Source organism: Ornithinimicrobium jinqii (genome assembly GCF_045032595.1).
Taxonomy (GTDB): Bacteria; Actinomycetota; Actinomycetes; order Actinomycetales; family Dermatophilaceae; genus Ornithinicoccus.
In genome coordinates this window covers 113,416-170,426 of record NZ_JBJFZS010000024.1, presented here as the reverse complement: position 1 = coordinate 170,426, position 57,011 = coordinate 113,416, and the positions used below count along the sequence as shown (strand labels likewise).

47 protein-coding genes and 3 tRNA genes (2 of these 50 only partly in view) are annotated in these 57,011 nt (G+C 72.5%); 23 read left to right on the top strand and 27 right to left on the bottom strand.

Translation table 11 applies throughout. The features are described from left to right. On the bottom strand, positions 1–221 hold the 5' end (the start) of the coding sequence (locus tag ACI3ET_RS12295) for a copper resistance CopC family protein (protein ID WP_405033343.1). Its footprint begins 415 nt before the window's first position; 221 of the gene's 636 nt are visible here — the first part of the coding sequence; its start codon is at positions 219–221; its stop codon lies beyond the left edge, outside the window. A gap of 40 nt (positions 222–261) precedes the next feature. Between ACI3ET_RS12295 and ACI3ET_RS12290 the strand changes: the two genes are divergently transcribed. The 4 genes from ACI3ET_RS12290 to ACI3ET_RS12275 all read left to right on the top strand — a co-directional run bounded on the left by ACI3ET_RS12290 (position 262) and on the right by ACI3ET_RS12275 (position 3,588). Then, complete coding sequence (locus ACI3ET_RS12290; protein ID WP_405033342.1) at positions 262–900, top strand: IMPACT family protein; 639 nt, start codon at positions 262–264, stop codon at positions 898–900. A gap of 30 nt (positions 901–930) precedes the next feature. After that, complete coding sequence (locus tag ACI3ET_RS12285; RefSeq protein WP_405033341.1) at positions 931–2,187, top strand: carboxylate--amine ligase; 1,257 nt, start codon at positions 931–933, stop codon at positions 2,185–2,187. After that, complete coding sequence (locus ACI3ET_RS12280; protein WP_405033340.1) at positions 2,184–2,960, top strand: aspartate/glutamate racemase family protein; 777 nt, start codon at positions 2,184–2,186, stop codon at positions 2,958–2,960. The genes ACI3ET_RS12285 and ACI3ET_RS12280 overlap by 4 nt, the downstream gene beginning before the upstream one ends. A 61-nt stretch (positions 2,961–3,021) precedes the next feature. Continuing rightward, a complete protein-coding gene (locus tag ACI3ET_RS12275; RefSeq protein ID WP_405033339.1) occupies positions 3,022–3,588 on the top strand; it encodes a gluconokinase in 567 nt (188 codons plus the stop codon). Here the strand turns inward: ACI3ET_RS12275 and ACI3ET_RS12270 are convergent. Then, positions 3,574–4,782, bottom strand: a complete 1,209-nt coding sequence (locus tag ACI3ET_RS12270; protein ID WP_405033338.1) for an amidohydrolase family protein — start codon at positions 4,780–4,782, stop codon at positions 3,574–3,576. The two genes, ACI3ET_RS12275 and ACI3ET_RS12270, sit on opposite strands and share 15 nt — an antisense overlap. A 32-nt stretch (positions 4,783–4,814) precedes the next feature. On the opposite strand from ACI3ET_RS12270, the gene ACI3ET_RS12265 reads away from it, so the two are divergent. Continuing rightward, entirely contained in the window at positions 4,815–6,515 is a 1,701-nt protein-coding gene (locus ACI3ET_RS12265) for an alpha-glucosidase (RefSeq protein WP_405033337.1), read from the top strand. Positions 6,516–6,526: 11 nt separating this feature from the next. Here ACI3ET_RS12265 and ACI3ET_RS12260 read toward each other — a convergent pair whose 3' ends face one another. Together ACI3ET_RS12260 and ACI3ET_RS12255 are read right to left on the bottom strand one after the other, a co-directional pair. After that, positions 6,527–7,483 carry a TIGR03885 family FMN-dependent LLM class oxidoreductase gene (locus ACI3ET_RS12260; protein WP_405033336.1) on the bottom strand — a complete coding sequence of 319 codons (957 nt, stop codon included), beginning with the start codon at positions 7,481–7,483 and terminating at the stop codon, positions 6,527–6,529. A 17-nt stretch (positions 7,484–7,500) separates the two neighbouring features. Further along, positions 7,501–9,189 (bottom strand): alpha-amylase family protein, encoded by a 1,689-nt coding sequence (locus ACI3ET_RS12255; RefSeq protein ID WP_405033335.1) that lies wholly within the window; start codon positions 9,187–9,189, stop codon positions 7,501–7,503. Between the two features lie 111 nt (positions 9,190–9,300). On the opposite strand from ACI3ET_RS12255, the gene ACI3ET_RS12250 reads away from it, so the two are divergent. Continuing rightward, on the top strand, positions 9,301–11,964 hold the full coding sequence (locus ACI3ET_RS12250; protein ID WP_405033334.1) for an ATP-binding protein: 2,664 nt from the start codon (positions 9,301–9,303) through the stop codon (positions 11,962–11,964). Positions 11,965–12,033: 69 nt separating this feature from the next. Here the strand turns inward: ACI3ET_RS12250 and ACI3ET_RS12245 are convergent, their stop codons facing one another. From ACI3ET_RS12245 to ACI3ET_RS12210, 8 genes are all read right to left on the bottom strand, one after another. Then, on the bottom strand, positions 12,034–13,335 hold the full coding sequence (locus tag ACI3ET_RS12245; protein ID WP_405033333.1) for an SPFH domain-containing protein: 1,302 nt from the start codon (positions 13,333–13,335) through the stop codon (positions 12,034–12,036). Between the two features lie 49 nt (positions 13,336–13,384). Next, positions 13,385–13,858 (bottom strand): NfeD family protein, encoded by a 474-nt coding sequence (locus ACI3ET_RS12240; protein ID WP_405033332.1) that lies wholly within the window; start codon positions 13,856–13,858, stop codon positions 13,385–13,387. A 117-nt stretch (positions 13,859–13,975) separates the two neighbouring features. Further along, a complete protein-coding gene (gene metX / locus ACI3ET_RS12235) occupies positions 13,976–15,154 on the bottom strand; it encodes a homoserine O-acetyltransferase MetX (protein WP_405033331.1) in 1,179 nt (392 codons plus the stop codon). Between the two features lie 3 nt (positions 15,155–15,157). Further along, positions 15,158–16,486, bottom strand: coding sequence for a bifunctional o-acetylhomoserine/o-acetylserine sulfhydrylase (locus ACI3ET_RS12230; protein WP_405033330.1), 1,329 nt, complete (start codon positions 16,484–16,486; stop codon positions 15,158–15,160). Between the two features lie 328 nt (positions 16,487–16,814). Beyond that, positions 16,815–18,815, bottom strand: a complete 2,001-nt coding sequence (locus ACI3ET_RS12225; protein WP_405033329.1) for a beta-propeller domain-containing protein — start codon at positions 18,813–18,815, stop codon at positions 16,815–16,817. Between the two features lie 160 nt (positions 18,816–18,975). Beyond that, positions 18,976–19,587: a PspC domain-containing protein gene (locus tag ACI3ET_RS12220; protein WP_405033328.1), complete on the bottom strand. Its 612-nt coding sequence runs from the start codon at positions 19,585–19,587 to the stop codon at positions 18,976–18,978. Positions 19,588–19,782: 195 nt separating this feature from the next. Next, a complete protein-coding gene (gene lpdA, locus ACI3ET_RS12215) occupies positions 19,783–21,183 on the bottom strand; it encodes a dihydrolipoyl dehydrogenase (RefSeq protein ID WP_405033327.1) in 1,401 nt (466 codons plus the stop codon). 69 nt (positions 21,184–21,252) lie between these two features. Continuing rightward, positions 21,253–22,068, bottom strand: a complete 816-nt coding sequence (locus ACI3ET_RS12210) for a PadR family transcriptional regulator (RefSeq protein ID WP_405033326.1) — start codon at positions 22,066–22,068, stop codon at positions 21,253–21,255. 339 nt (positions 22,069–22,407) lie between these two features. Here ACI3ET_RS12210 and ACI3ET_RS12205 point away from each other — a divergent pair, with 339 nt between their 5' ends. From ACI3ET_RS12205 to ACI3ET_RS12180, 6 genes are all read left to right on the top strand, one after another. Then, complete coding sequence (locus tag ACI3ET_RS12205; protein WP_405033324.1) at positions 22,408–24,198, top strand: acetolactate synthase large subunit; 1,791 nt, start codon at positions 22,408–22,410, stop codon at positions 24,196–24,198. 89 nt (positions 24,199–24,287) lie between these two features. Beyond that, on the top strand, positions 24,288–24,626 hold the full coding sequence (gene ilvN, locus ACI3ET_RS12200; protein ID WP_405033323.1) for an acetolactate synthase small subunit: 339 nt from the start codon (positions 24,288–24,290) through the stop codon (positions 24,624–24,626). 117 nt (positions 24,627–24,743) lie between these two features. Then, entirely contained in the window at positions 24,744–25,781 is a 1,038-nt protein-coding gene (gene ilvC / locus ACI3ET_RS12195; protein ID WP_405033322.1) for a ketol-acid reductoisomerase, read from the top strand. Then, the gene (gene ilvD, locus ACI3ET_RS12190) at positions 25,774–27,492 is read left to right on the top strand and encodes a dihydroxy-acid dehydratase (RefSeq protein WP_405033321.1); all 1,719 of its coding nucleotides are present in this window, start codon (positions 25,774–25,776) and stop codon (positions 27,490–27,492) included. The genes ilvC and ilvD overlap by 8 nt, the downstream gene beginning before the upstream one ends. A 45-nt stretch (positions 27,493–27,537) precedes the next feature. After that, positions 27,538–29,433, top strand: a complete 1,896-nt coding sequence (locus ACI3ET_RS12185; RefSeq protein ID WP_405033320.1) for a chorismate-binding protein — start codon at positions 27,538–27,540, stop codon at positions 29,431–29,433. A gap of 4 nt (positions 29,434–29,437) precedes the next feature. After that, positions 29,438–30,544, top strand: a complete 1,107-nt coding sequence (locus ACI3ET_RS12180) for a carboxylate-amine ligase (protein ID WP_405033319.1) — start codon at positions 29,438–29,440, stop codon at positions 30,542–30,544. On the opposite strand, the gene ACI3ET_RS12175 is transcribed toward ACI3ET_RS12180, so the two are convergent. From ACI3ET_RS12175 to ACI3ET_RS12135, 9 genes are all read right to left on the bottom strand, one after another. Further along, positions 30,541–31,710, bottom strand: coding sequence for an ABC transporter ATP-binding protein (locus ACI3ET_RS12175; RefSeq protein ID WP_405033318.1), 1,170 nt, complete (start codon positions 31,708–31,710; stop codon positions 30,541–30,543). The genes ACI3ET_RS12180 and ACI3ET_RS12175 overlap by 4 nt on opposite strands. Beyond that, positions 31,707–33,287: an ABC transporter permease gene (locus ACI3ET_RS12170; RefSeq protein WP_405033317.1), complete on the bottom strand. Its 1,581-nt coding sequence runs from the start codon at positions 33,285–33,287 to the stop codon at positions 31,707–31,709. Before ACI3ET_RS12170 ends, ACI3ET_RS12175 begins: the two co-directional genes overlap by 4 nt. Positions 33,288–33,328: 41 nt before the next feature. Further along, on the bottom strand, positions 33,329–34,375 hold the full coding sequence (locus tag ACI3ET_RS12165) for an iron ABC transporter substrate-binding protein (protein WP_405033316.1): 1,047 nt from the start codon (positions 34,373–34,375) through the stop codon (positions 33,329–33,331). Between the two features lie 227 nt (positions 34,376–34,602). After that, positions 34,603–35,625 (bottom strand): glucose-6-phosphate dehydrogenase (coenzyme-F420), encoded by a 1,023-nt coding sequence (gene fgd, locus ACI3ET_RS12160; RefSeq protein ID WP_405033315.1) that lies wholly within the window; start codon positions 35,623–35,625, stop codon positions 34,603–34,605. A gap of 31 nt (positions 35,626–35,656) precedes the next feature. Continuing rightward, positions 35,657–36,847, bottom strand: a complete 1,191-nt coding sequence (locus ACI3ET_RS12155; RefSeq protein ID WP_405033314.1) for an acyl-CoA dehydrogenase family protein — start codon at positions 36,845–36,847, stop codon at positions 35,657–35,659. Between the two features lie 70 nt (positions 36,848–36,917). Continuing rightward, positions 36,918–36,991: transfer RNA gene (locus ACI3ET_RS12150), tRNA-Phe, on the bottom strand. A 58-nt stretch (positions 36,992–37,049) separates the two neighbouring features. Further along, positions 37,050–37,123: transfer RNA gene (locus tag ACI3ET_RS12145), tRNA-Asp, on the bottom strand. Positions 37,124–37,144: 21 nt separating this feature from the next. Then, a tRNA-Glu gene (locus ACI3ET_RS12140) sits at positions 37,145–37,217 on the bottom strand. 98 nt (positions 37,218–37,315) lie between these two features. Beyond that, entirely contained in the window at positions 37,316–38,380 is a 1,065-nt protein-coding gene (locus tag ACI3ET_RS12135) for a PHP domain-containing protein (protein WP_405033353.1), read from the bottom strand. 55 nt (positions 38,381–38,435) lie between these two features. On the opposite strand from ACI3ET_RS12135, the gene ACI3ET_RS12130 reads away from it, so the two are divergent. Together ACI3ET_RS12130 and ACI3ET_RS12125 are read left to right on the top strand one after the other, a co-directional pair. Then, positions 38,436–38,879 carry a GNAT family N-acetyltransferase gene (locus ACI3ET_RS12130; protein ID WP_405033313.1) on the top strand — a complete coding sequence of 148 codons (444 nt, stop codon included), beginning with the start codon at positions 38,436–38,438 and terminating at the stop codon, positions 38,877–38,879. 158 nt (positions 38,880–39,037) lie between these two features. Next, entirely contained in the window at positions 39,038–40,672 is a 1,635-nt protein-coding gene (locus tag ACI3ET_RS12125; protein ID WP_405033312.1) for an HNH endonuclease, read from the top strand. A 3-nt stretch (positions 40,673–40,675) separates the two neighbouring features. On the opposite strand, the gene ACI3ET_RS12120 is transcribed toward ACI3ET_RS12125, so the two are convergent. Further along, positions 40,676–42,103 carry an NAD(P)/FAD-dependent oxidoreductase gene (locus ACI3ET_RS12120; RefSeq protein ID WP_405033311.1) on the bottom strand — a complete coding sequence of 476 codons (1,428 nt, stop codon included), beginning with the start codon at positions 42,101–42,103 and terminating at the stop codon, positions 40,676–40,678. A gap of 92 nt (positions 42,104–42,195) precedes the next feature. Here ACI3ET_RS12120 and ACI3ET_RS12115 point away from each other — a divergent pair, with 92 nt between their 5' ends. Together ACI3ET_RS12115 and pabB are read left to right on the top strand one after the other, a co-directional pair. Further along, positions 42,196–43,176 (top strand): pirin family protein, encoded by a 981-nt coding sequence (locus tag ACI3ET_RS12115; protein ID WP_405033310.1) that lies wholly within the window; start codon positions 42,196–42,198, stop codon positions 43,174–43,176. 16 nt (positions 43,177–43,192) lie between these two features. Next, positions 43,193–45,340 (top strand): aminodeoxychorismate synthase component I, encoded by a 2,148-nt coding sequence (gene pabB / locus ACI3ET_RS12110; RefSeq protein WP_405033309.1) that lies wholly within the window; start codon positions 43,193–43,195, stop codon positions 45,338–45,340. Here pabB and ACI3ET_RS12105 read toward each other — a convergent pair. Then, positions 45,273–45,620 carry a hypothetical protein gene (locus ACI3ET_RS12105; protein WP_405033308.1) on the bottom strand — a complete coding sequence of 116 codons (348 nt, stop codon included), beginning with the start codon at positions 45,618–45,620 and terminating at the stop codon, positions 45,273–45,275. The two genes, pabB and ACI3ET_RS12105, sit on opposite strands and share 68 nt — an antisense overlap. A 188-nt stretch (positions 45,621–45,808) precedes the next feature. Between ACI3ET_RS12105 and ACI3ET_RS12100 the strand changes: the two genes are divergently transcribed. From ACI3ET_RS12100 to ACI3ET_RS12090, 3 genes are all read left to right on the top strand, one after another. Then, positions 45,809–47,593 carry a glycerophosphoryl diester phosphodiesterase membrane domain-containing protein gene (locus ACI3ET_RS12100; protein ID WP_405033307.1) on the top strand — a complete coding sequence of 595 codons (1,785 nt, stop codon included), beginning with the start codon at positions 45,809–45,811 and terminating at the stop codon, positions 47,591–47,593. Between the two features lie 116 nt (positions 47,594–47,709). Continuing rightward, positions 47,710–48,258 (top strand): HdeD family acid-resistance protein, encoded by a 549-nt coding sequence (locus ACI3ET_RS12095; RefSeq protein WP_405033306.1) that lies wholly within the window; start codon positions 47,710–47,712, stop codon positions 48,256–48,258. Between the two features lie 73 nt (positions 48,259–48,331). Next, positions 48,332–49,174: an aldo/keto reductase gene (locus ACI3ET_RS12090; RefSeq protein ID WP_405033305.1), complete on the top strand. Its 843-nt coding sequence runs from the start codon at positions 48,332–48,334 to the stop codon at positions 49,172–49,174. A gap of 81 nt (positions 49,175–49,255) precedes the next feature. On the opposite strand, the gene ACI3ET_RS12085 is transcribed toward ACI3ET_RS12090, so the two are convergent. Continuing rightward, entirely contained in the window at positions 49,256–49,798 is a 543-nt protein-coding gene (locus ACI3ET_RS12085; RefSeq protein WP_405033304.1) for a YceI family protein, read from the bottom strand. 89 nt (positions 49,799–49,887) lie between these two features. Here ACI3ET_RS12085 and ACI3ET_RS12080 point away from each other — a divergent pair, with 89 nt between their 5' ends. Next, positions 49,888–50,349, top strand: coding sequence for a MarR family winged helix-turn-helix transcriptional regulator (locus ACI3ET_RS12080; protein WP_405033303.1), 462 nt, complete (start codon positions 49,888–49,890; stop codon positions 50,347–50,349). 3 nt (positions 50,350–50,352) lie between these two features. On the opposite strand, the gene ACI3ET_RS12075 is transcribed toward ACI3ET_RS12080, so the two are convergent. Together ACI3ET_RS12075 and ACI3ET_RS12070 are read right to left on the bottom strand one after the other, a co-directional pair. Then, positions 50,353–50,643 carry a hypothetical protein gene (locus ACI3ET_RS12075; RefSeq protein ID WP_405033302.1) on the bottom strand — a complete coding sequence of 97 codons (291 nt, stop codon included), beginning with the start codon at positions 50,641–50,643 and terminating at the stop codon, positions 50,353–50,355. Positions 50,644–50,655: 12 nt separating this feature from the next. Beyond that, positions 50,656–51,015, bottom strand: coding sequence for a VOC family protein (locus tag ACI3ET_RS12070; protein WP_405033301.1), 360 nt, complete (start codon positions 51,013–51,015; stop codon positions 50,656–50,658). A 153-nt stretch (positions 51,016–51,168) separates the two neighbouring features. On the opposite strand from ACI3ET_RS12070, the gene ACI3ET_RS12065 reads away from it, so the two are divergent. From ACI3ET_RS12065 to ACI3ET_RS12055, 3 genes are all read left to right on the top strand, one after another. Then, positions 51,169–52,215 (top strand): zinc-dependent alcohol dehydrogenase family protein, encoded by a 1,047-nt coding sequence (locus ACI3ET_RS12065; RefSeq protein WP_405033300.1) that lies wholly within the window; start codon positions 51,169–51,171, stop codon positions 52,213–52,215. 80 nt (positions 52,216–52,295) lie between these two features. After that, positions 52,296–55,886, top strand: a complete 3,591-nt coding sequence (locus ACI3ET_RS12060; protein ID WP_405033299.1) for an ATP-binding protein — start codon at positions 52,296–52,298, stop codon at positions 55,884–55,886. 102 nt (positions 55,887–55,988) lie between these two features. Next, complete coding sequence (locus tag ACI3ET_RS12055) at positions 55,989–56,642, top strand: phosphatase PAP2 family protein (protein WP_405033298.1); 654 nt, start codon at positions 55,989–55,991, stop codon at positions 56,640–56,642. Positions 56,643–56,650: 8 nt separating this feature from the next. Here ACI3ET_RS12055 and ACI3ET_RS12050 read toward each other — a convergent pair whose 3' ends face one another. After that, on the bottom strand, positions 56,651–57,011 hold the end of the coding sequence (locus tag ACI3ET_RS12050) for a diacylglycerol/lipid kinase family protein (RefSeq protein WP_405033297.1). It continues 620 nt past the right edge of the window; only the last 361 of its 981 coding nucleotides appear in the window; its start codon lies off the right edge, out of view — the gene reads right to left on this strand; it ends in the stop codon at positions 56,651–56,653.

Below are 57,011 nucleotides of genomic sequence, written 5' to 3'. Positions count from 1 at the left end.
TCGTCCCCGGCGCCCCCGGCAGCCCGGACGACCACCTGGGCACCGACCGTGGCGATCGCTCCCGTGAAGGTCAGCGTCAGCGACTCCGGTGCCGCCTGCACGGTGCTGCCGTCGGACGGGGTCGTCCCCACGAGCGAGTCGTGCGCCACCGCCACCTGCGCGGGTCCGAGGACCAGCCCGGCGAGCAGCAGGAGGAGCAGTGCGCGCAGCGTGCGGGTCATGGTTCCGAGTGTAGGAGCCGCGGGCGCCTACCCTGCCCAGGTGAGTCTCACGTCATACCGGACCCTGGCCTCCCCCGTGGTGGCGACGGTCGAGGAACGGCGCTCGGTGTTCGAGTGCTGGCTGCGGCGCGTCGACGACGAGGCGGCGGCGAGGGCCGTCGTGGAGGAGGCGCGGGCGACCCACGGCGACGCCCGGCACCACTGCTCGGCGTTCGTGCTCGGCCCCGGCGGCGCGACGACGCGCAGCAGCGACGACGGGGAGCCGGGCGGCACCGCGGGCGCCCCGATGCTGGAGGTGCTGACCCGCTCCGGGCTGACGGACGTCGTCGCCGTGGTGACCCGCTGGTTCGGCGGGACGCTGCTGGGGACCGGTGGCCTGGTGCGCGCCTACTCCGACGCCGTGCGGGCAGCGGTCGGGCAGGCCGAGGTCCTCACCCGGGTGCGCGTCGCCGAGGTCGACGTGCGGGTCGGCCACGACGTCGCGGGGCGCCTGGAGCACGACCTCCGCGCCCGGGGCGTGGCGGTCCTCGGTGCCAGGTACGGCGAGCAGGTCACCCTGCGCGTGCAGGTGCCCGCGGTCGGGAGCGCGGAGCTGCCGGGTCTGCTCGCCGAGCTGACCGGCGGGCGGGCGGCGACGGTGCCGGGCACCGGGGGCGAGGGTTGGCGGGACGAGGACTGAGGGACAGGCCCGGCTGGTACTTTCAGCGCCATGCCCGCGCACGTGTCGACCGTCCCGTTCGTCCCCGTCGTCCTCGGCGGCGAGCTGGCGTCCTACACCCTCGCCCGCGCCTTCCACGCCGAGTTCGGCGTGCGCACGACCGTGGTCAGCCGGACCGTCCCCTCGGCGGTCCGCGGGTCGGCGATCATCGACAACGTCCGGGTGCCGCAGATGGACGACGACGACGTCCTGCTGGCCGCGCTCGCCCGCATCGCCGACGCCCACCCCGGCCACCGGCTGCTGCTGCTGGGCACGGTGGACGTGTGGGTCGGGCGCATCGCGGGGCTGCGCGACCGCCTGGACGAGCGGATCGCCGTCCCCTACCCGCCCCTGCCCCTCATCGAGCAGCTGTCGGACAAGGAGGGCTTCGCGGCGGCCTGCCAGCAGGTGGGCATTGCCCACCCGGTGACCCGGTTCCTGCCGGACCAGGCCCCCGAGACGGACGTCGCCGGTCTGGTCGAGGACCTGCGCTGGCCGCTCGTGGCCAAGGCCGCCGACTCCGTCTCGTTCAGCACGCTCGTCTACGAGGGCAAGCAGAAGGTTGCCTACTGCGACGACCTCGACTCCCTGATCGCCTTGCGCCGCACCATGTCCGGGGCAGGGTATGCCGGTGCGCTGGTGGTGCAGGAACGCATCCCGGGAGGCGACGAGCAGATGCGCGTTCTCACGACCTACAGCGACCGCTCGGGCAGGGTGCGGTGGGGCCGGCTGGGTCAGGTGCTCCTCGAGGACCACGACCCGGCGATGATCGGCAACCCCCTCGCGGTGATGCACGGTGCGAGCAGCACCGCGCTCGCCGAGATCACCCGGCTGCTGGAGCAGGTCGGCTGGACCGGCTACGCCAACTTCGACCTCAAGGTCGACCCGCGCGACGGCACCGAGTACTTCTTCGAGCTCAACCCCCGGCTCGGCCGCTCGCACGCCTACCTGCACGCGGCCGGCCATCCGCTGGCCGCCCCCCTCGTCCGGGAGTACGTCGAGGGCCGCGACCCCTTCGACGACGTCGACCCGGGGCCGGAGACCGACGACTGGCTCTACTCGATCGTCCCGGTGCCGCTGCTGATGCGCTACGTCACCGACAAGGAGAACCGCGCCCGGCTCGCCACCATCCGCAAGGGCGGGCGGGTGATCCGTCCACTCCGGTACTCCGTGGACAGCGGCGCCGAGCGGCGCGTGGCGCAGCTGAAGAGCGACGCGCTGTACGCCCGCAACTTCGCCACGCACTACCGCCGGCCGGTGACCTCGTGAGCGGGAGGGACGTCGGGGGCGCGGGCGACGTCGGGGGCGTCGGCGCGACGCCTCCGCTCCTGCCGGGCACGTGGCGTCGTCCGGTCCTCGGGGTCCTGGGCGGGATGGGTCCGGCCGCCACGGTGAGCTTCCTCGACGCGCTGGTCCGGGCCACCCCGGCCGACCGCGACCAGGACCACATCGACACCGTCGTGCTGGGTCACGCCACCACCCCCGACCGCACCGCCCGGCTGCTCGACCTCTCCCAGCCCGACCCCACGCCATACCTGATGGGGGACCTGGAGCTGCTCGCGCGGCTCGGGGCCGCCTGCGCCGTCATCGCGTGCAACACCGCGCACGCGTTCCTGCCGCGCGAGCTCCCGCTGCCGCTCCTGTCGCTGGTGCGCGTGGGTGCAGAGGCGGCCGTCGAGCGGGCCCGCGAGCACGCCGCCGGGCGGCAGCCCGGGGTCAGGGTCCTGGCCACCGACGGCACGCTCCTCAGCAGGGTCTACCAGGAGGCCCTGACCGACCTCGGCGCCGAGGCCCTGCTCCCGCCCGAGGACGGTCAGCGGGCGGTGATGGCGATGATCTACGACGGGGTCAAGGCCGGGCTGGACGTGCCTGGTGACGACTTCCTGGCGCTCCTCGAGCGTCTGCGCGGCGACGCCGACGCGGTCCTCCTCGGGTGCACCGAGCTGTCCGTGCTGGCCGGGCAGGCGGGGGAGCGGCTGCCCCGGTATGCCGTGGACGCCCAGGCCGCGCTCGTCGCGCGCGTGGTCGCCGAGGTGGGCTGAGGCTCGGCAACTCGCGGCAACCCGGCATGGACGCTGCAGCGGCGCCGCTACGGTGACCGTCATGACCCCGCTCCCCGATCCCGCGCCCGGTGTCCCCGTCCACCTCGTGGTCATGGGGGTGTCCGGGACCGGCAAGACGACGATCGCCGGGGCGCTGCGCGACCTGCTGGGCTGGCAGTTCGCAGAGGGGGACAGCTACCACCCGCCGGAGAACGTCACCAAGATGGCCCGCGGGCGGCCTCTCATGGACGAGGACCGGTGGCCGTGGCTGGAGACGTTGTGCCGGTGGACGGCCGAGCGGGACGCGGAGGGGCTGCCCACGATCCTGACCTGCTCGGCGCTGAAACGCTCCTACCGCGACGTGCTGCGGCGCGGGGGCGAGGGCACCTTCTTCGTCCACCTCGTCGGTGACAAGGGTCTGCTGCTCGAGCGGATGCAGCACCGCCCGGGCCACTTCATGCCGCCGACCCTGCTCGAGTCGCAGCTCGACACCCTGCAGGACCTTGGACCCGACGAGCGCGGCATGCTCGTCGACGTCGCCAACCCTCCGGAGCGGGTCGCGCGCATGGTGCTGGCGCAGCTGGACGTCCCTGCGGGGAACGTGCAGACGCCCTCAGAGGAGCTCTAGGCCCTCGGCGACGACCCGGCCGCGGTGCAGGACCGTCCGGTCCGGCAGCCGGTCCATCACCGCAGCCGTCGGTGTCTCGCCGCCCACGAGCAGCAGGTCGGCGCGGTCGCCGACGAGCAGGCCTGGGCGGTCGTCCGTCCCGGTGAGACGCCGAAGGCCGCGGTCCATGATCGACGCCCCGCCGCGCGAGGCGACCGCCAGACAGTGCTCGACAAGCTCGTCGCGACGGAATCCGTGCGTGAACGCCAGCTGCCACGTCCGGTCCAGCATGTCGGCGTTGCCGTAGGGCGACCAGTAGTCGCGCTGCCCGTCCTCCCCGAGGCCGACCCGGACCCCGTGCTCGACCAGCAGCTCCAGGGGGAGGTTCTGGCGGCCGCCGGGCGCCACGGTCGTCGTCGCGACGTCCGCCTCGGCGAACCGTTCCACGAGCGACCGCGTCTGCGTCTCGGTGCCGTCCCACAACCCGTAGCCGTGGGAGACGACGACGTGGCCGTGCATGCCCAGCGCCACGGTCCGCTCGAGGATGAGGCCGGCGGAGAACCGGCCGAGGTCGCCCGGCTCGTGCAGGTGCACGTCCACCGGCACGCCATACCTCTCCGCCAGCCCGAAGACGATGTCCAGGTGACGGACCGGGTCGCGGTCCAGGCTGCACGGGTCGATCCCGCCGACGACGTCGGCGCCTGCCCGCAGGGCGTCCTCGAGCACCTGCGCCGAGCCCTCCTCGAGCAGCAGCCCCGCCTGCGGGAAGGCGATGACCTGCACCTCGGCCCGGTCGCGGTGGGTCTCGCGCGCGGCCAGCACCGCCACGAGACGCTCCAGCCCGGCGTCCACGTCGACCTGCGCGAAGGAACGGACCCGGGTCGTCCCGCGGGCGACCATCATCCCCAGGGTCTGCGCGACCCGCTCGGTGATGCCGACCTCGGCCCCGCGCCAGTGCTCCCGGTCGTTGAGCATCATCGCCCAGACCCCGGGCCCCCCGGTGTGCGGCCGGAACGGAAGGCCGAGCCGCGTCGAGTCCAGGTGCACGTGCACGTCGGCGAACGCCGGCAGCAGCAGACGGGCCCTGCCGTCGACGTCGTCCGGACCGGCCGCCGCCTCCCTGGCGGACGAGATCTCGGCGACCACCTCGCCGTCCAGGCGGACGTCGGACAGGTCCCCTCCCCAGGGGCGGCATCGGCGGATCCACATGGACACCCAGGCTAGGGCGTACCGCATACCCTGGGGGCGTGCTGACCCAGGACCTGCCCCGCGACTGGTGGAAGAGCGCCGTCGTCTACCAGATCTACCCCCGCAGCTTCGCCGACAGCGACGGTGACGGGATCGGCGACCTGCGCGGGATCATCGACCACCTCGGTCATCTCGAGGCGCTGGGCGTCGACGTCCTCTGGCTCAGCCCGGTCTACCGCTCGCCGCAGGACGACAACGGCTACGACATCAGCGACTACCAGGACGTCGACCCGATCTTCGGCACGCTCGCGGACCTCGACGCCCTGATCGCGGCGGCGCACGCCCGCGGTATCCGGGTCGTCATGGACCTCGTGGTCAACCACACCTCCGACGAGCACCCCTGGTTCGTCGAGAGCCGGTCGTCGCGGACCTCTCCCCGGCGGGACTGGTACTACTGGCGGGACGAGCCCAACAACTGGGGCTCCTTCTTCTCCGGCTCCGCCTGGGAGCCGGACGAGGCCACCGGCCAGCACTACCTGCACCTCTTCAGCCGCAAGCAGCCGGACCTCAACTGGGAGAACCCGGAGGTCCGGGAGGCCGTCTACGCGATGATGCGCTGGTGGCTCGAGCGCGGGGTCGACGGCTTCCGCATGGACGTCATCAACCTCATCGACAAGCCAGGGGGGCTCCCGGACGGCCGGGTCGGGCCGGGCGACCTGTGGGGGGACTCGTTCTCGATGGTCGCCAACGGCCCGCGCGTCCACGACCACCTGCGGGAGATGCAGGACCGGGTTTTCGCGGACCACCCCCACGCCTTCCTCACCGTGGGCGAGATGCCCGGGGTGGGCGTCGGTCAGGCCGCGCTCTTCACCGACCCCGCACGGCGCGAGGTCGACATGGTCTTCCAGTTCGAGCACGTCGACCTCGACTCAGGGCCGGGGGGCAAGTTCGACGTCGTGCCGCTGGCCATGCCGCGGCTGCGCGAGAGCCTCATGCGCTGGCAGGTCGGGCTCGCCGAGGTGGGGTGGAACTCCCTCTACTGGGACAACCACGACCAGCCCCGAGCGGTCTCGCGCTTCGGCGACGACGACGAGGTGTGGCGGGAGCGCTCGGCCAAGACCCTCGCCACGGTGCTGCACACCCTGCGCGGCACGCCCTACGTCTACCAGGGCGACGAGCTCGGGATGACCAACGTGCCCTTCGACTCCCCCTCGGACTTCCGGGACATCGAGTCGCTCAACTACGTCCGCGAGCAGACCGCAGCCGGGGCGTCGTTCGGGGACCTGCTCGCCGGGCTGCGCGCCAAGTCGCGCGACAACGCCCGCACACCGATGCAGTGGACGGGTGGGTTGCACGCTGGATTCACCACCGGAGAGCCATGGATTCCTGTGCCGCCCAACGCTTCCCGCGTCAACGCGGAGTCGCAGGTGGGCGTCCGGGGCTCGGTGTTCGAGCACTACCGGGTACTGGTGGCGCTGCGTCACGAGGAGCCGGTCGTCGCACGCGGCAGCATCACCCCGCTCGCGATGGACCACCCCGACCTGTGGGCCTTCGGCCGGGCCCACGACGGCGTCGAGCTGCTCACGCTCGCGGCGTTCGGGCGCGAGCCGGTGACGGTGCCCGCCGAGATGCTGCAGGGCTGGACGGACGCCGCAGCCGTGGTCACCACCTCGGCCGGGGCCGCCACGTCCCTGCTCGGGAGCGGCGTGCTGCCCGGCTGGGAGGCCGTCGTCCTGCGACGGGTGTCGCGGGCCGTCTGACCCGACCGGGGTCAGCGCAGCTGCGGGAGCACCTCCGCACCGAAGGTGTCGACGAACCGGGCCTGGTCCCGGCCGACGAAGTGCAGGTAGACGTCGTCGAAGCCGAGGGCGGCATACTCCGCCAGCCATTCCCGGTGGCGACCCAGGTCGGTGGAGATGCGCACGTGGTCGTGCACCACCGCAGGCGTGACCGGCTCGGACATGACGTCGAAGGCCTCTGGTGTGGCGGTGTCCCAGTTGACCGGCTCGGCGAAGACGTTGCTGCGCCACTGGTCGTGGGCGATGCGCTCGGCCTCGTCCTCGTCCGGGGCCCAGGACAGGTGGACCTGCAGCGACGCCCGGCCCCGGCCGCCCGCGTCGCGGTAGGCGGCGAGCAGCTCGCGCAGCCGGTCCTCCGGCTGGTTGAGCGTCACCAGCCCGTCGGCCCACCCGGCCACCCGTGCGGCGCTCTCCACCGAGACGGCAGGACCGACGAGCAGCGGCGTCGGGTCTGCCCTCTCCCAGACCCTCGCGCGGTCGACCGTGACCAGGCCGTCGTGCGAGACCTCCTCGCCCGCCAGCAGCCGTCGGATCACGTCCACGCACTCCTCCAGCCGGGCCGTGCGCACCTCCTTGCGCGGCCAGGCCGCACCCGTGACGTGTTCGTTCACGTTCTCGCCGCTGCCCAGCGCCACCCAGAAGCGGCCGGGGAACATCTGGCCCAGGGTGGCGATCTTCTGCGCGTGCACGGCGGGGTGGTAGCGCTGGCCCGGTGCCGACACGCAGCCCAGCTGCAGGTCGGTCGTGGCCAGCACCGCCCCGAGCCATGCCCACGCATAGCCGGAGTGGCCCTGCCGGGCGCCCCAGGGGAAGAGGTGGTCGGAGCACATCGCCATCTCGAAGCCCGCCTGCTCGGCGTGCTGGACGTCCGCCAGCAGCTGGCGGGGGCTGATCTGCTCGTGCGAGGCGTGGAAGCCGAAGCGGGTCATCGTGGTCCTTGTCTGTGTCAGGGGATGGCCAGGCGGCCCTGGGGGCGGAGCCCTGCCCACCGCACGCCGTAGCCGTCGAGCTGGACGGGCAGCACGCCACCCTTCTCCACCGCCAGCGTCTCGTGCGAGAGGAGGTCGGTCAGGTGCGGGTCGGGGATGGGGCCGTCGACGGACACCTGCACGGTCACCGGTTCCGCCCCCAGGTTGTGCACCGCCAGCACCGCCGAGCCGTCGATGTCGAGCCGGTGGGCCAGCACCTGGTGGCCAGCGTCGTGCTCGAGCACGGTGAGCTCGCCCCAGCCCACCTCGGGGCAGGTGCGCCGGACGTCGATGAGTCGTCGGATCCAGGACAGCAGCGAGTCCGGGTCGTGCTGCTGGGTGAGCACGTTGACGTGCTCGGGGCCGTAGGGGCCGGGCACCACCCGCTGCACGAGCTTCGAGGGCCGTGCGGTGGAGAACCCGCCGTTCTTCCCAGGGCTCCACTGCATCGGCGAGCGCACCGCCATCCGGCCCTCGGCCTGCAGGTCCTCGCCCATCCCGATCTCCTCGCCGAAGTAGAGGGCAGGGGTCCCGGGCAGCGAGAACATCAGCGAGTAGGCCATCGCGACCCGCCGTGGGTCACCGCCCAGCATCGGGGGCAGCCGTCGCTTGAGCCCGCGGTCGTAGACCTGCATCTCCTCCTCCGGGCCGAAGGCGTCGAAGACCTCCTGCCGCTCGTCGTCGGTGAGCTTGTCGAGGGTCAGCTCGTCGTGGTTGCGCAGGAAGGTCGCCCACTGGCAGGTCCGGTGGAGCCGGGGGCGCCCCTGCAGTGCCTCGACGATCGGTCGCACGTCCTCGCGGGCCATCGCCAGGTAGCACGCCTGCATCGTGATGAAGTCGAACTGCATGTGCATCTCGTCGGCGGAGTCCCCGCCGAAGAAGCGCAGCTGCTCCTCGCGGCCCATGTTGACCTCGCCGAGCATCATCGCCGACCCCTGGCGGCGGGAGAGGAAGTCGCGCAGCTGCCTCATGAAGCGGTGCGGGTCCACGACATACTCCGGGGACCCCGTCATCTCGGCGGACTGGCCCAGGAAGGGCACGCCGTCGACCCGGAACCCGTCGACCCCCAGCTGCAGCCAGAAGCCGACCGTGCGCATGATCTCGTCGACGACGGCCGGGTGGTCGAGGTTGAGGTCGGGCTGGTGCGTGTAGAAGTGGTGCAGGTAGTACTCCCCGGTCCTCTCGTCCAGCTCCCAGATCGAGTCCTCCTTGTCGGGGAAGACGACCTGGTCGGAGGTGTCGCCCGGGTCGTCGGGGCGCCACACGTAGAAGTCGCGGTAGCGGTTCTTCGCCGGGTCCTTCTCCTTGCGGGAGGCCTTGAACCACGGGTGCTGGTCGCTGGTGTGGTTGATGACCAGGTCGGTGATGACCTTGATGCCGCGGTCGTGCGCGAGGCGGACGAGCTCCACGAACTGCCCGAGGTTGCCAAGCCGCTCGTCGACGCCGTAGTAGTCCATGACGTCGTAGCCGTCGTCGCGGTCGGGGCTGGGGTAGAACGGCATGAGCCACAGGCAGGTGACGCCCAGGTCGGCCAGGTAGTCGATCCGCTGGGCGAGTCCCTCGAGATCACCCACCCCGTCGCCGTCGGCGTCGTAGAAGGTCTCCACGTCCATGGAGTAGACGATGGCGTTCTTCCACCACAGGTCGCTGGTGTCGGTGATGCGCATGCCCCCACCCTTGCCGAACGGGGACCAGTCCGCCACCGCTGCGCCGCGGCCCGAGCTCCGCACCCGGCGCGACAGGACCTCTCCCAGACCGTTCTGTCCTATCGTGGGTCGATGTCGACCACGTCGGCGGTGTCGGCCGGGGACCTGCTCCCGCACGGCGTCGTCACGTTCCTGTTCACCGACATCCAGGGCTCCACCCAGCTCCTGCGTCGACTCGGTGACGGCTACCCCGAGGTGCTGGGGACGCACCAGCGGTTGCTCCGGGAGATCTTCGCCCGGCACCGCGGGTGCGAGGTCGACACCCAGGGAGACTCGTTCTTCGTCGCGTTCTCCTCGGTCCGCGAGTCGATCGCCGCGGCGGGGGAGGCGCAGCAGGCTCTGTACGGGTACCCGTGGCCCCACGGTGAGCCGGTCCTGGTGCGGATGGGGCTCCACACCGGCGAGGCACTGCTGGTGGACGGCCACTACGTCGGGATGGACGTCCACCGGGCCGCCCGCATCGCGAACGCCGGCCACGGCGGCCAGGTGCTCGTGTCCGCGCGCTCCCTCGAGCTGGCGGGAGGGACGCCGGTCAAGGACCTCGGTGAGCACCGCCTCAAGGACCTGGAGCGACCGGAGCGTCTCTACCAGCTGCTGGTCGAGGGTGTCCCCGACACGTTCCCGGCCCTGAAGTCCCTGGGGTCGCCCACGAACGTGCCGCACCACGTCAGCAGCCTGGTCGGACGGAGCGAGGAGCGGCGCCAGCTGCGGGCGCTGCTCGAGGACCCGGCGGTCCGCCTCGTGACGGTGACGGGCATGGGTGGCACGGGCAAGACGCGCCTCGGGGCGCACGTCGCGCTGGAGGCCCTGGAGCTCTTTCCCGACGGCGTCTACTTCGTCGACCTCTCCGCCGTGAGCTCCCCGGCTGCCGTGGCTCCGGCGATCGCGGAGGTGCTGGGGGTGACGGCCGAGGGCGACGCCTCGGTTGAGGAGCGGCTGCGCCAGCACCTGGCGAACCGGACACTCCTGCTCCTGCTCGACAACGTCGAGCACGTCCTGCCCGCCGGGGTGATGGTCTCGGCACTGCTCGAGGCCACCACCCGCGTCACGGTCCTCGCGACGAGCCAGTTCCCGCTCGGGATCCAGGGGGAGCACGAGTACCCGCTCGACACACTGTCGCTGCCTGCCGACGACTCCCTCGCGCAGGTCGGTGCCAGCGACGCCGTCCAGCTGTTCGTGCAGCGAGCGACCCAGGTGCGACCGAGCTTCCGTCTCACGATCCAGAACGCGGCCGCGGTGGCGCAGGTGTGCCGGCTGCTCGACGGACTGCCCCTCGCCATCGAGCTCGCTGCCGCACGGACGAGGCTGTTCACGCCGCAGGTGCTGGTGCGGCGGCTCGACGACCGGCTCGGCCTGCTGAGCGGCGGCCCGGCCGACGCCCCCGAGCGGCACCGCGGGCTGCGGGCGACGATCGACTGGAGCGTCGACCTGCTGTCCGCCGAGGAGCGTCAGTTCTTCAGCGATCTCTGCGTGTTCAGCGGTGGGGCCAGCCTCGAGGCGGTCGAGGCCGTGGTCCCCGTCAGCGACGGCCACGCGCTCGACCTGCTGGAGTCGCTCGTCAACCACAGCCTCGTCCGGCAGCGTCAGCCCGACCACGGCGAGCCACGGTTCCAGATCCTGCAGGTGCTGCGCGACTATGGCCTCGAGGTCGCGCGCGCTAGCCCTGCTCGTCTCCAGGCCGTGCGGGTGCGGCACGCGGACCACTTCCTCGACCTGGCGACCCGGGTGAGGGGTCCGAACCCGGGCCCGGCTCCCCAGGAGCACGTGCTCGACGAGGAGCGGGACAACCTCGAGGCGGCGCTGCAGTTCTGTCTCGACGAGGCCGCGCGCGGGGATGGCGCAGCCGGGGACAGAGCGGTGCGTCTCGCAGGCAGGCTGGGTCACCACTGGTACATGCACGGGCAGGCCAGGGAAGGAAGTCGCCTGCTGGAGCTGGCGCTCGCCTCCTCGCCTCACCCGCCCGCCGACGATGAGGCGCTGGCGCTGCACTTTCTCGGTGTGCTCCTGCAGCACACGGGTCAGGCCAACCGTGCGGTCGAGGTGCTCGAGCGAGCGGTCGCCCTCCGCCAGGAGGCGGGGGACCGCGACGGCGAGGCAGCCAGCCTGAACAGCCTCGGTGCCGGGCTCCGGTACCTCTCCCGACTCCAGGAGGCGCAGGACCGACTGTGGGAGGCTGCCGCGATCCGCAAGGAGCTCAACCAGCAGGGCGGGCTCATCAACGTCCACAACAACATCGGTCTGGTGCTGGTGGACCGGGGCCGCGTCGCCGAGGCGAAACGGTTGTTCGCCGACAACCTCGTGCTCGACCGTGAGCGCGGCGACGCCTGGGGCGCCGCCTGCTCGATGCTCAACCTCGGCGTGGCCCAGCTCGTGGAGGACGACCCCGACGGAGCAGCACCACTGATCGGCGACGCTCTCGGGGTGTTTCTCGAGCAGGAGGACTCTGACGGAGCTGCCGAGACGCTCGAGGCGTGCGTGGGGGTCGGGGTCGCGCGGGGGAGGTGGACCGCTGCGGCGCGGGTCGCCGCTGCGACCGAAGCCTTCCGCCGCCGCACCGGGCTCGTCGCCAGCGGGCCCGAACGGGTGCTGATCGACCGGTGGACGGTGCGCTGCCGGGAGGAGCTGTCCGCGGAGGCCTTCCAGCAGGCCTGGTCCGAAGGCGCGCAGATGACCCTCGAGCAGGCGGCGGCGTACGCCCGCAGCGAGGTCCTCCGGACGCCACGGACCACAGACTGACAGGAAGACCACGACGGGGCCGCCACCGCTGGTGCGGTGACGGCCCCGTGGTCGGGTCCTGCGGGGGGCTCAGCCCTGCGGGCTCTGGTCCCAGGGCTTGCGCTCACCCTCCGGCCGCTCCCAGGAGTGCGCGCCCGGCTGGTCACGGTGCGCCGGTGCCGTCGGGGCCTCGACCGCCGGCGTGTCCTGCCCGAGCAGGTCGGTGAGGTCCTCCTGCTGCGGCAGCTCTCCCAGCTCGGGGGAGCGAGCCTGTCGGCGAGCCTTCTCGGCCGCCGCGGCGACTGCCTTGTCGGCCTCCTCCTTGCTGCGGCCCTTCGTGGCCCCCTCGGCGTCCCGGGAGGCGTCCTCGGCCTCCGCGCGGGCCCGGCGCAGCGCCTCGCGCGGGTCCTCCAGGGTGGGGGTGTCCATGTCGTCGTAGGTCACCTGGCCGGCGTCGGGGCGCAGCCCGATCGACGGGCCGTCCAGCCCGGCGTCGCTGCCGCCCCCGCTGCCGCCGCCGAGCGCCTTGCCGATGCCCGAGAGGGCCGCGGTGAGCTCGGTGGGCACGACCCACATCTGGTTGGACTCGCCCTTGGCGATCTCCGGCAGCATCTGGAGGTACTGGTAGGCCAGCAGCTTGCTGTCCGGGTTGCCCTTGTGGATGGCGTCGAAGACCTGCAGGATCGCGCGGGCCTCACCCTGGGACTCGAGGATCGCCGACTGGGCGGTGCCCTCGGCGCGCAGGATCTGGGCCTGCTTCTCGCCCTCCGCCGTGAGGATCTGGGACTGCTTGACGCCCTCCGCGTTGAGGATGGTGGCGCGCCGGTCGCGCTCGGCACGCATCTGCTTCTCCATCGAGTCCTGCACCGAGGCGGGCGGGTCGATGGCCTTGAGCTCGACGCGGTTGACCCGGATCCCCCAGCGGCCGGTGGCCTCGTCGAGCACGCCGCGCAGCTGGCCGTTGATCATGTCGCGGCTGGTCAGCGTCTGCTCCAGGTCGAGGGAGCCGATCACGTTGCGCAACGTGGTGACGGTCAGCTGCTCGATGCCCTGGATGTAGTTGGCGATCTCGTACGTCGCCGCCTTGGGGTCGGTGGGCTGGAAGTAGATGACGGTGTCGATCGAGACGACCAGGTTGTCGCTGGTGATCACCGGCTGCGGCGGGAAGCTGACGACCTGCTCGCGCAGGTCGACGACCGCGCGGGGGCGGTCGACGAACGGGATCAGGAAGTGCAGGCCGGCGTCGAGGGTGCGGTCGTACTTGCCGAGCCGCTCCACGATGACGGCCGTGGCCTGGGGGACGATGCGGATCGCGCGCGCGATCGCGGTGATGACGAACAGCGCCAGGAGGGCGACGACCGCCCAGACGACGATGCTGATGGGGTCCGGCATGAACTTTCTCCTTGGATGTCAGTGACGTGCGTGTCTGCGGGGTGCCGGCTCAGGCCTCGAACGGCTTGTCCTCCGGTGTCGCTACGCCGACGACGGCGGTGGCGCCGTCGATGCGCACCACGGTGACGATCTCGCCGGTGCCGAAGGTCTGCCCCTCCAGCTCGGCCCGTGCGGTCCACTGCTCACCCCGCAGCTTGACCAGCCCGGCCCGGTCGGTGACCTCCTCGAGGACGGTGGCCGGACGGCCGACGTTGCCCCCGATGCCGATCGTGGAGTCCGCACCGCGCACGCGCAGGTGGCGCAGCGCGATGGGACGCAGGGCGAGCACCAGCAGGGAGGACGCGGCGAGGAAGACGAGGATCTGCCCGATGATGCCCAGCCCGGCGCCCGCGACGACGGCGGCCACCAGGGCTCCGAGCGCGAGCATGAGGAAGAGCAGGTCCAGCGTGGTCATCTCCACCACACCGAACGCGAGCGCCGCACCGATCCACAACAACCACGGGGATTCCCTGAGCCAGTCCATGCAGCCTCCTTGGTCTGTGTGCCCGCCAGTGTATGGGGTGGACGTCCCGCGACCCCGGACGGTTCCACGGGGCCACCAGACAGGGGGCTACCAACGGCAGGGGCTACCCGGCACCGGCTACCAGAGGGAGGGGCCGACGAGGACCGGGGTGCTCGGCGCGGGCCGCTCGGCCGGCGCCGGCGCGACCGGCTGCGGTGCGGACCCGCCGGTCAGCGCCCGCGCGATGATCCCGAAGACCTGCTCGGTCTCGATCAGGAAGGCGTCGTGGCCGTAGGGCGAGTCGATGACTGCGAGCTCGCGACAGGCCGGCGAGGAGGCGAGCGCCCGGCCGTCGGCCGGCGTGAAGAGCCGGTCGCTGCTGACCACCCCCACCGTCAGCTCGGCAGTGATGCGGCGCAGCGCCGCCTCCACCCCGCCGCGACCCCGGCCCACGTCGTGGCTGTTCATGGCCTCGGTGAGCACCAGGTAGGAGTTGGCGTCGAAACGGCGAGCGAGCTTCTTGCCGTGGTGCTCGAGGTAGGACTGCACGGCATACCTGCCCCCGCGCAGCGGCTCCTCGCCGTCCTGGGCGCACGCACCGAAGCGCAGGCCCAGCTCCTCGGCGGAGCGGTAGGTCGCGTGCGCGATCTGCCGGGCGATCTCCAGGCCCTGGCGCGGCCCAGGACCCGGGTAGTAGTCGCCGCCGTGGAAGGCCGGGTCCAGGCGGATGGCGTGGCACTGCGGCACCGACCAGGCGATCTGGTCGGCCGTGGCGGCGGCGCTCGCGGCGAGGACCACGCACCGCCGCACGCGCCCGGGGTAGCTGACCGCCCACTCGAGCGACCGCATGCCCCCGACCGAGCCGCCGACCACGAGGGCGAACTGGTGGATGCCGAGGGCGTCCGCGAGCCGGGCCTCCGCGCGGACCTGGTCGCGGACCGTGATCCGCGGGAAGGATGAGCCGTAGGGACGGCCGTCCGGGGCCTTCGACGACGGGCCGGTCGTGCCCCGGCACCCGCCGAGCAACGCCGGGGCGACGACGAAGTGGTCGTCGGTGTCGACCGGTCGTCCAGGCCCGACGAGACCGGGCCACCACCCGGGGGTCGGGTGGTCCGGCCCGCGCTCGCCGACGACGTGGCTGTCGCCGGTCAGGGCGTGCAGGACCAGGACCGCGTTGTCACGGGCGGCGTTGAGCCGACCCCAGGTCTGGTAGGAGACCCGCAGGTCTTCCAGCTGCTCCCCGCCGTCGAGCGGCAGGGCTCCCAGCGACAGGGTGCGTCGGCGCGACGCCGGGACGTCGCACGGGACGGTGGCCACGGGTCAGGCCGCCTCGGTCGCGCGGACGACCTGCGCCGCGGCCAGGAAGCCGGTCTCGAGGTCGGCCCAGATGTCCTCGACGCCCTCGATGCCGACGGCCAGCCGCACCAGCCCGGGCGTCACGCCCGCGGCCTGCTGCGCCTCCTCCGAGAGCTGGCTGTGCGTGGTGGAGGCCGGGTGGATGACCAGCGAGCGCACGTCGCCGATGTTGGCCACGTGGCTGTGCAGCTCGAGGGCGGAGACGAAGGCGCGTCCGGCCTCGGCACCACCGGCGATCTCGAAGGCCAGGACGGCGCCCGCGCCCGCGGGCAGGTACTTCTGCGCGAGCGCGTGGGACGGGTGGTCCGGCAGTCCGGCGTAGTGGACCTGCTGGACCTGCTCGTGCGCGGCGAGCCGCTCCGCGACCACGCGGGCGTTCGCGACGTGCCGCTCGACCCGCAGCGAGAGGGTCTCGATCCCCTGCGCGATGAGGAAGGCGTTGAACGGCGAGACCGCCGGGCCGAGGTCGCGCAGGAGCTGCACGCGGGTCTTGAGGATGTAGGACAGGTTGACCCCGAAGATGCCGTCCTTGCCCAGGGTCTCGGCGTAGACCAGGCCGTTGTAGCTGGGGTCGGGGGTGGTGAACCCGGGGAAGCGGTCGTTCTGCGCGTAGTCGAAGGTCCCGCCGTCGACGATGACGCCGGCGATCGCGGTGCCGTGGCCGCCGAGGTACTTCGTCGCGGAGTGGACCACGACGTCGGCGCCGTGCTCGAACGGCCGGGTCAGGTAGGGCGTGGCGATCGTGTTGTCGACGATGAGCGGCACCCCGACCTCGTGGGCGACGTCGGCGACCGCCCGGATGTCCAGCACCTCGCTGCTGGGGTTGGCGATCGTCTCGCCGAAGAACGCCTTGGTGGTGGCGCGGGCGGTCGCCCGCCAGGACTCGGGGTCGGTCGGGTCGGGCACGAAGCTGACCTCGATGCCGAGCCGGGGCAGGGTGTGGGCGAAGAGGTTCTGGGTGCCGCCGTAGAGGCTGGGGCTGGCCACGATGTGGTCGCCAGCGCCGGCGATGTTGAGGATCGCCAGCGTGATCGCCGAGGAGCCGGAGGCGACCAGCAGGGCGCCGACGCCGCCCTCGAGGTCGGCGATGCGGTTCTCCACGACCTCCTGGGTCGGGTTGGTGATCCGCGTGTAGATCGGACCGAGCTCGGCCAGCGCGAAGCGGTTGGCCGCCTGGTCGGCGTCCTCGAAGACGTAGGAGGTGGTCTGGTAGATCGGCAGGGCCCGGGCGCCGGTGGCGGTGTCGGGGGTCTGGCCGGCGTGGATCTGACGGGTGGTGAAGGAGTGGGTCACGAGCTGCTCGTTTCGGGGCGAAGGGTTCGGCAGGGGCGGTGTGCTCGCTCTGCTGAGCCCTCCTCGGCAGCGTGGAGGTGTGCCGTGCGGCCGCGGACAGGGCGCAGGGTGCTGCGGAGGCGGGGCTCAGCAGCTGCGCATTCGGCGGCGGTCGGTGGGCATGGGTGATGTCTACCAGCGGCAAACGCCCGAAGTCAATGCGCCCTGCCACCCGGACCACCGCTCCATACGGTGGATCCTGCGGTCATCACTACTCTGTGTGCAGATCAGTCGGGCGTGGGGGCCCTTTCCGGCAGGAGGGGGTCGGCTCGACCCCCTCCACCGATGTTCACGGCAGGTCGACCACCCACCCGCCCTCGAGGGTGTCCAGGTCGAACCGGGACAGACCCTGCCAGCTCAGCGCCCACAGGTCCTCGCCGATCACCAACGTCCGGGACGGGGGCTCGCCCCACTCCTGCGTCGTCGGGGTCGTGGACACCCGTCCGCCCTCGACGAGGGTGCCCTCGCCGACCGTCATCGTCAGCACCCCGGCGAAGGTCGAGGGCTTGTCCCCGGGCTTCTCGGTCCAGCTGTGCGCCGGTAGGACCACCTGGCCGGTCTGGGGCCAGAGCAGGAACGCACGGTGGTCGCCCTCGACCGGGGACCAGGTGTCCGGCCAGGTCAGCACCGTGGTCTGCACGGGGGCGGAGAGGTCCCGGATGTCGAACAACGAGACCTGAAGGCCGTTGGTCTGGCCGGTGTCGACGTCGGCGTCCTGACCGACCCCCAGCAGCCAGCCGTCGGCGACCGGGTGCAGGTAGGCGGAGTAGCCCGGGATCTTCAGCTCGCCGGCCACGGTGGGTGCGGCCGGGTCGGAGGTGTCGACCAGGTAGAGCGGGTCGGTCTGCCGGAAGGTGACGATCGCGGCGAGGTCGTCGCTGAGGTAGCGCACCGCCCGGATCTGCTCGGTCACGCCCAGGCCGTCGACCCGGCCGGTCTCGGTGAGGGCGTCGCCGTCCTCGCGCAGGACGACGAGCGCGGACTGGGACTGCTGCGACGCACCGGGCGGGTCGGTGGTCGTGGCCACCCTCAGCACGCCGTCCGCCTCGTCGAGCGACCACTGGCTCAGCAGCCGGCCGTCGACGCTCCCGGAGGCGCGGTACGTCGTGGCGTCCGGGTCCGAGATGTCGAAGGTGTGCAGATCGGTGCGGTTGGTCGGCTGCGGTCCTGGCCAGATGTCGGCACCCCCCGCCCACTGCCACATGTCCCACCCGCTGGTGGCGACGACGAGCCGGTCGGAGGAGGCGTACACCGTGCTGCCCGTCGCCACCAGCCCTGCCCCTGAGGTGGGGGCCGGGTCGGCGGCGGCCACGTCGAAGGTCAGGACGCTCATCGTCGACAGTCCGGCCGGGTCGCGCGGCCGGGCGATCTGGTCGCACCCCAGCAGCTGGTCGGTCGACACCGCCCGACCGTCGGCGTCGAGCACCTGGACGTGGGGCACCCAGTCGTCGATCGTCGTGGCCCGGATGAGGTCACGGTTGGCCTGCTCGGCCTCGTCCTCGGCGACGAGGGTGGAGTTGCGCGGCTGCGTCTGCTCCACGCCGGGCGGCTCGGACACCAGAACCATCCGCACCGTGTCCTCGACCATCCGCGCCGAGCGGTAGGAGCCCTCGATCCGCATCGAGCCCACGGTGCGCGGCTTCGCCGGGTCGCTGATGTCGACGGTGGTGACGATCGTGCGCGAGGGCGGGAAGGCCACGTGCCGGCCGTCGACGGGCTGTGCCCAGCCGCCCCACTCCTGGCCGAGCACGACGAGGGTGCTCCCGTGCAGCAGCAGCTCGGCAGCGGTGGCGCTGCGGCCCGGCACCGGCACCGTCGAGACGACCTCCTCGGACGCGACGTCGACGATGCGCACGGTGCCGTTGACGGCGGCGACGATGACCCGACCGTCGGTCTTGACGATGTCGGCCTCGTCGACGCCCTCCTCCTGCACGTTGGTGCTCGAGTGCTCGGGAGCCCCCGAGCCGGGGGCGGCGCCGTCGGCCGCAGAGGCCGCGTCGCCTCCCATCGAGTCCTCGGTGGCCATCGACCAGGTGCCGCCCCCGCCCAGTCCCCAGGGTCCGACGACCGCGAGGGCGTTGGCCTGGTAGTAGGTGAGCAGCTGCTCGCAACCGTCGAAGTCGGCGACGAACCCGACGGGGAGCGCGGTGACGGCGGCGCGGGCCTGCGTCTCGTCCCAGGGCCCGGGTGTGCCGGGCGGGTCCTGCGTCGAGGGGGCGGGTGCGCAGCCGGCCAGCGCCAGGGTGGCGGCGAGGGGGAGCGCCAGCAGGGAGAGGAGCGGTCGAGGCATCGGGGGCCTCCTGCGACGAGGGTGGCTGACGGCAGTGTCCTCCGTCGGACGCGGCCCCGACGGTCCCGGTTCCGCCGCCCCTCGCCGGCGATCACGCACGACGGCGCCGGGCGGACCGATGAGGTCCTGCCCGGCGCCGGACGGTGCGAGGAGCGCGCCGTCAGTCGTGGAGGTGGCTGGTCGTCGAGCGTCCCTTTCTCTTCGAGACCACGTAGCCCACGACGGCCACTGCGAGCAGGAGGGGGAGGAAGCGCACGGTCTCGCCCAGGATCGAGGCGACGATCCCGAAGGCGGCGAGGGCCCCGAGGCCGAGCACGACGAGCGAGCGCCCACGGCCCTCGCGGAGCGCGCCCTCCGCGTGGGTGCGCCCGCCCTGGTCGGGCAGGGCGGCCCAGGCGACGAGGTATGCCGCGATACCGGTCCCGAAGAACAGGGCCAGCACGACCGCGAAGAGGCGGACCGCGGCGACCGACAGACCGCTCTGGCGCGCGATGCCCGCGCACACGCCACCGAGGACGCCGTTCTCGGAGTCACGACGCAGCGGCGAGCGGCGCAGGGTCGCGAAGCCGCGGTCCAGGCTGCTGGGGCCGGGGACCGGGCCGCCGTTGCTGCTGGTCGCCCCGGTCCCGGAGCTCGGGCCCGCCTGGGTACCCGGGTCCTGGAGGGCGGCCGGTCGGACCCCCCAGACGTCCTGCTGGGGGGTCGGCCGGGGGCTCGATCCCGACAGGGGTGGGGTGGTGGGGACGGGGGTCTGCGGCTGGGTGTCGTTCATGGATCCATCGTGTCCCTCGAGGGGTGGTCCGGATCAGCCGGAGGACTCCCGAACCTCAGCGGGGGATATCCCCCGGGGAGGTTGGGGGGTCAGGAGGGACGACTGCTGACCAGCCCCAGCAGGGTCGACAGGGCGGTGAGCCCCGCGACGAGGACGGCTGCGCGCCCCACGCCGGTGCGCGCTGCCACCTGTGCGTCAGAAGTTGATCATGTGGCCGGCGATGCCGTGGACGGACTCCTTGACCGCTTCGCCGAGGGTCGGGTGCGCGAACACCACGCGGGACAGCTCGTCGGCGGTGAGGTCCCAGGTCTGCGCGACGTTGATCGCCGGCAGCAGCTCGGTGACGTCAGGGCCGATCATGTGGGCGCCGAGGATCTCGTTGTGCTCCGCGTCCGCCACGATCTTCACGAACCCGACGGGGTCGCCCAGCCCCATCGCCTTGCCGTTGGCGCTGAAGGGGAAGCTGGCGACCGTGATCTCGTGACCGGCGTCCTTGGCCTGCTGCTCGGTCAGCCCCATCGAGGCGACCTGCGGGTGGCAGTAGGTCGCGCGGGGGATCATCCGGTAGTCCAGCGGCATAGTCTCGGCGCCGGCGATGACCTCGGCAGCGATGATCCCCATGGCCTCGGCGACGTGCGCGAGCATGAGCTTGGCGGTCACGTCGCCGACCGCGTAGACGCCGTCGACGTTCGTGCGCATGTAGTCGTCGATGGCGATCGCGCCGCGGTCGGTCAGCTCGACGCCCGTCGTCTCCAGACCGAAGCCCTCGGTGCGCGGGGCGAAGCCGATCGCGGAGAGCAGACGGTCGGCCTCGAGGACCTTCTGGTCGCCGCCGGCGGCGGGGGAGACGGTCACCTTCACGCCCGACCCGGTGTCCTCGACGGACTCGACCTTGGTGCCGGTGAGGACCGTGACGCCCAGCTTCTTGTAGTGCTTGGCCAGCTCCTTGGACACGTCGGCGTCCTCGGCGGGGACCATCCGGTCCATGAACTCCACGATCGTCACGTCGACGCCGAAGTTGGTCATGACGTAGGCGAACTCGACGCCGATCGCGCCGGAACCGGCGATGATGATCGACCCCGGCAGCTCGTCGTCGAGGATCTGCTCCTCGTAGGTGACGACGTTCTTGCTCACCTCGACGCCGGGGAGCATCCGGGTCACCGAGCCGGTGGCGAGGATGAGGTTGTCGAACTCGAGCTGCTGGGTCTGGCCGTCGTTCAGCGCCACGTCCATGCTCTTCGGGCCGGTGAGGGTGCCCCAGCCGTCGATCTCGGTGATCTTGTTCTTCTTCATCAGGAAGTGGACACCCTTGACGATGCCTGCCGACACCTGGCGGCTGCGCGCGTGGGTGGGGCCGTAGGACATCGTGGCGTCGCCCTCGATGCCGTACTTCTTCTTGTCGTGGGTCAGCGTGTGCGCCAGCTCGGCGTTCTTCAGCAGCGCCTTGGACGGGATGCACCCGACGTTGAGGCAGACACCGCCCCAGTACTGCTTCTCGACGACGGCGACCTTCTTGCCCAGCTGGGACGCGCGGATCGCCGCGACATACCCACCAGGACCGGCGCCCAGGACAACAACGTCAAAGTGATCGGCCATGAGGGTCAGTATGCCGACACCCGGGGGGCGGCGCCCCCCGGGTCCCCCGGGTGTCGGCACGCCGACCGGTCAGTCCTCGATGATCTCGCCGTCGGCGACCTCGTCGGCGACCTCGTCGGCGACCTCGTCGTCGCGCTCGACCTCGGACTCGGCCAGCATGCGGTAGAGGTCGCGGCGGGCGCGGTCGATGACCTCGACGGCCTGCCGGGTCAGCGTGTCGTCACCGGCCTGGCCGACCGCCTGGGTGGCCATCGCCAGGCTGCCGAGGGCCTTGAACAGGGTGCCGCCCGTGCGCCAGGCGCTCTGGGCCTGACCGCCGTGCCCCTGACCGTGCGTGTGACGCGCGCTGCGCTCGCCCCGGGCCCCCCGTGGTCCGCGACCGGACCACGGGTCCTCCGGCTCCTCGCCGGAGCTCCAGGCCAGTGCCGGGCCGGACTCGGCGGCCTGCCGGCCGGCGTCGGTGAGCTGGTAGGCCTTGCGCCCGTCCACCTCTGCCTGCTCGACCAGGCCCTCGTCCTCGAGCTGCGCCAGCGCCGGGTAGATGGCGCCGGAGCTGGGCTGCCACGCCCCGCCGGTGCTCTCGGCGATCTCCTGCATGAGCTGGTAGCCGTTCATCGGCTCGCGCTGCAGCAGGTGGAGCACGGCGTTGCGGACGTCACCGCGGCGCGCCCGGCGGGCCCGCCCACCGGGACCGCCGGGGCCACGCTGTCCGCGGCGGCCCTCCTCGCCGGCCCACGAGCCGAAGCCCTGGCCCCAGCCGCCGCCTGTGCCGAACGGGCCCTGAGGCCCGAAGATCCCGCCCGGCCCCAGGGGGCCGCGCGGTCCGAAGGGGCCCTCGGGCCCGAAGAACTGCTCGGGGTCGAAGCCCCGGTTGCGGTAGGTCATGTCTGCCTCCAAGAAGGAATCCGGCAGCGCCCCTGAACGCGCGCTGCGTCATACCCAAGACTGACATGACCTATCAAGACATGTCAACGTTATATCGATAACGACGAGGCGATGCATAGTTGTGCGGTGAGTCACATATTCATCCAGGGGGTTGACGCTGGGGCACGGATGGGTCAGGGTGGGCCTATGCAGCTTTCCGTCGTCGTACTTATTACCGAGGGGCGCGCCCCGGCCTGATCACCAGCCGAGACGCGTCCTTCCCCTCGTTTGCCCTCCGGGCCGAGGGGTTTTTTGTTGCCGCAGCACCCGCCCCAGAGTGACCCCACGTCAAGGACTGACATGACCGCCACGCACCTGAGCAGCGACCCACTCGCCGACCGGGCCACGCCCGCCGCGCCGACCCGCACCGGGGCCCAGGCCCTCGTCGCCACGCTCGAGCGGATCGGCGTGGAGACGATCTTCGGGCTGCCGGGTGGGGCGGTCCTGCCGCTCTACGACGCGCTCTACCACGCCGAGCACCTGCGCCACATCCTCGTGCGGCACGAGCAGGGCGCCGGTCACGCTGCCCAGGGCTACGCGGCGGCCACCGGCAAGGTCGGTGTCTGCATGGCGACCAGCGGCCCGGGTGCGACGAACCTGGTCACGCCGCTGGCGGACGCCAACATGGACTCGGTCCCGATGGTCGCGATCACCGGCAACGTGGCCAGCACCGCGATCGGCACCGACGCCTTCCAGGAGGCCGACATCCGCTCGATCTCGATGCCGGTGACCAAGCACTCCTTCTTCGTCACCCGCGCCGACGAGGTCGCCGCGACCATCGCCTCAGCCTTCCACCTGGCCAGCTCGGGACGCCCCGGCCCGGTCCTGGTCGACATCACCAAGGACGCGCTGGTCGGTGCTGCGGCCGAGGGCCTGGTCGAGCTGCCGCTGCCGGGCTACCACGTGCCGCCGGCCCCCGCGCCGGAGGCGGTCCGGGACGCCGTCGAGCTCATGCTGACCGCCCGCCGCCCGGTCCTCTACGTCGGCGGCGGCTGCATCCGCGCCAACGCCCACCACCAGGTCCGGGCGCTCGCCGAGCTGACCGGGATGCCGGTCGTCACCACGCTGATGGCCCGTGGTGCCTTTCCCGACAGCCACCCGCAGCACATGGGGATGCCGGGCATGCACGGCACCGTCTCGGCGGTCGCGGCCCTGCAGAAGTCCGACCTCATCATCAGCCTCGGCGCCCGCTTCGACGACCGGGTCACCGGTGCCAAGGACTCCTTCGCCCCCGGCGCCACGATCGTGCACGCCGACATCGACCCGGCCGAGATCGGCAAGAACTTCCCGACGGCGGTCGGGCTGCTCGGCGACGCCCGCACCACCATCGACCTGCTCATCACCGAGTGGACCGCCCGCACGGCCGCCGGTGCCCAGCCCGACCACCGGACGTGGATGGCCCGCTGCCAGGGGTGGAAGCTGGCCTACCCGCTCGGCTACGACTCCCCGACCGACGGTGCGCTCGCCCCGCAGTACGTCATCGAGCGGCTCGGAATGCTCGCCGGCCCCGACGCGATCTTCGCCTCCGGCGTCGGCCAGCACCAGATGTGGGCCAGCCAGTTCATCCGCTACGACGAGCCGCGCCGGTGGCTCAACTCGGGTGGCCTGGGCACCATGGGGTATGCCGTGCCCGCCGCGATGGGCGCGAAGGTCGGCATGCCCGACTCGACGGTCTGGGCCGTCGACGGCGACGGCTGCTTCCAGATGACCAACCAGGAGCTGGCCACCTGCGCCGTCGAGGGCATCCCGATCAAGGTGGCGATCATCAACAACGCCGCCCTGGGCATGGTCCGGCAGTGGCAGGCGCTGTTCTACTCCGAGCGGTTCAGCGCCTCCCAGCTCCCGTCGATGCAGATCCCCGACTTCGCCACCCTGGCCACCGCCTACGGCTGCGTCGGGCTGCGCTGCGACTCGGCCGCCGACGTCGACGCGACGATCGAGCAGGCGATGGCCGTGGACGACCAGCCGGTCGTCGTGGACTTCCGGGTCAGCAAGGACTCGATGGTGTGGCCGATGGTCCCGGCCGGGACGAGCAACGACGCCATCCAGCACGCCCGCGACCTCACGCCCGACTTCGGGGAGGACGAGTGACCCTCCTGCGCGACTACCCCCCACCCGGACCCGAGCTTCCCACCGCCCCCACCGCCTACCAGCCGAACCCCGCACCGAAAGGCACTCCCATGAGCACCGACTCCAGCCGTACCCGCCACGCACTGTCCGTCCTGGTCGAGAACAACCCTGGCGTCCTCGCCCGGGTCTCCGTCCTCTTCGCCCGGCGCAACTTCAACATCGACCACCTCGTCGTGGGCCCCACCGAGGACAGCAAGGTCTCCCGGATGACGATCGTCGTCAACGTCAGCTCCGAGCAGCTGCACCGGGTCACCAGCCAGCTCGACAAGCTCGTCGAGGTCATCCACATCGAGGAGCTGGACGACCCCGAGGCGATCCGCAGCTCGCTGTGGGCCATCAACGACCACGGTCCGCGACCGGTCGGCGCGATGGCCGCCGCCGCCTTCTGAGCGCACCCCCGCACCCTCTGCGCGGTCGACGCTGGGGCAGACTGCCCCAGAGCCGCACGCCGTTCCCGCACGCCGATCCAGCACCACCCGCCCCCACCTCCAGGAGAGTTTCCGCCGATGGCCACCATGTACTACGACGACGACGCCGACCTGTCCCTCATCCAGGGCCGCAAGGTCGCGGTCCTGGGCTACGGCAGCCAGGGTCACGCCCACGCCCTGTCCCTCCGGGACTCCGGGGTGGACGTGCGGGTCGGCCTCGCCGAGGGCTCGAAGAGCCGCGCCAAGGCGGAGGCCGAGGGCCTGCGGGTCCTGACGCCGGCCGAGGCCTGCGCCGAGGCCGACGTGATCATGGTGCTGGTGCCCGACCACGTGCAGCGCCACATCTACGCCGAGGCGATCGAGCCCAACCTGACCGCCGGCAAGGCGCTGTTCTTCAGCCACGGCTTCAACATCCGGTTCGGCTACATCCAGCCTCCGTCGGACGTGGACGTCTGCATGGTGGCGCCCAAGGGCCCGGGCCACCTGGTGCGCCGCGAGTACGCCAACGGGCGCGGGGTCCCCGTGCTCATCGCGGTCGAGCAGGACGCGACCGGCAACGCCAAGGCGCTGGCGCTGTCCTACGCCTCCGCGATCGGCGGCCTGCGCGCCGGCGGCATCGAGACCACCTTCACCGAGGAGACCGAGACCGACCTCTTCGGCGAGCAGGCGGTGCTCTGCGGCGGCGTGTCCGAGCTGGTGATGAAGGGCTTCGAGGTCCTCACCGAGGCCGGCTACCAGCCAGAGGTCGCCTACTTCGAGTGCCTGCACGAGCTCAAGCTCATCGTCGACCTCATGTACGAGGGCGGCATCGCCAAGCAGCGCTGGTCGGTGTCCGACACGGCCGAGTACGGCGACTACGTCTCCGGCCCGCGCGTCGTCGACGACCGGGTCAAGGAGAACATGAAGGGGGTCCTGGCGGACATCACGAACGGCGCCTTCGCCGACCGCTTCATCACCGACCAGGACGCCGGCGCCCCGGAGTTCAAGGCCCTCCGCGAGAAGGGTGCCCAGCACCCGATCGAGGCCGTCGGTCGCGAGCTGCGCGGCATGATGGCGTGGGTGCGGTCCGCCGACCAGGACAGCGACTACGTGGAGGGCTCGGCCTCCCGTGGCTGAGGTCGACGACCGGCCGCAGGTCGACCCGAAGCCCCGCTCCCGCGACGTCACCGACGGGCTGGAGAAGACCGCCGCCCGCGGCATGCTCCGCGCCGTCGGCATGGGGGACGACGACTGGGTCAAGCCCCAGGTGGGCGTCGCCAGCAGCTGGAACGAGATCACCCCGTGCAACCTCTCGCTCGACCGCCTCGCGAAGGCGGTGAAGGACGGGGTGCACTCCGCCGGGGGCTACCCGTTGGAGTTCGGCACGATCTCCGTCTCCGACGGCATCTCGATGGGCCACGAGGGCATGCACTACTCCCTCGTCTCCCGCGAGGTCATCGCCGACTCGGTCGAGACCGTGATGTCGGCGGAGCGGCTGGACGGCTCGGTGCTCCTCGCCGGCTGCGACAAGTCGCTGCCCGCGATGCTCATGGCCGCCGCGCGCCTGGACCTGGCCTCGGTGTTCGTCTACGCCGGTTCGATCCTGCCCGGCCTGGCCCGCCTCTCCGACGGCTCGGAGAAGGAGGTCACGATCATCGACGCCTTCGAGGCGGTCGGTGCGTGCGCCGCAGGGCTGATGTCGCGCGAGGACGTGGACGCGATCGAGCGGGCGATCTGCCCGGGCGAGGGGGCCTGCGGCGGGTTCTACACCGCCAACACGATGGCCGCTGCCGCGGAGGCGCTGGGTATGTCGTTGCCCGGGTCCGCGGCGCCGCCCGCCACGGACCGGCGCCGGGACGGGTTCGCGCGCAGGTCGGGCGAGGCCGTGGTGAACATGCTGCGGACCGGGATCACCGCCCGGCAGATCCTCACCAAGGAGGCCTTCGAGAACGCTATCGCGGTGACGATGGCCTTCGGCGGGTCGACCAACGCGGTGCTGCACCTGCTCGCCATCGCCCACGAGGCCGAGGTCGACCTGACGCTGGACGACTTCCGCCGGATCGGTGCGAAGGTGCCGCACCTGGCGGACGTCAAGCCGTTCGGCCGGCACGTGATGGTCGACATCGACCGGATCGGTGGCATCCCGGTCGTCATGCAGGCGCTGCTCGACGCGGGGCTGCTGCACGGCGACGTCCTGACCGTCACGGGCAAGACCGTGGCCCAGAACCTCGCCGAGCTCAAGGCCCCGCCGCTCGACGGGACGGTCCTGCGGGCGATGGACAACCCGATCCACGCCACCGGTGGCCTGACGATCCTCGAGGGGACGCTGGCTCCTGGCGGCGCCGTGGTGAAATCCGCGGGCTTCGACTCCGACGTCTTCCGCGGCACCGCCCGCGTCTTCGACGGGGAACGGGCGGCGATGGACGCGCTGGAGGACGGCACGGTCGTCGCCGGCGACGTGGTGGTCATCCGCTACGAGGGCCCCAAGGGTGGCCCGGGGATGCGCGAGATGCTCGCGATCACCGGGGCGATCAAGGGAGCCGGCCTCGGCAAGGACGTGCTGCTCATCACCGACGGCCGGTTCTCCGGAGGCACCACCGGCCTGTGCGTGGGCCACATCGCGCCCGAGGCCACCGACGGCGGCCCGATCGCGCTCGTGCAGGACGGCGACCCGATCGTGCTCGACGTGGCCACCGGCCGTCTCGACCTGGAGGTGGACGCCGCCGAGCTGGAGCGCCGACGTGCCGCCTGGACCGCACCCGAGCCGCCCGAGCGGGCCCGTCGCGGCGTGCTCAGCAAGTACGTCCGGCTCGTCGGCTCGGCCTCCGAGGGGGCCGTCACCCACTGAGCACCACCACCGGACGCGTCCGGTCGGGATGGGAGACTGTCCGGCATGCCGCAGCGACCCCTGGACCAGATCCTCGCAGCCCCCGCCGAGCAGTCCTGGGCGATCCTGTGGCGGGGCGAGCAAGGGCAGGCCGAGGTGATCCTCGGCGAGGTCGAGGACCTGCCGCTGCTCGCGGACATCCCGCGGCCGACCGCAGAGGCCCCCGTGCTCGCGATCGTCCCGTTCCGCCAGATCCGGGAACGCGGTCTCGACGCCCACGACGACGGTGCCCCGCTGCGCGTGCTGCGCCCGCGGGGCGCGACGTCATACCAGCGCCTCGACGTCGCGGACCTGGTCGCCGCCCTGCCCACGGCCCCCGTGGAGGTGGGCGGCGAGCGGTTCAGCGTGAGCGACGACGACTACGCCGCCACGGTGCAGCGGGTCATCGAGGACGAGATCGGCGAGGGGGAGGGCGCCAACTTCGTCATCCGCCGGGACGTGGTCGCGCACACCGACGCCGACCCCGCCACCGCGGCGCTGACCTGGCTGCGCACGCTGCTCGTCGACGAGCGGAACGCCTACTGGACCTTCGCGGTGCACACCCCCGGTCACACCCTGGTCGGCGCCACCCCGGAGCGGCACGTGAGCGTGCGCGACGGGCGCGTGTGGATGAACCCGATCTCCGGCACCTTCCGGCACCCGCAGGAGGAGGCGGACGTCGAGCCGCAGTTCCGCAGCTTCGTCAAGGACGCCAAGGAGACCGAGGAGCTCTTCATGGTCGTCGACGAGGAGATGAAGATGATGGCCCAGATCTGCTCCCACGGTGGACGGATCGCCGGGCCCTACCTCAAGCAGATGGCGCACCTGACGCACACGGAGTACCTCCTCGACGGCGCCAGCGAGGCAGACGTGCGAGATGTGCTGCGCGCCACCATGTTTGCTCCCACCGTGACCGGTTCGCCCATGGAGAACGCGTGCACGGTCATCAAGCGGCACGAGCCCGCGGGCCGGGGCTACTACTCCGGCGTCCTGGCGCTCGTGGACCTCGACGAGGAGGGTGGGGAGCGCCTGGACGCGCCGATCCTCATCCGCACCGCCCACGTCGACGACGCCGGCACGATCACGGTGAGCGCCGGCGCCACCCTGGTCCGCCACTCCGACCCGCGCTCCGAGGTGGCCGAGACGAGCGCCAAGGCGCGCGGGGTGCTCGCCGCGCTGGGGCTGCGACCGCGGCGGGACCTCGGGTATGCCGTGCACCTCGGCTCGCTCCCCGGCGTGGCGAAAGACCTCGCCTCGCGCAACGAGGCGCTCTCACCCTTCTGGCTGTCTCCGCAGGAGGCGCGCCCGGACCCCGACCTGGCCGGCCGCCGGGTGCTCGTCGTCGACGTCGAGGACACCTGGACTCAGATGCTGGCGCACATGGTGCGGCACGTCGGGATGGGGGCTCAGGTGCGCCGGTGGGAGCAGGTGCAGGTGGACGACGTCATCGACCCGGTCTGGGACCTCGTGCTCTTCGGCCCCGGCCCCGGGGACCCCGGCGACCTGTCGGACGAGCGGATCGTGCGGCTGCGCGACCTCATCTCCGCCCGCCTGGACGCCGACCTTCCGGTGCTCGCGGTCTGCCTCTCGCACCAGGTGCTCGCGTCCCTGGCCGGGCTCGAGATCGCCAAGCTGTCCAGGCCGAACCAGGGTGTGCAGCTGCCCGTCGACCTGTGGGGGGAGGTGCGGCGGATCGGCTTCTACAACACCTTCGTCGCCCGCCCACCGGAGCAGCCACCGGTGCTCCTCGGCCGCGAGCTCGAGGTGGCGGTGCACGCGGACGGTCAGGGTGTGGTCGCGCTGCGCGGCCGCGGTGTCGCCACCATCCAGGGTCACGCCGAGTCGGTGCTCTCGCGGGACGGTCTCGTCACCCTGCACGAACTGCTGCGGCACGCGGCGGGGGCGGGTTCCGGAGGAGGATAGGGCCATGCGCACCGTCGGCGTGGAGGAGGAGCTGCTCCTGGTCGACGCGCGCACCGGTGTCCCGGCACCCGTCGCCGAGCAGGTGCTCGCGGCCGACGCCGACGCCGACGACCGGATCGTCGCGGAGTTCCTCGCCGAGATGATCGAGATGCGGACCCGTCCGCACACCGACGCCGGCGACCTGGCGGCCGAGCTGTGCGCACTCAGGGCGGAGATCGGCGTGCGCGCGGGCGCGCTCGGGACCGCGGCCGCCGCGTTGAGCACGTCACCGCTGCCGGCCACCGGGACGGTCATGCCGGTGGCGAGGTTCGCGCGGATCGCTGCGGAGTTCGGCGTCCTTGCCCGCGAGCACCTCACCTGCGGCCGCCACGTGCACGTCGAGGTCGCCGACGAGGACGAGGGCGCCGCTGTGCTCGACCGGACCCGGATCTGGCTGCCGACCCTGCTGGCGCTGACGGCCGGGTCCCCCTTCCGAGGTGGCGAGGACACCGGCTACGCGAGCTTCCGCTGGCACCTGATGGCCCGCTGGCCGATCTCCGGACCACCCGTGGTCGTGGGGTCGGGCGAGGGCTACCGGCGGTGGGTCGACGACCTGCTGGGCACGGGTGTCGTCCTCGACGAGGGCATGGTCTACCTCGACGCCCGGCTGTCGAGCCACCTGCCGACCGTCGAGGTGAGGGTCGCCGACGTCTGCCCCGACGTGCGGGTCCCGGTGCTGCTCGCGCTCCTGGTCAGGGCGCTGGTCGAGACAGCGGCGGGGCAGTGGCACCAGGACCGTCGCGTACGAGGGGGCAGGGCGGGCGTCGCGGCGGCCCCGGACACCACGCACCTGCGGCTGGCGACCTGGCGTGCGTCCCGCCACGGGCTCACCGGCGAGCTCGTCGACCCTGCCACCGGCAGTCCGGCCCCGGCGTCGCGGGTGGTCGCCGACCTGGTCGACCACGTGCGCCCGGCGCTCGTCGACTCCGGCGACGTGGCCCTCGTGGAGGATGCGGTCCGTCGGCTGCTGGGCGGCGAGGCGCAGCGGCAGCGCGAGGTCTACCGCCGCAGCGCACGCCTGTCCGAGGTCGTGTCCGACGCGGTGCGGCGCACGCTGGTCGTGCCGGTCTAGACGTCGCTCGGCAGGTCGCGCGGGACGCCGCCGGGGACGGCCCGGCACGCGCCCTCGACCCAGGCGAGGACGGTCGTCCCGACCTGGGGCGGGTGCGCCCCGGTGCGCGCGCGGGCACTGCGGCCGTCGGGCAGCTCCAGACCGACCAGCGCGTCGTGGCCGTGGAAGTCCACGGTGCGGACCGTCGTGGTGACGGCGCCGGCCGGGGCCGCGTGGGGGGAGACGGCACCGGCAGCGGCCAGCCGGACCTGCTCGGGCCGGATCACCAGGTGCGAGCCGGTCGGCCCGCTCTCGAGCACCTGCACCGGCCCGAGGTGGGTGTCGAGCCGGCCGACGTGCCCGGCCGGCACCTCGATGAGGTCGGCCTCGCCGACGAAGGTCGCGACCCAGGCGTCCACGGGCGTCGTGTAGACCTCCTCCGGCGTCCCCACCTGCCGGATCTCGCCCGCGCACATGACGGCCACCCGGTCGGCCATCGACAGGGCCTCGCCCTGGTCGTGGGTGACGAGGATCGCGGTCGCGCCCACCTCGCGCAGGGCGCTGCGGACGTCGGCGCGCAGCTCGGTCCGCAGCGACGCGTCGAGGGCGCTGAAAGGTTCGTCGAGCAGCACCAGCGGGGGGCTCGGGGCGAGGGCGCGGGCCAGGGCCACCCGCTGCTGCTGGCCCCCGGACAGCTCGTGCGGCATCCGTGCGCCCAGACCGGCCAGGCCGACCAGCTCGAGGCACTCGTCGACCCGTCGGGCGCGCTGGCCCCCGCTGCGGCCGGTGCGCCCCGCACCTCGCCCGCCGGTCAGCCCGAAGCCCACGTTGTCGGCCACCGACAGGTGCGGGAAGAGGGCGCCCTCCTGGGGCACGACCGCCACGTGCCGTCGGTGCGGGGGCAGGTGGATCCCGGGCAGGGCCACGGCGCGCCCCCCGAGCGCGATGCGGCCGGCGTCGATCCGCTCGAAGCCGGCCATGCAGCGCAGCAGCGTCGTCTTGCCACACCCGGAGGGGCCCAGGACCGCGACGAACTCGCCGGCGTCCATCGACAGGCTGACCCCGTCGAGCGCGGCGATCTGCCCGAACCGCTTCGAGACGCCGACGACCTCGACGGCGTGCTGCGCGCTGCTGCCGGGCATGTGGGCGGGGTCGCTCTCGGTGCGGAAGAAGGTGGTCAGGCTCATGCTTTCACGCCCTCCAAGAGCTCGACGGCCGTGGTCTCCTCGACCAGCTCGACGGGGGTGAGCGGCTCGCGGTCGCCGGCAGCGGGCAGGATGCCGCTGCGGCGGGTGATCAACCAGGTCGGGACCGCGGCCAGCGCGACGAGGACGAGGGCGTAGGGGGCGGCCTCGGCATACCTCCCGATCGCGGTGGCGCTCCACAGCCGGGTGGCCAGCGTGTCCATCCCCGTCGGTCGCAGCAGGAGCGTGGCGGGCAGCTCCTTCATCGCGGTGAGGAAGACGAGCGCGGCGCCCGCGCCGATGCCCGGCAGGGTCAGCGGCAGGGTCACCCGACGGAACACCGCGGCGGGGGAGGTGCCGAGCGAGGCGGCGGCCTCCTCCAGCGACGGCGGCGCCTGCGAGGCGGCGGAGGCGACGGCACCGACGCCCAGCGGCAGGAAGAGGGTGGCGTAGGCGAGCGCGAGCAGCCAGGTCGTCTGGTAGAGCGGCAGCGCCACCGTCACCCCGAAGAAGACGAGCGAGAGGCCGACGACGACGCCGGGCAGGCCGTGCGCCAGGTAGGCGGTCCGCTCCAGGGCCCGGCTCAGCCGCCCCGGGTGCCGGGCCACGAGGATGCCGACCGGGAGGGCGAGCGCCATCGTCAGCAGGGCTCCGAGCAGCGACGCGGTCAGCGACCCGACGGCGGCGTCCCAGAGGCGACCGGTCGCGTCCGACCCGGACGTGCCGCTCGCCATCCACCGCGCCAAGGAGACGGCCGGCACCCCCAGGGCGGCCACGACGACCGTGACGAGCCCCGCCAGCCCGGCCCAGCGCCATACCCCCAGGTCCGCGGCGCGGGCGGGGCGCGTGACGTGCTTGCCCGAGAACCGGGCGCCGGCGCGGCGGGTGCGGCCCTCGAGCAGCAGGATGACCACGGTGATGAGCACGAGGAGGCTGGCCAGGGTCAGGGCCCCCTGCCGGTTGAACCCGGCGCTGAACGCGGTGAACACCGCGCGCGTGAAGGTGTCGACGCGCAGGATCGAGACGGCGCCGAAGTCGGCGAGCACGTAGAGGACGGCGAGCAGCCCGCCCCCCACGATCGCGGGCCGCACCTGCGGGAGCGTCACGGTCAGGAGGGTATGGGGTGCGCTGCGCCCGAGGGAGCGCGCCACCTCCTCCTGGGCCGGGTCGACCCGCACGAGAGCGGCGGCGACGGGCAGGTAGACGTAGGGGTAGGTGTAGAGGGTGAGGACCACCGCGGCGGCCCAGAAACCCTCGAAGCGGGTGCCCGGGTCGGCGGCCCACAGGTCGGACACCGAGACCCAGGTGAAGGCGGCGACGTAGCTGGGGACGGTGAGCGGCAGGGCCAGGAGGACGGCGAACGCCCGCCGCCCGGGGGTGTTGCTCCGGGTGACGAGCCACGCGCTGCCGACCCCGATGGCCAGGCACGCAGCGGTGACGACGGCCGCGAGCAGCAGCGAGGTCGTCGCCAAGGTGGCGGTGCGCTCGGTGGCGACCGTGTCGAGCCACGCCCGCAGGCCCCCCTGCCCGGTCCGCAGGACCAGGTAGGCCAGGGGGATGAGCGCGACCGCCGTGGCCACGAGGGCCCCGGCGGTGAGCGCGGCGTGCGGGCGGCGGGTGCTCAGAGCAGACCAGCCTCGGTGATCATCTCGATGGTGCGCTGGAGGTCGTCGAGGTCGTTGAGGTCGATCTCGGGGGTCTCCAGGCTGTCGAGCGCGGGGAGCCCGGCGGGCGGCTCGACGCCGTCGACGACCGGGTACTCGTGGGTCTCCTCGACGAAGTAGGTCTGGCCGGCCTCGCTGAGGAGGTAGTCGACCAGAGCCTGGCCGTCGGCGTCGGACTGCTCGTCGACCAGCGCGATGCCGGAGATGTTGACCAGCGCACCGGCGTCGCCCTCGCCGAAGAAGTGGAGGGCTGCGGTGAGCTCCTCGGCCTCGACGCCCTGCTCCTGGGCCAGCTCGTAGAGGTAGTAGTGGTTGACCAGGCCCGCGTCGATGGCGCCGGCGTCCACGTCCGCGACGATCATGCCGTTCTTCTCGCGGATCTGGGGGTCGTTGGCGGCGAGGTCGGCCAGCCACGAGGCGGCGGCGGCGTCCCCCTCGAGCACGCGCATCGCGGTGACGAAGGACTGGAACGAGGCGTTCGTCGGGGCGACCCCGACGCGGCCCGACCACTCCGGCCCGGTGAGCTCGGCGACGGTGTCGGGCAGCTCGTCCTCGCTGACCAGGTCCTTGTTGTAGACGAGCACGCGGGAGCGACCGGTCAGCCCGACCCAGTCGCCCTGGGCCGACTCGTAGGTGTCCGGGACCAGGTCGAGGGTCGGCTGCGGCAGCGCGACGAGACGGCCCTCCTTGGCGACCGCACCGAGGGCCCCGGCGTCCTGGGCGAGGAAGACCTCGGCCGGGGAGCTGTCGCCCTCCTCGAGGATCTGGGCGGCCATCGCGGCCGTGTCGCCGTAGCGGACCTCGACCTCGATGCCGCTCTCGGCGCTGAACGCGTCGAGGACCGGCTGGATGAGCTCCTCGTTGCGGCCGGAGTAGAGGGTGAGGGTGCCGTCACCCTCCGTGGGCTCGGCGGTCTCGGTCGGCTCTGCGGTGCCGCACGCGGACAGGCCCAGAGCCAGGGCGGCGACGGTGGTGAGCCCGAGGAGGCGAGCGGTCGACTTCATGGGGATGAGCTTCCTTGCGACGAGGGGGTGAAGTAAGGCTTGGCTAACTTCACCACAGACAGCCCCGTGAGTGCAAAATCGGCTACCCGTCCTGCTAGGCGCGCCCCGGTGCCAGGAACTCGACCTCCGCGGCGCGGTCCCACACGCCATACCCGGGTCCGAGGCTGAGCAGGACCATGGAGGCGAGCGCCGTGACCGGGCCGATCGCCTACCTGCTCACCGGCGGCTCACGGCAGCTCGGAGCCCAGCGCGCGCAGCGGCTCGGCGAGGTCCTCGGCGAAGTGGTCGAGGAACCTGCGCTGGTCGTGGCCGGGGGCGTGCAGGACGAGGTGGTCGAAGCCGGCTGCGACGTAGGGCCGGACCTGCTCGACGACCTCCGAGGGGTCGCTCCCGACGATCCAGCGGCGGGCGACCTGCTCGATGGGAAGGGTGTCGGCGGCCCGCTCCATCTCCTGGGGGTCGCTGATGCTGTGCTTCTGCTCCGCGGTGAGGGACAGCGGCGCCCAGAACCGGCAGTTGTCCAGGGCGGTCCCGTGGTCGCGGTCGTAGGAGAGCTTGATCTCGATCATCTTCTCGATGGGCCGGTCCGGGGTGGAGGAGAGCGAGCGGCCCTCCGCGACGGCGGGCAGCAGCTGCTCGGTGTAGAGCTCCATGCCCTTGCCGCTGGTGCAGATGAAGCCGTCGCCGGCGCGGCCGGCGTACTTGGCCATCGTGGGGCCGCCGGCGGCGACGAAGACGGGCACGCCGCGGTCGGGGACGTCGTAGAGGGTGGCGTCGGAGGTCCGGTAGTAGTCGCCGTCGAAGGTCGTGGGCTCCCCGCCCCACAGGGCCCGCATCAGCCGCACCGACTCCCGCAGCCGGGCGAAGCGCTCCTTGAAGTCGGGCCAGTCGCCCTGCAGGCCGCCGGTGGCGAACTCGTTGAGGGCCTCCCCGGAGCCGACGCCGAGGACGACCCGGCCCGGGTAGAGGCAGCCCATCGTGGCGAAGGCCTGCGCGACGACGGCCGGGTTGTAGCGGAAGGTCGGCGTGAGCACCGAGGTGCCGAGCACGATCGAGCTGGTGCGCTCGCCGACGGCGGTCATCCAGGCGATCGCGAACGGCGCGTGGCCACCCTCGTGCCGCCACGGCTGGAAGTGGTCGCTGACGAAGGCGCTCTCCATCCCCGCCGCCTCCGCGGCGACGCCGAGCTCGACCAGCTCGCGCGGGGCGAACTGCTCGGCCGAGGCCTTGTAACCGATCCTGAGCGGCATGTCTCTCCTCCTGGTGGGGCGCGCGGACCGGTCAGCGGAAGGCCTGCTGGCCGGTGAGCGCGTGGCCGATGGTCAGGGCGTGCATCTCGCTCGTGCCCTCGTAGGTGAGGACGGACTCGAGGTTGTTGGCGTGGCGCATGACGGGGTAGTCCAGCGTGATCCCGTTGGCGCCCAGGATGGTGCGGGTGGTCCGGGCGATCTCCAGGGCCTCGCGCACGTTGTTGAGCTTGCCCAGGCTGACCTGGGCGGGTGCCAGGCCGTGCTGGTCCTTGAGGCGGCCCAGGTGCAGCGCGAGCAGGAGGGCCTTGCCGTACTCCACCGTCATGTCCGCGAGCTTGGCCTGGGTCAGCTGGAACCCGGCGATCGGCCGGTCGAACTGCACGCGGCTGCCGGCGTAGTCGATCGCGGTGAGGAGGCAGTCGCGGGCGGCGCCGACCGCGCCGAAGACGATGCCGAACCGGGCCTCGTCGAGGCAGCCCAGCGGCCCGGACAGGCCCTTGGCGCCGGGCAGCTCGGCGTCGGCGGGCAGCCGGACGTCCTGCAGCACGAGCTCGCTGGTCACGGAGGCCCGCAGGGACATCTTGTGGTGGATGGTGCTCGCGCCGAAGCCGGGGGTGTCGGTGGGGACGACGAACCCGCGGACCCCCTCGTCGGTGCCCGCCCAGACGACCGCGACGTCGGCGAGCGACCCGTTGGTGATCCACGTCTTGGTGCCGTCGAGCACCCAGTCGGCGGCGTCGCGGCGGGCGCGGGTCCGCATACCCGCGGGGTTGGACCCGAAGTCGGGCTCGGTCAGGCCGAAGCAGCCGATCGCCTCGCCGGTCGCCATCCGCGGCAACCACTGCGTCTTGTGCTCCTCGCTGCCGTAGGCGTGGATCGCGTACATCGCCAGGGAGCCCTGGACGCTGACGAGGGAGCGGATGCCGGAGTCGCCGGCCTCCAGCTCCAGGCAGGCGAGCCCGTATGCCGTGGCGCTGGTCCCCGCGCAGCCGTACCCCTCCAGGTGCATGCCGAGGAGACCGGCGGAGCCGAGGGTGCGGGCCAGCTCGCGGACGGGCAGGTCACCGGCCTCGTACCAGCCGGCGACGTGCGGCCTGACGTGCTCGGCGACGACCTGGCGGACCGTGTCCCGGATCGCCCGCTCCTCCTCGTCGAGGAGGGAGTCCAGCTCCAGGAGGTCGTCGGGGGGCACGGGCGGCTGGAGGCGGCGGGTCGGCGTCACACGGCTGAAGATACCCCCCGGACACGCGAAAGCCGCGGGGGTCTCAGGGGCAGCCCCGCGGCTGTCGCTGTGGCCAGGGGCGGGGTCGAACCGCCGACCTTCCGATTTTCAGTCGGACGCTCGTACCAACTGAGCTACCTGGCCGTGAGTACTGCTGTGGCGTGGCCCCAGTCGTCTCCGACTGCGACCACGCCGCCTACTGCGACCCCGACGGGACTCGAACCCGCGACCTCCGCCGTGACAGGGCGGCGCGCTAACCAACTGCGCTACGGGGCCTCGTTCAGGACGAGACCTGTGCATCCCCAACGGGATTCGAACCCGTGTTACCGCCGTGAAAGGGCGGGGTCCTAGGCCACTAGACGATGGGGACCTTGTCCTGCAGGCCCCTCTCCGCCAAGCGGGTACTTGGAACCGTTGAGGACAGTGAGTGAGCATACGCGACCGGGCGGACGGACACAAAACGCGTCGTCAGCCGCCGGGGGCGGCCCACTCCAGCAGGTCCTCCAGCGGCCAGGTGTTGACGATCAGCCCCGGTGGGACGCCGACCTTCTCCGCCCGGGCGCACCCGTAGGCGAGGAAGTCCAGCTGGCCCGGGGCGTGCGCGTCGGTGCTCAGGGCGAAGAGGCAGCCGAGCTCCAGCGCCAGGGCCATGAGGTCCTCCGGCGGGTCCTGACGCTCCGGCCGTGAGTTGATCTCGACCGCCGTCCCGCTCTCGGCGCAGGCCTCGAACACCGCGCGGGCGTCGAACGTGGACTGCGCTCGCGTCCTGCCGCCGCCGCGCCTCCCGGACCGGTCCCCGGCCCGGTCCCCGGCGCGGGGCATCACCATCCGTCCCGTGCAGTGGCCGAGGACGTTGGTGAGCGGGTCGCCCACGGCGGTCAGCATCCGGCGAGTCATCGCGGTCGAGCCCATCGCGAGCTTGGAGTGCACGGAGGCGACGCGGACGTCCAGCTCGCCGAGGAGCCCCGGCTCCTGGTCGAGCGTCCCGTCGTCGAGGATGTCGACCTCGATCGCCTTGAGCAGGGTGAACGCGTCGCCCGTGTGGGTGTTGATCGCGTCCACGACGCCGAGCTGGCGCCGCAGTCGCTCCGCGGTGAGCCCGTTGGCGACCGTGAGGCGGGGGGAGTGGTCGGTGAGCGCCAGGTACTCGTGACCCAGCTCCATCGCCGTGGCCACCATCTCCTCGATCGGCGACCCGCCGTCGGACCAGTCGGAGTGGCTGTGCAGGTCGCCCCGCAGCGCGGCACGGAGCTCCTCCCCGCCCTCGGCGAGCGGTCCGGCCGACTCGGTCTCGAGCTCGGCCAGCTTGTCCGGCACCTGCCCCGCCACGGCCTGCTCGATGACGGTGGAGGTCGACGGCCCGATCCCCGGGATGTCGCGCAGTGTCCGGTCTGTGACGCGCCGTCGGACCTCGTCCTCGCCCAGCGGCAGGATGGCCTTCGCGGCGGAGCGGTAGGCCTCGACGCGGTAGGTGGACGCCCGGCTGCGCTCGAGCAGGAAGGCGATCCGGCGCAGGGCGTCGACGGGTTCGATGCTCATGGACCCGACGGTATGCCGTCCGGCGCGCGCACGGCATACCCTCGGCTCCGTGAGCCCCACCGTCCGCAGCGCGACCTTGCGCGAGCTCGACCCCGTCACGCTGCACGACCTGCTCCGGCTGCGCGTCGACGTGTTCGTCGTGGAGCAGGCGTGCGCCTACCCGGAGATCGACGGGCGCGACGCCGAGCCGACGACCCAGCACCTGTGGGTCGAGGTGGACGGAGCGCCGGTAGCCACGCTGAGGGTGCTGCGGGACGAGAGTGCGTCCCCTGGCGCCTGGCGGATCGGGCGCGTGGCCACGCACGCCGACCACCGCGGCCGCGGGTATGCGGCCGCCCTGGTCGCCGAGTCCCTGCGCCGGATCGGCGACGCGCGCGTGGAGATCGAGGCGCAGACCTACCTCGAGGAGTGGTACCGCCGCTTCGGGTTCGTGCGTACCGGCCCGGACTTCCTCGAGGACGGCATCCCGCACCTGCCGATGCGTCGGGAGTGAGGGAGGGAGCAGGGGCGGGAGCTGTAGGTGCTCCGCGGAACACCAGGTCGTCGCAGGTCAGCGACCTGGAGGCGGGTGCCGGGGGGTCTGTCGGTGGTCGGGCCTAGCGTCTGGTGAAGAGCTCGGGAGGGGCCCGGGTGGCAGGGGAGGGGACCCACATGGATGACCAGCAGCAGGACCAGCAGGACGACAAGCACGACGACCAGTGGCAGGAGACGACGGCGGGTGCGGCGCCTCGCGACAAACCCACCGCGGACGAGGTGGAGGCGCTGGGCGAGGAGGTCGCCCTGCTGGCGGGACAGATCGCGGCGGCGACGGCTCGGTTCCTGGTCCTGCTGGGGGAGTTCGACGCGGTCGGGGGCTGGGGCGGGGTGGGGATCCGGTCCCTGCCCCACTGGCTGTCCTGGCGCGCCGGGATGAGCCTGCGCACGGCCAGGGAGCACGTCCGGGTCGCATGCTCCCTGCGCCAGCTGCCCCGGACGGCCGACGCCTTCGGCAGGGGCGAGCTGTCGTTCTCCAAGGTCAGGGCGATCACGCGGGTCGCGACACCGGACAACGAGCGCGATCTCGTCACGATGGCCATGAACTCCCCGGCTGCACACGTCGAGCGGTTCACGGCCGGCCTGCGCAAGGCCAGGGAGCAGTCGCCGGACCACGAGGACGAGTCGGACAAGAACTTTCCACCGCCCCCGCCTAAGCCACCGCTCCCGCCGCCCCAGTCCCTGCAGTGGCGCTGGGACGAGGACTCGGGCGAGCTCGTCGTCTGGGGCCGCTTCGGTGCCGCCGACGGTCAGCAGCTGCTGGCGGCGCTGACCAGGGCGGAGCTGGAGCGGGTCCGCACGACGATCCACGACAGGGCGGTCGAGGACACCGGCAACGACGAGAACCCAGGAACGGGCACGGACGCAGGCACGGACAAGCACGCCCCGGACAACGCCTCGGCCGGGACGACGTCGGACGCCGTGGACCGGACGGCACCGCCGCCGCTCGATGCGGGTCCGGCGCTCGTCGCGCTCGCCCAGATCGGCCTGACCGTCCAGGACGCCCCCGCCTTCGCGCCGGCGGCCGAGGTGATCTACCTGCACCAGCGCCGGGCCGTAGGTGGCCCGGCGGCATCTGACCCCCAGGACGGTTCCGCGGAACACTCCTCGGTCGCCGACGGCCAGGACGAGGCCGTCGTCCGTGCCGACGACGGGCCGTCGCTCGACCCGGGGGCCGGCGAGGAGGTGCGCTGCGACAGCCACGGTAGGTGCGTGGTCGAGGACACGAAGGGGGCCGTACTGGCCTTCGGGCGGAAGCGCCGCTTGTTCTCCAGCACCCAGCTCAAGGCCCTGCGACTCCGGGATCGTGCCTGCCGGACCCCCGGGTGCGGACGCACCCGGTTCCTGCACGCGCACCACGTCGTCTACTGGTGGGACGGCGGCGGGACGGACCTCGACAACGCCGTGCTGCTGTGCAGCTCCTGCCACCGGTCGGTGCACCTGGGACGGCTCGTCATCACAGCGGTCGGAGGACAGCGGTTCGAGTTCGTCGACGCGGCCTCCGGGAGAGTGCTCAGCTGTGCGCCGCCGCAGTTCGGGCGGGCCGACCACATCCTGGCCAACCGGACGATCACGCCGCGCACGGTCACCGGCGGCTGGGAAGGGCAGCCGCTCGACCTGAGTCTCGCCACGTCGGAGTTCCTCGCCCAGTGGCGGTCGGCGCCGCCGCCCCTTAGTCCGGACCCCTTCGGCCCGGACGGTGCACCCACGCCACCGTGGGACTCGCTCGGCAGGGGAGAGTGGGCCTCGTGAGTGCTACTCCGCGGGCGTCCGCAGGGACGTGCGGAGGAAGTCCTCGCCGAGATACTCCATCGCCAGCCGCGCGAGCACCTGCTGCTCGGTGACGGTGCGCTCGGAGCGGTCGCGGCCGACGAAGCTCACCGCCCAGTGCATGAGCGTGGCCACCTGGGTCTTGAAGCCGATGATGTAGAAGATGTGCACCGCCAGCCAGGCGATCCACGCCGGCACCCCGGTCAGCTCGATCCGGCCGCGCTTCATCACCGCGCGGAAGCGGGAGATCGTGGCCATCGACCCCTTGTCGAAGTAACGGAACGCCTCCCCGGTCTCCTGGCCGCGCGCTGCGCGCAGGATCTGCTTCGCCGCGTGGCGACCCATCTGGATCGCTCCCTGCGCCACCCCGGGCACGCCGTCCATCGCGACGAGGTCACCGACGACGAAGACCTCGGGGTGGCCCGGCAGCGACATGTTCGGCATGGCACGGATGCGCCCGGCGCGGTCGAGCTCGGCACCCGTCTGCTCGGCGAGGGTCCGGGTGAGCGGGTTGGCCTGCACGCCCGCGGCCCACACCTTGGTGGTGGCCTCGATCCGCTGCCGGGTCCCGTCGCGCTCCTCGACGAGCAACCCGTTCGCGTCGACGTCCACGACCTTGGCTCCCAGGCGGACCTCGATGCCCAGCTTCTCCAGGTCCCGGGTGGTGCGACCGGACAGCCTGCCTCCGAAGCTGCCCAGCACCGAGTCCGCCGCGTCCAGCAGGACGATCCGCGCCTTGCTAGGGTCGATGTGGCGGAACTCCTTGGCCAGCGTCCGGTGGGACAGCTCCGCCAGCTGGCCTGCCATCTCGACGCCGGTCGGTCCGGCACCGATCACGACGAAGGTCAGCAGCCGGTCGATCCGCTCGGTCCGCCCTGCGGCCGCGGCCACCTCGGCCATCTCGAACGCGCCGTAGATCCGGCCCCGCAGCTCCAGTGCGTCGTCGATCGTCTTCATCCCGGGCGCGAACTCGGCGAAACTGTCGTTGCCGAACCACGACTGGTTGGCGCCTGCGGCGACGATCAGGCTGTCGTACTCGTACACCGACTCCTGCCCCACCGCCTGGGCCGTGACCCGCCGAGCGTCCAGGTCGATCGTGGTGACGTCCCCCAGCAGCACCCGGGCGTTGGACTGCCGGGCCAGCACGTCGCGGGTCGTCGGGGCGATGACGCCCTCGGACAGGATGCCCGTCGCGACCTGGTAGAGCAGCGGCTGGAAGAGGTGGTGGCTGGTCCGCGCGACCATCGTCACCTCGACCTCCGGTGCATCGAGCGCCTTGGTGGCGAACAGCCCGCCGAAGCCGGAGCCGACGACGAGCACGCGGTGGCGGGTCGGGGCGGTCGCACGGTCGGCGAGGGAGGTGTCGGGAAGGCCGGCGGGGGCGGGAAGGGCGGCGGAGGCCAGGTCGCTCATGGAGGGAGCAGCGCCCCCGTGGCGCGGAATCTTCCCGACGCCCACTCCTGACGGCGTGGTGACGTGTGTCACCGGGTGTCAGACTGACCCCCATGAGTGACCTCCAGGTCCGGCCCGGCGAGCACACGAGCGGGCGGGACGCGATGCACCCGGGGTCGAGCATCATCGCGCCCCGCGAGGTCCCGCTCGGCGGCCCGCGTGCCATGACGGTCCGCCGCACCCTGCCCGCCCGCGGCCGCACGATGATCGGCGCGTGGTGCTTCGTCGACCACTACGGGCCCGACGACGTGGCGCAGACCGGGGGGATGGTGGTCCCGCCGCACCCGCACACCGCCCTGCAGACCGTGTCCTGGCTGTTCAGCGGCCGGGTCGAGCACCGCGACAGCACCGGCGCCCACGCCGTCGTCGTCCCGGGCCAGCTCAACCTCATGACGGCCGGTCACGGGGTGAGCCACTCCGAGGTCTCCACCCCTGACACCACCCTCCTGCACGGCGTCCAGCTGTGGACCGCGCTGCCTTTCGAGCACCGCGACGTCCCGCCGAGCTTTCAGCACCACGAGCCGGAGCCGGTGGAGCTCGTCGGCGCGACGCTCACCGTCTTCCTGGGCAGCCTGGCCGTCGCGGACGGCCCCGGCGCCACCTCGCCGGTCACGACATACTCCCCGCTCCTCGGCGCCGAGGTCCGGCTCCAGCCGGGCGCTGAGGTGACGCTGGTCCTCGACCCCGCCTTCGAGCATGGTGTCCTTCTGGACCGGGGGGAGCTGCACGTCAACGGCTGCCCGCTCGAGCGCTCCCACCTGCTCCACGAGGCGCCGGGACCGACCACCATGACGCTCACGGCGGGCGCGGAGGGGGCCGACGCCATCGTCCTGGGCGGCACGCCGTTCGGTGAGGAGATCGTCATGTGGTGGAACTTCATCGGGCGCACCCACGAGGACATCGTCACCGCGCGCGAGCAGTGGCAGGCCGAGCTCGCTTCCGCCCAGGACGGCCGCTTCGGCGCCGTCGACTACCCCGGCGACTCGCTGCCGGCGCCGGCCCTGCCGCCGGTCCGCCTGCGGCCACGCGCCTGAACCGACCGCTGCCGCCGTGCCGCCCGAGGTCCTGCTCGTCGACAACGTGGACAGCTTCACCTACAACGTCGCCGACCTGCTCCACCGCGTGCTCGGACGACCGCCCGTCGTCTGGGGCCACGACCACCCCGCCGACGCCGCCGACCTGCGCCGGTTCGCCGCGATCGTCGTCGGTCCCGGGCCGGGGCGCCCGCAGGTCCCGGCCGACATGGGGCTGTCGGACCTCGCGCTGCGCCAGACCGACGTCCCCGTCCTCGGTGTCTGCCTCGGCCACCAGGGCCTGGCCCACCTGGCCGGCGGCCGGGTCGGCGAGATAGACGTCCCCCGGCACGGGATCGTCAGCCCGGTCGAGCACGACGGGACCGGTCTCTTCGAGGGCCTGCCCAGCCCGCTGCAGGTCGTGCGCTACCACTCCCTCGAGGTGGCCGAGCCGCTCCCTGCGCCGCTGAGGGTCACGGCCCGCGCGGCCGACGACGGCTGCGTGATGGCCCTCGCCGACGGCGCCTCCCTGCGCTGGGGGGTCCAGTTCCACCCCGAGTCGGTGCTGTCGGAGGGCGGCGAGACCATCGTGGGCAACTTTCTGCGGCTCGCCGGGCTCGCCGGGCTCGCCCCCACGACCCTGACGGCCGGGGCGGCGGCGGACGACGACACCGGTGCGGTCGCCGTCGGGGACACCCTGTCGCCGCACCCCCCGGCGGCCGGCGGCCGTCCCGTCACGGTGCAGGTATGCCGTCTCGCCGGCCCCGTGGACACGTGGCAGCTGCGGGAGAGGCTGGTGGGTGGGTCGCCGACCTCGGTCTGGCTCGACTCCTCCGACGGCTCGGGCTGGTCGCTCATCGTGGACGGGAGCGGACCGCTGGCCGACGAGATCACCCACCGCGTCGGAGGGTGGGTGGGAGACGGTGCGGGGGAGGGCGAGCTGCTCCTCGACCGGGTCGACGCTCTGCTGGGCCGGTGGCAGCTGGTGGGGCCGGTGCCGGAGGTGCCGTTCGCGTGGCGGCCGGGCGTGGTGGGCTACCTGGGGTACGAGCTGAAGGCGGAGACCGGCGGCGTCGCCGCCCACCGCTCCCCGTGGCCCGACGCGTGGCTGCTGCTCGCCGACCGCGGGGTGGTCGTCGACCACGCGGGCGGGGACGTCTGGGCCGTGTGGCTGGCGGACGCAGAGACGGAGGAGGACGCGGGCGCCGACGTCGTCACCAGCGCCTGGCTCGACGAGGTCCGCGCGGCCGTCGTGGCGTCCCGGCCGGGCGCCGTCCACGAAGCGGCGACCGCCGACCTCGCCCCACCACCTGCGCACCCACGGCACACAGAGACGGCGTACCTGGAGCTGGTGCGCGCGTGCCAGGAGCAGATCGCGCGGGGGGAGAGCTACGAGATCTGCCTGACGACCACGTGGTCGGCGGGACCGGGGTTCGGCGAGGCCGAGCTCTACCGGGCGATGCGCGAGGTCAGCCCGGTGCCGCACGGCGTGTGGCTGCGCTCGCCGGACGTGAGCATCCTGGGTTGCTCGCCGGAGCGGTTCGTCGGGGTCAGCAGCGGCGGGAACGTCGAGGCCCGTCCCATCAAGGGCACGCGACCGCGGGGCTCCACCCTCGACGAGGACGCTGCGCTCGCCGCGGATCTCTCTGCGGCGCAGAAGGATCGCGCCGAGAACCTGATGATCGTCGACCTGCTCCGCAACGACCTGCACCGCGTCTGCCGCGCCGGGAGCGTGCACGTGCCGAGGATCTTCGAGGTCGAGACCTACGCGACCGTCCACCAGCTGGTGTCCACGGTCCGCGGGCGGTTGGCCGACGGGATGGGACCGACGGACGTCCTGCGCTCGTGCTTCCCCGGCGGGTCGATGACCGGTGCGCCGAAGGTCCGCACGATGGAGATCCTGGACGCGCTGGAGGGGGCGGCCCGCGGCGTCTACTCCGGGGCCGTGGGGTGGATCGGCCTCGACGGCTCGATGGACACCTCGATCGTCATCCGCACCGCCACCTGGGACGCCGGCGCCGTGACGTTCGGCGTCGGCGGTGCGGTCACCGCGCTGTCCGACCCGGCCGAGGAGCACGCCGAGATGCTCGTGAAGGCCGGCTCGGTCCTGCGCGCGCTCAGTCGGGCTGGTCGGGCAGGCAGTGCAGCCGCACCGGGTGCCGGCCCGGCACCCCCGAGAGCGTGATCGTCAGCGTCTCGGAGTCCCGCTCCCAGCCGCTGCACAGCAGGGTCTGCCGGGCAAAGAGCGCCCTGATCACCCGACCGAGGTCGCCGCGGGTGACGGCCGAGACGAGGAAGGTCGTGCCGTCGGCCATCCGCAGCCGTCCGACGCCCGTGAGCGGACCCGGCTCCAGCAGCCGCACGGGCACCCTCCGCGCGACCAGAGAGGGCAGCGTCACCTGCAGGCGGTCGGCGCTGCGCTGCAACGCCTCCGTCCACGGGTCCTCGGGCTCGCCCCACGGCATACCTCCAGTGTGGACGTAGCGGAGGCGCTCTGTGGTGGCGAGCGGGCCTCGTCCCACTGTCCTGGCCGTGAACGACCGCCCTCGACCCCCGCGTCGCGGGGTGGCAGGCTGAGGGACGTGACGGCCGCCCTCGCCTCCGCGATCCCCGTGCGCGAGCGTCGGCACGGGCCCGGCGCGAGGGCCCTGACGTGAGGGTGCGGACCGCCCTCGTCGACGCCGCCCGGGTGGTCGGCGCGCACCGGTGGACGTGGCTGCGGACCGCCCTCGTGCTCCAGGCCATCGCGGCCGTGATCGCAGGCCCGGTCATCGTGCTCCTCCTGCGCGCCGCGCTCGGAGCGGCTGGCGTTGCCGCGCTCACCGAGGCGAGCCTCGGCCAGGTGGTGCGCCACCCGCTGGCGGTGCTGCTGCTCCTCGTGCTCGCTGGGGTCGCCACCGTGATCGTCCTGGTGCAGCACGCCGCCTTCGTGCTCGTGGCCCGCGACCTCCTGGGTGGTCACGTCCCGACCGTCGGTGACCTCGCGCGTCAGGGCCTCGCGGCGGCGCGCCGGATCGCCGGTCCGCAGGCCGGCCTCGTGCTGCTGTACTCGTTCGTGCTGGTCCCCCTGGGCGGGTTCACCCTCGGTGCCTCGGTCGCACGCGGGATCGAGCTACCGCCGTTCATCGCCGGCGAGCTCCAGAAGACACCGATCGGCACCGCGGTGTGGCTGCTGGCCGTCGTCGCCGTCGTCGTCCTCAACCTGCGCCTGGTCCTCGTCCCCACCCTGGTCCTGACCACCGACCTGGGTCCGGCAGGAGCCTTGGCCGCCAGCTGGCGGCTCACGAGAGCCCTGGCCGTGAAGATCGCCCTCGTCGCGCTCGCCACGGGCGCCGCGACGGCAGTCCTCGGCGGCGGGCTGGCGACCGCCGTCGTGGCGCTGGCCCGGGTGTCCGACCTCGTGTGGCCCGCCGCGTCCCCGGTCGTCGCCGGGCTGGCGCTGACCGCCGTCCAGGCGCTCCTCGTCGTGGCCCAGGGTCTGCTCGCGGCGTGGGCCAGCGTCGCGCTCGTCCTCCTGGCCACGCCCGGGAGGGCCTCAGAGCTGCCCGGACCTCCTCCGGCCGAGGACGCCCCGCCCCGGAGGACCGCGCCCGCCGTGCTCGTCGCTGCAGCGGTGGCGGCAGCGGTGGCAGCGGCGGCGAACACGGTCGCGCTCCTCGACCTGGGCACCGGGGTGACGACGCAGGTCGTCGCCCACCGGGGGGTGACCGACGGGGCGGTGGAGAACACGCTGGAGTCGCTCGAGGCCGCCGCTGCCCTCGGTGCTGACCTCGTGGAGCTGGACGTGCTGCAGGCGGGCGACGGGGGCCTGGTGGTTGTGCACGACACCAACCTGCGTCGGATCGCGGGGGTGAACCGGAACGTGTGGGAGATGACGACGGCGGAGCTCACGGCCACCACGGTCCGGCAGGGTGGCCGGGAGGGGAGGCTCCCGACGTTCGACGAGTTCGCGCAGCGCGCTGACGAGCTGGACGTACCGCTCCTCGTCGAGCTCAAGACGCACGGGCACGAGCAGGGGGACCTGGTGGGGGACGTGGTCGCCGTCCTCGAGGCGCACGACCTCGTGGAGGACTCGCTCGTGCAGGCGTTCGACGCCGGGACGGTCGAGGACATCGAGATGCGCTTCCCGGCCGTCAGCGCCGGCTGGGTGGTGGCGTTCTCCCGCGGCCGGCTGGACCCCGGGGCCGCCGACTTCGTGACCATGGAGCAGACGTCCTACTCCCCGGCCGTGCTGCAGCAGGCCCACGCCGCCGGGGTGCAGGTCTACCTCTGGACCGTGACGGACCCGGTGCGGATGCGCGCCTTCGTGCGCGACGGGGTCGACGGGCTGATCACCGGTTCTCCCGCCCGAGCGCTCGAGGAGCGCGCCGCCGTGGCGGCCGAGACCGGGATGGCCCAGCGGCTCGAGGACGCGCTCCGCTCGCTGACCGACTGGTGAGTCCCCGGACCGACCGCATCCACCCGCAGCGGGTGATGCGAGCGACGCAGGGCGCGAGCGATCCTGGGACCGTAGGCCGCAACCGCGGCCGGATCGCCTCAACGGAGGAGACCGCCATGACCGGTGAATCGCCCGAGCTCGTGCACCGCCGTACCGGGGTCGACGTCGTCCTTGGAATCGTCGTCGTGGTGGCGGGGCTCTTCCTCCTCGGGAACACTTTCTTTGCCACCGCGATCTCTGTCCTCCTCCTGGGGTGGACGGTGCTCGTGGCGGGTGTCGTGGAGATCATCTCCGCGTTCTGGCGCATCAGGTCCGGCGGCTTCTTCTCGGCCGCGCTCGGCGGCGCGATCCTCACGGTTCTGGGCGTGTTCATCCTGCGGAACCCGCTGGTGGGCGCGGTCGCGCTGACCCTGCTGGCCGGGTCGTTGTTCCTGGCCAGCGGACTCACCCGCATCTTCGCCTCCGCCCAGTTCACCCAGGGACGGTGGCTCCTCATCGCCTCGGGTGTCGTCTCCGTCCTGCTGGGCCTGTGGGTGCTGTTCAACATCGGGACCGCGACCCTCACCCTCCTGGGCACGCTGCTCGGCGTCCAGACGCTGCTGGAGGGGCTGACCCTCCTCGCCGTCGGTCGCCTCCGCAAGCCGAAGTCGAAGCCGGAGTCCTGATCCCGGCTGGGTCGGCAGCGGTGCCCTGCGGCGCGTAGTGTCTTCACCTCGCGCCATCTGACCCAGGAGACCCATGACGACCCAGCCCACCCTCATCCTGAACAACGGCGTCGAGATCCCGCAGATCGGGTTCGGCACCTTCCGCGTCGACGAGAACGAGACGCAGCGCGTGGTCGAGAGCGCGCTCGCCGCCGGCTACCGGCACATCGACACCGCCGCGGGCTACTACAACGAGGCGGGCGTCGGTGCCGCGCTGCGCGCGAGCGGGCTCCCGCGGGAGGACGTCTTCGTCACCACCAAGCTCCGCAACGGCGATCAGGGATACGCCCGTGCGCTGCGCGCGTTCGAGGACAGCCGCGCTGCCCTGGACGTCGACGTGGTCGACCTCTACCTCATCCACTGGCCGGTGCCGGCCAAGGGCCTGGCCACGGAGACCTGGAAGGCCCTCGAGAAGCTCTACGCCGACGGCGCCGTCCGCGCGATCGGCATCTCCAACTTCCTGCCCGAGCACGTCGAGGACCTGCTCGCGCAGGCGGAGGTCGTGCCGGCGGTCGACCAGATCGAGGTCCACCCGTCCTTCCAGCAGACCGACGCCCAGGACGCGGCGCGGCGGGCGGGCATGGTGGTCGAGGCCTACGCGCCGATCGGTCAGGGCGAGGACCTGCGGCTGCCGGCCGTCGTGGACGTGGCGGAGGCGCTCGGCGTGACGCCCGCCCAGGTCGTCGTGCGCTGGCACCTGCAGCAGGGGCGCGTGGTGATCCCCAAGTCGGCCACGCCCGAGCGGATCGCCTCCAACATCGACGTCCTGGGGTTCGAGCTCGACGAGGTGCAGATGGCCGCGATCACCGCCCTGGAGACGCCCGAGCGGATGTTCCCCGACCCGAGCACCGCGGAGTTCACGCAGATGCGCGACTGAGCGCACCGCATACACGGCGCAGACCCCCACCGCAGCAGTGCCGCGGTGGGGGTCTTTGTGCGGGGAGCTGGCGCTGAAGTGTCAGGCGGCCTTGATGGCCGAGACCTCGAACTCCAGGGTGGCCTTCTCGGAGACGAGGACGCCACCGGTCTCGAGGGCGGCGTTCCAGGTCAGGCCGAAGTCCTTGCGGTTGACGACGGTCGAGCCCTCGAAGCCGACGCGGGTGTTGCCGAACGGGTCCTGGGCCGAGCCGGCGTACTCGAAGTCGACGGTGACCGGACGGGTGACGTCCTTGATGGTCAGGTCGCCGGTGACGCGCAGGGTGTCGACGTCCGAGGCCACGACCTCGGTGGAGCGGAAGGTGATCGTCGGGTAGGTCTCGACGTCGAAGAAGTCGGCCGACTTGAGGTGACCGTCGCGGTCGGCGCTGCGGGTGTCGATGCTGGCGGTCTGGATGGTGACCTCGATGGACGCGCTCTCCAGGCTCGGGTCGGTGGTGGCCTGGCCGCTGACCTCGTTGAAGGCGCCACGGACCTTGGTCACCATCGCGTGGCGGGTGGAGAAGCCGACGCGGGAGTGGGCCGGGTCGATCGTGTAGGTGCCGTTGAGCTCGTTGAGGGACATGCGGTGGTCCTTCCGAAGAGGTGGTTGATGTGTCACCAACGCTAGAACAATTGAAGGTGACGTGTCAAGCAAGTGGTAGTGTGACGGTCATGGCTGTCGAAGAGGTTCCGTGGTTGTCCGATCGCGAGCAGCAGGTGTGGCGTCGGTGGCTGCGCGTCCAGACCGAGCTGCCCGCTGCGCTCGGGCGTGCCCTCCACCAGGACAGCCAGCTGTCCATGCAGGACTTCGAGACGCTGGTCTGGCTCTCCGAGGCGGACGAGCAGCGCCTGCGGATCTCTGCTCTCGCCGATGAGATGCACTGGGAGCGCAGCCGCCTCTCCCACCACCTGCGGCGTATGGCGTGCCGCGGGCTGGTCGCGAAGGAGGACTGCGCGGACGACGGGCGGGGGTCCTACGTGCGGCTGACGGCGGAGGGTCGGGCGGCGCTCGACGCCGCCGCGCCCGGTCATGTGCGGGCGGTCCGCTCACTGTTCCTGGAGGGGATGACGACGGAGGAGCTGGACCTGCTCGGCACCTTCCTCGAGCGGGTCCTGGGGCGCGCCGAGGGCTGAGGCTCAGCGACCGCGGCGGACGATCTTCGCCGCCACCAGTCCGGCGGCCACCAGTGTCGTGAGGCAGCCGATCGGCAGCGGCAGGCAGCAGCCTCCCACGGTGACGCGGGTGTTCCCTCTCGACCAGGTCCGCGCGGGGATCGGGCCCATTCCCCCGCTCTCCGCGACCCACTCCTGCTCCGTCTGACGACGGACGGCCTCCTCCTCGGCCCACGGGTCTGCAGGCTCGGCGCCGGGGAGCGCGTCGGGGCGGGGTTCGTCGTCGCTGGGGTGGCCCTGGGCGGGGAAGGTCATGGGGGGATCCTCTCAGTCCGGCGCCTGTCCCACCACGCAGAACTCGTTGCCCTCCGGGTCGGCGAGGGTGCGCCAGTGCGTCCCCCACTCGTGCTTCTCGTGCAGGACCCTCGCACCCAGCCCGACGAGCCGCTCGGTCTCGGCGTCGAGATCGTCGGCGCCGAGGTCGAGGTGCAGGCGGTTCTTGGCGGTCTTGCCCTCGGGCACCTGGAAGAACAGCCAGCCGGGCGCACCGCGGTCGGGAACCGCGAGCGAGGCGAACTCCGCCGTGGCCCGGGGGTGGGCCTGGAGGCCGAGCGCCGCGCCCCAGAACGTCGCCAGCCGCGCGGCATCGGCGCAGTCGACGGTGATGTGGATGATCTGCAGGGTCATGGGGCCATCCTGGACCGACACCTGGCAAGGGCGCACGACACCTCGCCGAGATCTACTACAAACACTAGTGTGGACCGCAGCAGCAGTTCGCACGCCGATGGCCGGCGGGGCATCCGCCGGCCGCCGTCGAGCCGCCCGGCGAAAGGAAGCACCATGAAGGCACTCGTCTACCACGGTCCCGGACAGAAGGCCTGGGAGGACGTCCCCGACCCGGTCCTGCAGGACCCCACGGACGCCATCGTCAAGGTGGAGACCACCACGATCTGCGGGACCGACCTGCACATCCTCAAGGGCGACGTGCCCGCGGTCACCGACGGCAGGATCCTCGGGCACGAGGGCGTCGGCGTGGTGACCGAGGTGGGGGAGGCCTGCACCAAGGTCAAGGTCGGCGACCGCGTGATCATCTCCTGCATCAGCAAGTGCATGGAGTGCGACTACTGCAAGGAGGGGCTGACGTCGCACTGCCAGACCCTCGGGGGCATCGGCTGGATCTTCGGGCACCTCATCGACGGCACCCAGGCGGAGTACGTCCGTGTCCCCTTCGCCGACAACGGGCTCATCCCGCTGCCCGAGGGCGTCACCGCCGAGCAGGGCACCATGCTCTCCGACATCCTGCCCACCGGCTTCGAGATCGGCGTGCAGTACGGCGCCGTCAAGGAGGGTGACGTGGTCGCCGTCGTCGGGTCCGGACCCGTCGGTCTGGCCGCGATCATGACGGCTGCGTCCGCCGGCGCCACGAGGGTCATCGCGGTCGACGGCAACACGTTCCGCCTCGAGGCGGCCCGAGACTTCGGAGCCACCGACACGATCGAGGCCGGACCGGACGCGCTGGAGCAGATCCGCGCCATGGGACGTGGCGGTGCCGGCGTCGACGTCGCCATCGAGGCGGTCGGCATTCCCCAGACGTTCGGGACCTGCCTGGATGCGATCCGTCCCGGTGGCCGGGTGGCCAACGTCGGGGTGCACGGCGCCCCGGTGAACTTCCCGCTCGAGCGTGACTGGATCAACAACATCACCATCACGACCGGGCTGGTCAACGCGACGACGACCGAGCAGCTGCTCGACGACATCTCGGCCGGCAAGATCGCCCCGGAGAAGTTCGTCACCCACCGGTTCACCTTCGACCAGTGGGAGGAGGCGTACGACACCTTCTCCCGCGCGGCGGACGAGCGTGCGCTCAAGGTCATCGTCACGGCGTGAGCGGACCCTCTCGCGCGTGACGCTTCCGGTGTCCGTTCGCACCCCTCGACAGCGCGGGCGTTCGCGAGCATCATCGGTTCATGCCCGTGGACAGCACGGCAGGGGAGCTGGACGCCCTGGACCGGGGCATCGCCGCCCTGGAGCAGCAGCGTGAGACGCTCGGCGACGCCGTCGTCGACGCGGCGCTGCGTCCCCTGCTGACGCGGCGACACCGGCTCACCGTCCAGCCGGGCGACCGTCGGAAGCTCGTCACGGTGCTCTTCGGCGACGTGGTGGGCTCTACGCCGCTCACCGCTGCGCTGGGGGACGAGGCGATGCGCGAGCTGATGGGCCGCTACTTCGCCCTCTGGCGGCAGGCGATCGAGGCGCACGACGGCCAGGTTCAGAAGTTCATCGGCGACGCCGTGGTGGGCGTCTTCGGCATGGACCGGGCCCGCGAGGACGACCCGCACCGGGCGGTCAGGGCAGCGGTCTCCGTGCGGCCCGCGCTCGCCCGGCTGGCCACGGAGGTAGGGGGTGAGCACGGACAGGCCCTCAAGACGCGCGTCGGGATCGACACGGGGGAGGTGGTCCTCGGTCGTTTCGACGAACGAGGCGACGGTGACCTCGTGGTCGTCGGAGCGACGATGAACCGCGCCGCCCGGCTCCAGACCGCCGCGCCGCCCGACGCCATCCTGCTCTCCGCGGCGACGGCGCGCCACGTGCGCGGCTCATTCGGCCTGCAGGAGCACGGCGAGCTGGACCTGCGCGGCCTGGACCGCCCCGTGCGGACCTTCCTGGTCCACTCGGCCGCGGAGTCGGGGTTCTGGAGCACCGCCCGGGGCCTGGAGGGTGTGTCCACCCGGACGGTGGGGCGCGAGGTGGAGCTGCAGCAGCTCACCAAGCTGTTCGAGGACACCGTCGAGGAGCACACCTCGACCGTGGTGACCGTCGTCGGCGACGCGGGGATCGGCAAGTCGCGCCTCCTCGCCGACTTCGAGGCCTGGCTGGCCGGCCTGCCCGAACCGGCGTGGTTGCTGCGCGGTCGGGCCGACCCGACGGCCGAGGGGGTCCCGCGTGGGGTCCTGCGGTCCGCCTTCGCGGAGCGCTTCTCGATCCAGGACACCGATACTCCGCCGGAGGTCCTCGCCAAGTGGCGCGAGGGGATGGCGGCCATGGCGGCAGGCTCGGTGGGCGGGGCGGAGGAGCTGATGGCCTGGGTCGGCTTCACGACCCCGGCGACCCCCGGCGGGACCTCTCCTTCGGTCGACCCGGCCACACTGCAGCGTCGCGCCTGGGCCAGCCTCGACGCCGCCGTGCGCGCGATGTGCGAGGAAGCGCCCGTCGTGCTCCTGCTGGAGGACCTGCACTGGGCGGACCGGCCCGTGCTGGACCTCCTGATGGACCTGCAGTCCAGCCCCCGACCGGTCCCGCTGCTCGTCGTGGCCACCACGCGACCGACCCTGCTCGAGCAGCATCCGCACTGGGGAGAGGGACTGCCGGGGCATCGGGACGTGCGGCTCCAGCCGCTGTCCCGCCGTGAGACAGGGCTGCTCGTCACCGAGGTTCTCCAGCGGGTGGAGGCCGTGCCGGACTGGGTGCGCGCCCTGGCCGTCGACGCCGCAGAGGGCAATCCGTTCTTCGTCGAGGAGGTCATCGCCTGGCTCGTGGACACCGGGACCATCCGCCCGGGCCCCCAGCACTGGACCGTGCTCCCCTCCCCGGTGACCACGGCCGTGCCCGGCACTCTGCGAGCGCTGCTGGAGGCCAGGCTCGACGCCCTACCCCGGCCTGAGCGCGCCCTGGTGGACCGGGCCAGCGTCATCGGCCGCGTCTTCTGGGACGCTGCGGTCGACCACCTTGCTGCCGAGGAGTCCGCGCCCCCTGCCGGGGCCTACGACGCACTGCGCCTGCGCGAGGTGGTCCACCAGCGGCCGTCGTCCGCGTTCGCGCAGGCCCGCGAGTTCGCGTTCCGGCACGCCCTGCTGCGTGACGTCTCCTACGACTGCCTGCTCACGCCGGAGCGACGGCGCTACCACGCGCGGGCCGCCGACTGGCTGCTGGAGACCGCGAGCCTCAGCGGACGTCTCGACGAGCACGCCGGCACGGTCGCCCACCACCTGCTCGCCGCCGGTCAGGACGACGTCGCGGCCCCCTGGCTCCTCAGCGCCGCCCGCCATGCCGCCCGCACCTACGCCAACGACGAGGCTCTCGACCTGCTCACCCGGGCCGCCCGGGCGACGCGGGACGGCGACCTGCTGTTCGAGGTCCTCCTCGAGCAGGAGCGGGTCCTCGACCGGACCGGGCGGCGCGAGGAGCAGCGCGTCGTCCTGGACGCTCTCGCCGAAGCGGCCGGGGACGACCCCGGTCGCCGGGCAAGGGTCCTCGTGGCACGCGGGCGCTGGTTGTTCTTCCACGCGGAGTATGCCGATGCCGTGGGCGTGTCGGAGGAGGCGACCCGGTTGGCCGGCGCCGTCGGGCTGCGGGAGGAGGAGGTGGAGGCGCGGATCATGAGCGGCCGCTCGCTCGCGTTCTCCGGCGAGCACCGCCAGGCGCGCGACCACCTGCAGGCGGCGCTGGACCTGGCCCGTGAGTGCGGGACCCTGCTGCAGGTGGGTGAGGCGCTGCGGCTGCTCGGCGTCGTGGCGACGAACCTCCACGAGCAGGCGCTCGCCGTCGGCCTGCTCGAGCAGTCCGCCGGCCACTTCCGGCAGGTCGGGGACGACGAGGGTCTGGCGCTGGTCAGTGGGCAGCTCGCGGCGGTGCTCATGCTGGCGGGTCGGATGGAGGAGGCGCGGGTGCACTGCGAGGAGGCGTTGGCCGTCTTCACCGCCAGCGGCCATGTGGTGCGTCAGGGCATCGTGCTCGGCAACCTCACCAGCATCGCTCTCGACACCGGTCACCTGGACGAGGGGCTGGTGACCGCCCGGCGTTCGCTGGAACTGACCGAGTCCGTGGAGGACTTCGAGGGCGTGGTGTCGTCGCTGCAGCGCCTCGGCGAGGCCGAACGACTGACCGGCTCGACGGGAGCGGCTCGCTCCCACCTCGAGCGTGGCGTGCGTCTCGGGGAGGAGCACGGGCTGCACTACTTCGTCTGCCACTCGCTCACGTCCCTCAGCGCGTTGGCGCTGGACGAGTCCAGGCCCGGGGAGGCGCTGGAGCTGGCCGGACGGGCCCAGGCCGCCGCGGCGCTCAGCGGGGTTCCGCTCGCGCTGGCGCAGTCAGCCCTCGCTCTGGGCCTGGCCCGTCTGGCGACGGGTGACGGGGCAGCGGCCGTGGCGGACCTGGGGGAGGCCAGGGACCGGACCCGGGCGCTGGGCCTGCGGGTCGAGACGGTCCAGGCCGAGGCGATCCTGGCCGAGGCGCTGCTCCTGGCAGGGCGCCCGGAGGAGGCCAGGACAGTCGCACGGCAGGCTGTCGCGACCATCGGGCCGGACGGACCCGAACCGGGCGGCGAGCAGCACCCCGGTCGCGGGCTGCTGGCGTGCCACCGTGTCCTGGAGGCGCTCGACGACCCCTGGGCGGACGACGTGGCGGCCACCTCGGGCCGCTTCCTCGCACGGCGCGCGGCGCTCATCGCCGACGCCACGGTGCGCGCAGGGTTCTTGTCGATCGCGGACTGCCGGGCGTTGGTGGCCCTCGCCGACGTGGCGTCACCGGCGAGAGGCGCTCCTGGGGCGGTGCACGGGTAGCGCACGGATCCTGCCGCCGACGTGGTTCTGCGGGCGCCTCCGTCACGGCGCCCCCGATGGTTGTCCTCGACCGCGGGAGCGCCTCCTCCGTACGATGGTCCTATGTCGCAGCGCATCGGCGAACCGCCGCATCCAGCTGGGGACTCCTTGGCGCAGTCCCTGGCCGGCCGTACAGGTGCCGGCCCTGGGCTGGTGACGCCGCTGGAGGAGCTCGCGGCGCTGGACCGGGCCGTGTACGAGGCGGTGGCGGCAACCTCCACCCCGGTGCTGGACGGACACTTCCGCAGGCTCTCCAGGTCGGCTGACCACTCGGTCCTGTGGCTGGGCATCGCAGCAGCAACGGCCGTGGTTGGTGGGAAGAACGGGCGCCGAGCAGCGACCGAGTCGCTGCTGGCGATCGGAGCAGCTTCGGCGACCGTCAACATCGGGATCAAGCCGCTCGCCCGGAGGCGGCGACCGGATCGGGTCGAGCCCGCTCGGTTCGAGGCTCGCGGCGTGCCGATGCCGGAGTCGGACTCCTTCCCGTCCGGCCACGCGGCCTCGGCGTTCGCGTTCGCCCACACCATGAGCGGGTATCTTCCAGAACTCTCGGTGCCCCTTCGCCTCCTCGCCGGAGGTGTCGCGTACTCGCGAGTGCACACCGGTGTGCACTACCCGGGCGATGTGGTGATCGGCGCCATCCTGGGCGCAGGCATCGCGGCCATGGTCGGGGCAGCCCGCAACCGGCAGTTTCGGACGAGCACAGAGGAAGGGTGATGCCGTGACTACTCGGCGGTCGTGGCGAGGGGTCCTGCAGCAGGGCCGCGTGACCTGAGGGAGGGGAGCCTGGCTGCCGGTGAAGCGCCCGGGTGCCGCGCTGAGATCCGGACCCGCAGCACCGCAGGGCGGGTGGCGAACTCCAGGGGGGCGACCAGCTCGACCGCCTCGCCGTCGATGCCGGCATGCACAGTCCCAGGGGCCTGGACGTCCAGGTGAGGAACGCTCCACGCTCGGCCCGGGGGGTGCTGCTTCTCGTCAGGCGTGTCGAGCACCAGGATCCCCAGCAGGCCGCTGTCGAGGGTCGGTCGAGTGCCGAGGCCCGGACCGTTCAGCGCATACGGATTGTTGGAGACGAGCAGGACAGCG

Bases quoted from the DNA above. Each gene is read 5' to 3' on its own strand.
- ACI3ET_RS12285 (WP_405033341.1), top strand. From the start codon at position 931: ATGCCCGCGCACGTGTCGACCGTCCCGTTCGTCCCCGTCGTCCTCGGC.
- ACI3ET_RS12275 (WP_405033339.1), top strand. From the start codon at position 3,022: ATGACCCCGCTCCCCGATCCCGCGCCCGGTGTCCCCGTCCACCTCGTG.
- ACI3ET_RS12260 (WP_405033336.1), bottom strand. From the start codon at position 7,483: ATGACCCGCTTCGGCTTCCACGCCTCGCACGAGCAGATCAGCCCCCGC.
- ACI3ET_RS12255 (WP_405033335.1), bottom strand. From the start codon at position 9,189: ATGCGCATCACCGACACCAGCGACCTGTGGTGGAAGAACGCCATCGTC.
- ACI3ET_RS12250 (WP_405033334.1), top strand. From the start codon at position 9,301: ATGTCGACCACGTCGGCGGTGTCGGCCGGGGACCTGCTCCCGCACGGC.
- ACI3ET_RS12245 (WP_405033333.1), bottom strand. From the start codon at position 13,335: ATGCCGGACCCCATCAGCATCGTCGTCTGGGCGGTCGTCGCCCTCCTG.
- ACI3ET_RS12240 (WP_405033332.1), bottom strand. From the start codon at position 13,858: ATGGACTGGCTCAGGGAATCCCCGTGGTTGTTGTGGATCGGTGCGGCG.
- ACI3ET_RS12225 (WP_405033329.1), bottom strand. From the start codon at position 18,815: ATGCCTCGACCGCTCCTCTCCCTGCTGGCGCTCCCCCTCGCCGCCACC.
- ACI3ET_RS12220 (WP_405033328.1), bottom strand. From the start codon at position 19,587: ATGAACGACACCCAGCCGCAGACCCCCGTCCCCACCACCCCACCCCTG.
- lpdA (WP_405033327.1), bottom strand. From the start codon at position 21,183: ATGGCCGATCACTTTGACGTTGTTGTCCTGGGCGCCGGTCCTGGTGGG.
- ACI3ET_RS12210 (WP_405033326.1), bottom strand. From the start codon at position 22,068: ATGACCTACCGCAACCGGGGCTTCGACCCCGAGCAGTTCTTCGGGCCC.
- ACI3ET_RS12205 (WP_405033324.1), top strand. From the start codon at position 22,408: ATGACCGCCACGCACCTGAGCAGCGACCCACTCGCCGACCGGGCCACG.
- ilvN (WP_405033323.1), top strand. From the start codon at position 24,288: ATGAGCACCGACTCCAGCCGTACCCGCCACGCACTGTCCGTCCTGGTC.
- ilvC (WP_405033322.1), top strand. From the start codon at position 24,744: ATGGCCACCATGTACTACGACGACGACGCCGACCTGTCCCTCATCCAG.
- ACI3ET_RS12185 (WP_405033320.1), top strand. From the start codon at position 27,538: ATGCCGCAGCGACCCCTGGACCAGATCCTCGCAGCCCCCGCCGAGCAG.
- ACI3ET_RS12180 (WP_405033319.1), top strand. From the start codon at position 29,438: ATGCGCACCGTCGGCGTGGAGGAGGAGCTGCTCCTGGTCGACGCGCGC.
- ACI3ET_RS12175 (WP_405033318.1), bottom strand. From the start codon at position 31,710: ATGAGCCTGACCACCTTCTTCCGCACCGAGAGCGACCCCGCCCACATG.
- ACI3ET_RS12165 (WP_405033316.1), bottom strand. From the start codon at position 34,375: ATGAAGTCGACCGCTCGCCTCCTCGGGCTCACCACCGTCGCCGCCCTG.
- fgd (WP_405033315.1), bottom strand. From the start codon at position 35,625: ATGCCGCTCAGGATCGGTTACAAGGCCTCGGCCGAGCAGTTCGCCCCG.
- ACI3ET_RS12125 (WP_405033312.1), top strand. From the start codon at position 39,038: ATGGATGACCAGCAGCAGGACCAGCAGGACGACAAGCACGACGACCAG.
- ACI3ET_RS12120 (WP_405033311.1), bottom strand. From the start codon at position 42,103: ATGAGCGACCTGGCCTCCGCCGCCCTTCCCGCCCCCGCCGGCCTTCCC.
- ACI3ET_RS12115 (WP_405033310.1), top strand. From the start codon at position 42,196: ATGAGTGACCTCCAGGTCCGGCCCGGCGAGCACACGAGCGGGCGGGAC.
- ACI3ET_RS12105 (WP_405033308.1), bottom strand. From the start codon at position 45,620: ATGCCGTGGGGCGAGCCCGAGGACCCGTGGACGGAGGCGTTGCAGCGC.
- ACI3ET_RS12095 (WP_405033306.1), top strand. From the start codon at position 47,710: ATGACCGGTGAATCGCCCGAGCTCGTGCACCGCCGTACCGGGGTCGAC.
- ACI3ET_RS12090 (WP_405033305.1), top strand. From the start codon at position 48,332: ATGACGACCCAGCCCACCCTCATCCTGAACAACGGCGTCGAGATCCCG.
- ACI3ET_RS12085 (WP_405033304.1), bottom strand. From the start codon at position 49,798: ATGTCCCTCAACGAGCTCAACGGCACCTACACGATCGACCCGGCCCAC.
- ACI3ET_RS12080 (WP_405033303.1), top strand. From the start codon at position 49,888: ATGGCTGTCGAAGAGGTTCCGTGGTTGTCCGATCGCGAGCAGCAGGTG.
- ACI3ET_RS12075 (WP_405033302.1), bottom strand. From the start codon at position 50,643: ATGACCTTCCCCGCCCAGGGCCACCCCAGCGACGACGAACCCCGCCCC.
- ACI3ET_RS12070 (WP_405033301.1), bottom strand. From the start codon at position 51,015: ATGACCCTGCAGATCATCCACATCACCGTCGACTGCGCCGATGCCGCG.
- ACI3ET_RS12065 (WP_405033300.1), top strand. From the start codon at position 51,169: ATGAAGGCACTCGTCTACCACGGTCCCGGACAGAAGGCCTGGGAGGAC.
- ACI3ET_RS12060 (WP_405033299.1), top strand. From the start codon at position 52,296: ATGCCCGTGGACAGCACGGCAGGGGAGCTGGACGCCCTGGACCGGGGC.
- ACI3ET_RS12055 (WP_405033298.1), top strand. From the start codon at position 55,989: ATGTCGCAGCGCATCGGCGAACCGCCGCATCCAGCTGGGGACTCCTTG.